This is a genomic window from Actinomyces sp. oral taxon 448 str. F0400, assembly GCF_000220835.1.
In the GTDB taxonomy this organism is placed as follows: Bacteria; Actinomycetota; Actinomycetes; order Actinomycetales; family Actinomycetaceae; genus Actinomyces.
Genome location: NZ_GL985606.1, coordinates 324,106 through 381,776, shown reverse-complemented (window position 1 = coordinate 381,776; position 57,671 = coordinate 324,106). Strand labels below are relative to the sequence as shown.

Below are 57,671 nucleotides of genomic sequence, written 5' to 3'. Positions count from 1 at the left end.
CCTCATCAAGAGTGACCTGCTTGAGGATCCGATGGGTTGGATCCATGGTCGTCTCCCACAACTCGTGATCATTCATCTCCCCCAGACCCTTGTAGCGCTGGATGCCGCCGTCCTTGGGAAGTCGGTGGCCCGCCTCAGCCCCCGCCTTGAGCATCTGGTCGCGCTCGAGGTCGGAGTAGGCGAACTCGTGATCGGCATTGGTCCATTTAAGACGGTACAGCGGCGGCATGGCGATATAGGTGTGCCCTTGCTCGATCAGCGGCCGCATGTAGCGGAACAGCAGAGTCAGCAGGAGGGTGGCGATGTGCTGCCCATCGACGTCGGCGTCGGCCATGATGACGATCTTGCCATAGCGCAGCTTGGTCAGATCGAAGTCCTCGCCGATACCCGTGCCGAAGGCCGTGATGAGGCTGCGGATCGTATCGGAGGACAGGGCCCGATCCAGCCGCGCCTTCTCGACATTGAGGATCTTGCCGCGAATCGGCATGATCGCCTGGTGCTCTGGATCGCGTCCGCCGACGGCGCTTCCGCCGGCGGAGTCGCCCTCAACGATGAAGATCTCGCACCGGTCGGCATCGCGGGATGAGCAGTCGCGCAACTTGCCCGGCATGGAGGCCGACTCCAGGACTCCTTTGCGACGCGTCGCCTCGCGAGCCTTGCGCGCGGCCAGTCGCGCAGCAGCCGCCTGCGCGGCCTTGGTGACGACCGCTTTGGCATCAGCCGGGTGAGAGTCGAACCAGTCGCCGAGCTGGGCGTAAACGGTCTGCTGAACGAAGGTGCGCGCCTCAGTATTGCCGAGCTTGGTCTTGGTCTGACCCTCGAACTGCGGCTCGGAGAGCTTGACGGAGATGACAGCGGTCAGACCCTCGCGGATGTCATCACCAGTGAGATTGTCATCCCTGTCCTTGAGCAAACCCTTCTCACGAGCATACTTATTGACCAGAGTGGTCAACGCCGTGCGAAATCCCTCCTCATGGGTGCCGCCCTCGGTGGTGTTGATCGTATTGGCATAGGTGTGGACCGACTCTGAATAAGCGCTGGTCCACTGCATGGCGATCTCAAGGCTGATCCCGTGGGTGGGGTCAAGTTGCTGCTCGGCTTCGAAATCGATGATCTCGGGATGGACGAGCTCGACCTTCTTGGACTTGTTGAGGAAGGCGACGTAATCGCGCAGCCCGTGCTCGTAGTAATAACTGACGCTGCGGCCGGACGCGCCCTGCGCGATGTCCGTCGTCGGCTGATCGGAGCCGGCGATCTCATCGCCGGCCTCGGGAAGCTCGCGCTCATCAGTCAGCGTGATGCGCAGGCCCTTGTTGAGGAAGGCCATCTGCTGGAAGCGCCGACGCAGCGTCTCGTAGTCGAAGTCGACCGTTTCGAAGACTGCGGGATCGGGGTAGAAGACCTGGGTGGTGCCGGTCTCGGTAGTCTCCTCGCCCTTGATGAGCGACGTCGTGGGACGGCCGCCGTCCGCGAAGGACATGCGCCAGACGTGACCCTGCCGGCGGACCTCGGTATTCACACGGGTCGACAGGGCATTGACCACCGAGACGCCAACGCCGTGCAGACCGCCCGAGACCGCATATCCACCGCCTCCGAATTTGCCACCGGCGTGCAAGATCGTCATGACGACCTCGACGGTGGGCTTGTGCTCGGTCGGGTGCTCGTCGACGGGGATGCCCCGGCCGTTGTCGACGACCCTCAGACCGCCGTCGGCCAGAACGGTGACTTCGATGTGGTCGCAGAAACCCGCAAGGGCCTCATCCACGGCGTTGTCGACAACCTCGTACACCAGGTGGTGGAGGCCCCGCTCACCGGTGGAGCCGATATACATTCCGGGCCGCTTACGGACGGCTTCGAGCCCTTTGAGGACGGTGATGTCGGAAGCGCCGTAGCCGGCGGTTCCCCGGCCGACCTCACGACCGACGTCCTGACCGGCAACTCGACCGGCAACGGACGCGCTGGTAGTCACAGGCTGGTCCTGGTCAGACACGTGTCAGCTGCTCCTCGTTCTATGCGCCGAGCGGCACCGACCCTTCTGGACGCCGACTGGCGGGCTCGGTCCCGCGGCGTGTAGGTGGGTACCTGCAATCAGCCCAGGGCGCGCCATGGGCATTTCAATGATGATCCTACCGTGAATAACCGGAGAAGCCCTCGTCAGACATCGTTTGTCGGACGTGTGCAGCATCACTCGCTATGATCGTGCGTGCCCGTCCCGAGCCGGTCGAGAGTCGTCACCCATAGGTGTCCCGCGGACCACGCCCGCCCCGGGCCCCGCCGAAACGACCGTGTCGCCACAGCGGACCGGCCGGCCCCAGAACCCGGATCTCGACGGCGCCGCCGTTAGAACCCAGAGCCTCGACCACCCGCCGCTCGATCGTGGGCAGAAGCAGACGCAACTGCTGAGCCCAGGCGCTGGAGGAGGCTCGCAACGTCAACCGGCCCGGCTCGAAACTCTCAATGGCCGCATGCCCGGCGATCTGCGGTCCGACGATCCGCTCCCACCGCACCGACACCGAGGCGACGGCCAGGTGGCCCGCCCAGCCGTGCGTCTCGGCGTACCGGCGCAGGTCCCCCTTACCGGTACGCGGGTCGAACCGCGTCGGTCCGGGTCGGTCGCGTCCCGGCGGCAACCCTGGTCCGCGATCGGTCGGATCCTTCTGCGTCCCCGGGCTCCTCCCCCCGTGCGGACGGCGGGCGTCCCAGACGGCCACGCCGTCCCGGTCGACAGCCTGCTGCGACAACTTCTTCCGCATCTCGCCCGCGTCCCACGCATGGCCCCGCTCGCGAGCCAGCACCCGCAGCGCCAGGGCGTCCCCGTCCTCAGCCACGGCTCACCCGGGAGCCGGAGACGCGCAAGCGCGCCCCGGCCAGTTCGTCCGGCACGTCCTCATCCACCGCCGCCGTGAGCAGCGTCTGCTGAGCCTCGGAGACGACGCCGACCAGTGCCGTCCGACGCCGGGCATCCAACGAGGCGAAAACGTCGTCGAGAATGAGCACCGGCTCTCCGTCGCCCCCGTAGGCGTCGACGTCATGCCGCAGCATCTCGTAGGAGGCCAATCGCAGTGCCAGCGCCAACGACCACTGCTCCCCGTGTGAGGCGAATCCCCGAGCAGGCAGGGCATCCAGGAAGAGCGCGAGATCGTCGCGGTGCGCTCCCACCAGGTTGGTTCCACGATCAATCTCGCGCTCGCGCAGCTGCGTCATAGCCGACTCCAGGCGCGCAGCCGTGGCGGCGGCATCGGCAAGACCGGCCTCGGCGGCATCCCGCGCCGCTTCGTCGGCGAGATCGGACTGCGACCCGCCCTCATGATCCAGCAGGCTCGACCGGTAGGCGAGGCGGGCCACCGACCGCCCCTCGCTGACCCTTTCATAAGAAGCCGCCACCCACGGACGCATCCGAATCACGACGTCGATACGTGCGGCGATGAGCCGGGCCGCCGCCGCCGCGAGCTGAGCGTCCCACACCTCCAGGGTGGAGATCATCGAGGCCGGCACGCCTCCCGAGCGGCGCGCGACACGAGCCGATTTCAGCAGACTGGAGCGCTGAGCGAGGATCTTGTCGTGCTCGGCGCGCACTCCAGCGAGCGACGGGCGTAGCGCCACGGCGAGGTCGTCGAGGAACCGACGCCGTATCCCCGGCTCCTCGCGAACCAGGGCCAGGTCCTCGGGCGCGAAGACGACGGTCCGCAGCATGCCCAGCAGCTCGCGCGGACGAACGCCCCCCCGATTGAGCCGGGCGCGATTGGCCTTGCCCGCGACGATCTCGATCTCCAGGACGCTGGGGCGCTCGCCGTGGAGGACCCTAGCCCTCACGACGGCGCCGGCGGGCTGGGGCTCGCCCGGAGCACCGCGCCGCACCAGCGCCGTATCGGCGCCCGTCCGGTGACTCGAAAGGGTCGACAGGTAGGCGACCGCTTCGATGAGATTGGTCTTCCCCTGCCCGTTGGGCCCGATGAGGGCGGTGGGCCCGGGGTCGAGGGCGAGAACGAGCTCGTCGTAGGAGCGGAAGTCGTTGAGTGCCAGGTCCGAAACGTACACGGACGCGCATCCGCCCCCTCAGGCGCCGAAGCGGATCGGCATGATGAGGTAGCGGAAGGAGGCGTCCTCCTCTCCGCCGATGGCACTCATGCCGGTCAGCACCGCAGGCTTGGACGGGTGAGTGAAATCGAACATGACGTAGGGCTGCGTAATCGCGCCGAGGCCGTCGAGCAGATAGCCGGGGTTGAAGGCGGTGGTGATGTCATCGCCCTCCACATAAGTCATGAGCTGCTCGGACGCCTGGGCGTCGTCCCCCTGCCCGGCGTTCAGGGCCAGGTTGCCGTCGGTGAATGCCATGTGGATCGGGGTGGAGCGGTCCGCCACGAGGCTGACGCGACGCACCGCATCCATGAGTTCCTCACGACTGACGGTGGCGTGGATCGTCGTCGTCTCGGGGAATAGACGCAGCACCGGCGGATAATCACCGTCCGTGAGCAGACTCGTCGTGCGTCGTCCCCCGGCCTCGAAGCCGATGAGGCTGGAGGACGACGAACCGGGCTCGGTCAGGGCGAGCGTCACGTCTCCGGCCGAGGTCAGCGACTTGGCGACGTCGGACAGAGTGCGCGCTTTGAGCAGCGCATGGGTGGACAGGCCTGCATTCTGCGGCGTCCACGTCATCTTCCGCACCGCCAGGCGATACCGGTCGGTGGCCATGAGAGTCAGCGACTCGCCGTCAACCTCCATTTGCACGCTGGTGAGCAGCGGGAGAGTGTCATCGCGCGAGGCCGCGATCGAGACTTGACCGACGGCCTGGGCCAGATCGTGGGCGTCGACGGTACCGGCCGCCCCGGGCATCACCGGCAGCGCGGGGTAGTCGTCGGCCGCCATGGCTGCCAGGGAGAAGTGTGCCGCGCCGCACGAGACGGCCACCTTCGTGCCCTCGACCTCCACGTCCACCGGTTTGGGGGGCAGAGCTTTGGCGATATCCGCCAGCAGACGGCCCGAGACGAGGACGACGCCCTCGTCCTCAACGTCTGCGGCGACTTCGCAGCGCGCCGAGACTTCGTAGTCGAAGGAGGCGAGGATGAGCGTGGCTGGGGAGGCCTCCAGGCGCACTCCTGCCAGGACGGGGACGGGGGGGCGCGCGGGCACCGATCGGGCGGTCCAGGTCACGGCCTCGGCCAGGACGTCGCGGTCGACCCGGAGCTTCATGTGGGTGCCTCCTTGATGTGAGTGCGTGGCTGTGGCCCCGGTCAGGGGCGGACCACCCGAGTGGAGTCTAGACGTATGAGTGTAGGACGCGTCCATGTCCGGCCGGATGGGATGCGCGGGGGCGTCGGCGCCCTGCGCGGGCTGTGCGGGATGAGCGTGGAGTGATGAGGGTAGTAGGGGTGTTAGGAGGTGTGGGTTCTGGGGATAAGCCCGATGGGGCCCGGCATCGTGCGAGTCGGAGGTGTGGAACGACAGAAGAGTGGTTCGGTGGAGCCGGCCGGCCGGTGGTGGTTTCCTCCTGCGGGCCTCGGGCGGAGTCCACATGAGCGAGTCCTGCCGTCCACATGGCTGGACGAGTTGTCCACCACAGCTCGCAGGTCCCTCCCCAGGGCGACGCGTCGCGTCAGCGGGGGGCCTGGGAGGCTTGCTTGATACGGGCGGTGATCTCCTGGACCTGGTTGTAGGTGTCGCGCCGTTCGGCCATCTGCGTGCTGATCTTCCGGCTCGCGCTCATGACCGTCGTGTGGTCCTTGCCGCCGAACTCCTTGCCGATCTTGGTGGTCGACATCTCGATGAGCTCGCGACACAGGTACATGGCGATGTGACGGGCGTGCACCATCGTCTGAGCCCTGTCCTTGGAGCGCAGGTCCTCGATGGTCAGGCCGAAGAAGTCGGCGGTCTGCGTCATGACCATGGCGGCTGTGATCTCGCCGCCGCCGGAGTTGGAGATGATGTCCTTGAGCACCATCTCCGCCAAGGTCTGGTCGATGGGCTGGTCGGTCAGGGACGCGAAGGCCGTGACGCGGATGAGAGCTCCTTCCAGCTCGCGGATGTTGGTGGTGACCCGGCCGGCGATGTACTCCAGGACGGGCATGGGCAGGTCCACGCCTTCGGCGCGAGCCTTGTTGCGCAGGATCGCGGTGCGGGTCTCCAGGGTCGGGGGTTGGACGTCGACGGTCAGGCCGGACTCGAAGCGCGAGAGCAGGCGCTTCTCGAAGCCTCTGAGATCCTTGGGCGGCAGGTCGGAGGTCAGCACGACCTGCTTGTTGGCCATGTAGAGGGTGTTGAAGGTGTGGAAGAACTCTTCGAGGGTTTGCTCCTTGCCGCCGAGGAACTGGACGTCGTCGACCAGGAGAATGTCGACATCGCGGTAGCGGCGCTTGAAGTCGTTCATCTTGCCCTCGGCGACCGAGGCGATGAAGTCGGAGACGAACTCCTCGGAGGAGACGTACTTGATGATCATGTCCCGATACAAGGAGCGTGCGTGGTTGCCGATCGCGTGGAGCAGGTGGGTCTTGCCCAGTCCCGAGCCCCCGTAGATGAACAGCGGATTGTAGCCGCCGGTGCTGCGGTCGGGGTCGGCGTCCCCGGGCTGCTCGGCCACCTTGAGTGCAGCGGCGAAGGCGAATCGGTTGGAGTCGCCCATGACGTAGTTGTCGAAGGAGTAGCGGGGGTTCAGGCGTGAGCTCTTGTCGAAGGTCTGAGGGCTCTCCGGGCGCGCGAAGGCGGCGGCCGGGTTGGTCACGTAGGTCGGTGTGGTGGATTGCATGCTCGTGGAACCGTCGGCTGTCGTGCTCATCGATGCTTCGGCGATGTGCGGGCGTGCGCGTACGACAGGCTCGGCGGGCGTGACCGGTTCGGAGCGTGCAATGGGCCCGCTGGTGCTGGCGAAGGATGAGGACTGATCGGGAGCGGGCTGGGCCGGGGGGCGGCTGGAGGAGATCGTCGGTATGGGCGCTCCGGCCTCCAACGAGGTGTCGACGGTCACTTCGAAGGGGATCTCCCGGCCCCAGACCTGCGCCAGAGCCCGACTGATGGCGGTGCGCGCCTCCTCGACTTTGCTCTTGGTGAAGGGTGAGCCGGCGACGAGCACGAGGGTGCCGTCGACGTCGATCACGCGCGTCATTCGGATGATGGAGAGCTTGCCCGTGCTCAGTTCGGCGGACTCGGCGAGGACCTCGAGGACGGATTGCCACCTGGTCGTTGTGTCGTCTGGCACGGTGCGCTCCTGACGGATGGGGAATGCGAGAGGTTCACATCATGGGTTTTTTCCACAGGGTTGTCCACACCTGTGGCTCCCCACAGGTCTGTCCCCGGGCGAGGAGAGGGGCGCCTCGGCGTCGACGAGGAAGGTGGCGCGCGTCATGACGCGTTCCGACTCACGGATCGGGCGGCTCGGTCGAAGGACGTCCACATGTGGTCTCCCGGATGAGTCAACAGGGTGGGGAGCGGCCTCTGTGAGCGGGTGACGACGGCGTGTCAGGGCTCTCACCAAGGGTGGTGCAGGACCGTTTGACCGCGCCGAAAAGCGGGCCGTATGGTGGTGCGGACGTTCGTATGGAGTCACGTCCCGGTCCATGGGGCAGCCAGTGCGAGCGACCGTGCCGCGATCCCCGTGATGCATGGTTCCGATCATCCGACCAGGAGTACACACGTGACTAAGCGGACCTTCCAGCCGAACAACCGTCGTCGTGCCAAGGTGCACGGTTTCCGCAAGCGCATGTCCACCCGCGCCGGCCGTGCGGTTCTCGCCTCGCGCCGCCGCAAGGGCCGTGCGCGTCTTGCCGCCTGAGGTGCTTCCGAAGGCGCACCGGATGCTGCGGAGCGAAGATTTCTTCACCGCGGTTCGGTCCGGTGCGCGCAGCGGCAGTCGCAGGCTGGTCATCCACTACAGCGCTGGCGGGGCTGGAGAGACGGCTCCGGCCCTCGTCGGCGTTGTTGTGCCGAAGAAGCAGATTTCCCGTGCTGCTCATCGTAACCGGGTCAAGCGCCGTGTCCGCGCCCTCATGAGTGAGCGAGTAGCAGATGTCGAGCCCGGGGCGCGCATCGTCGTACGCGGTCTAGCCGCCTCCGACGGCGCTACCAGCGCCGAGCTTGGGGCTGATCTCGATCGTCTGCTCGCCCGCAGTCGGCGGGCGAGCCTTCAGAGCAGACAGCGCTGAGCATTCCGGAGGAAACCGTAGGTGAGTGGACAGCAGACGAATGAGCCGGTGAGTCGCGCTCGGACCGTGCGGGTGGTGCTCGCGCCCGTGCGCTTCTATCGGAGGAGGATCTCACCGATGCTGCCGCGCCGGTGCCGTTATTACCCGACCTGCTCCGCCTACACCGTCGAGGCCGTGCGCGTCCACGGACCGCTCAAGGGAGTTCTGCTGGCGTTCTGGCGGCTCGTGCGGTGCAATCCTCTGACCCTCGGCGGCGTCGACCACGTTCCCGATCCGGGCCGGTGGCGCTACCCCTACCGTCATGATGTTCCCCGTTTCGAGCTTGGTCGGGCCACCGATTGACCCGGACGAGACCGGGCCGGATGTACCGGCCAGCGTGACCCGCGGTGCGGGTGCTCACCACGCCTGAAAGCAAGGAGTGCAATGGACACGATTCTGTGGCCCCTCAAGGTTGCTGTCGCCTGGGTCATGGTCTACATTCACAAGTTCCTCGTGCTCGTCGGGATGCACGATGGCTCCGGGGCCGCGTGGGTTCTGTCGATCGTGGGTCTGACGATCTTCGTGCGCATTCTCATCATGCCGTTGTTCGTGCGTCAGATCCGGGCCAGCCGGGGAATGCAACTCATGCAGCCCGAGCTGCAGGCGCTCCAGGCCAAGTACAAGGGGAAGAAGGATCCGGCTTCCAAGCAGCGTCAGCAGGAGGAGATGATGGCGCTGTACCGCAAGCACGGAACGAATCCTTTCGCCTCGTGCTTCCCCATCCTCATTCAGATGCCAATCTTCTTCGCGCTCTTCCGAGTGCTGGCGAATCTGGAGAAGGTCGCCGAGGGTGTCTATCCCGGTCATATCTCGATCGGACCGTTGACGGCCGAACTGGCCGGGGATGTTCAAGCCTCCACGGTCTTCGGGGCGCATCTGTCCGATTCCTTCATGAACACCGATGATATGACGACCAAGGTCGTCACCGTCATCATGATCATCGCCATGAGCGCGACCCAGTGGTACACCATGGCGCAGCTGAGCATGAAGAACATGCCCGAGTCCTCCAAGAACTCGGATAATCCCATGATACGGTCTCAACGCGTCATGATGACGGTGATGCCGGTCTTCTTCGCCTTCACCGGTGTGCAATTCCAGATCGGTGTTCTGATCTACTGGGTGACGTCGAACCTGTGGACGATGGGTCAGCAGTTCTACACCATCAACCGCATGCCGGCTCCGGGCTCGGAGGCCGAGAAGAAGTTCCGGGCCCGGGAGAACGCCAAGCGGGCGCGCAAGGGCATGCCCTCACTCGAAGAGGAGGAGCGTGCTAAGGCGGAGGCCGAGGGAACCGCGCCGACCGGGGGGCAACGTGCGCAGCCAGTGCGCAAGAACCGTCAGAAGAAGGGTGCCGGACGGCCGTCCGGAGCGGAGGGACGGAGCGGCTCACGGCCCGACGACGGTGATGGCGCCAAGACGGGCGGAGCCGGTGATGCCAATGATTCCGACAATGCGACGACGGGTGGCGGAGGATCTTCCCGCAGACCCGGCGGCTTGACGGACGAGGAGATCGCCCGGCGTCGCTATGAAAGACGCGCGCGAGAGCGCAAGCGCGCTGCCGCGCGCCGTAAAGCTCAGAACAAGAAGCGCCGGGGCTGACCCGCAGTCCCACAGGACCATTGAGGAGAATGGACTATCATGAGCGAGAACACCGCCTCGTCCAACTCGTCGAGTACCATCAGCCGTCTTGAGGAGGAGGGAGAGGTCGGAGCCGATTACCTCGAGGAGCTTCTCGATATTGTTGATCTCGGCGGAGACATCGATATTGACATCGACCATGGTCGTGCCTCCATCGCAATTGTCGCATCGGAGGAGGGCGACGCGCGAGAGCTCGCCGATCTTGTTGGACGCGACGGCGAGGTGCTCGAAGCCGTTCAGGAGCTGACCCGCCTGGCAGTGCAGGCCCGTACGGGCAGTCGCTCGCGTCTCATGCTCGATATCAACGGTTATCGCGCCGCACGGCGAGCCGAACTGAAGAAGGTTGCCGAGGAAGCTGTGAAGAGGGTGAAGGTTTCCGGTCGGACGGTGACACTCGAACCCATGAATCCTTTCGAGCGCAAGGTCTGTCACGACGTCGTGGCTGCTGCGGGGCTGACCTCCGAGTCCGAAGGAGTCGAGCCGCTCCGCCACGTTGTCGTCCTGCCGGATCGTGAGTCCACTGAGGCGGACTCGCTGTCGATCTCAGAGACTGACGTGGAGGGTGCTCGTGAGGATGCGGGTGTCGGCGAGGTTCCGGAGAAGGATTGACATCTGGTGAGTGGTGACGATCTTTCCGTGCCAGTTGAAGTGGAGGAGCCTGCGGACGAGATCCGCGAGATCTTCGGACTCGCCTTCTTGGGCGCGGCGCGTTTCGCGGAGATGCTCACTGCCGAGGGCGAGATGCGTGGAGTGATCGGTCCGCGCGAACTGCCGCGACTGTGGAGCCGGCACATAGTCAACTCGGCTGCTCTTGCGCCTTTTCTGCCGGCGCGCGGTGCGGTGGCTGACGTCGGTTCAGGAGCGGGGTTCCCGGGAATCGTCATTGCGCTCTTGAGACCTGATTTAGAAGTAATGCTTATAGAATCTATGGAGCGTCGGATCGAATGGCTTGACGATGTCGTAGCCGAGCTCGACCTGGACAATGTCATCCTGCGGCATGCTCGCGCGGAAGAGGTCAAGGATCGGTTCGACGCCGTCGCCGCTCGCGCTGTCGCGAACCTGACGAAGCTCGTCCGTCTTACGGCGCCTTTGTTGCGTCCGGGAGGTAGTCTGCTGGCACTCAAGGGGGCTCGGGCCGAGGCTGAGGTTGAGGCGGCACAATATGTCGTGAAGAAGGCCCGACTCGAGCCGGCGGTCGTTCACGAGGTGATGACGCCGGGCGAGGAGCTGACTAGGGTTGTGCAGGTGCGTCGCCCTAAGCGGTGACGTGCGACCGGGGAAGAGCCGGCCTGGATTCGAATCGGGTACGTTGTGTGAGGTACACGACGTGAGTTGCATCGCCGATGCCGATTGGGTGCGGCGAGGTATACCGTCGGTGTCGCTGCGCTCACGTAGACTGAACGTCCCCGACCACCAGGCGCAGCCGGGGACGTCGTCCGAGGAGAACAATTTTGTCGGGATCGTCCATCTTCGAACAGTTGCAGGCCGATCACTCGGCGCTTGAAGAGTTCGCCGGGATGCGCTTTCCGCACCCCGACCAGACTCGTATCATTGCTGTTGCCAACCAAAAGGGCGGGGTCGGTAAGACGTCGACGACGGTGAATGTTGCAGCTGCACTGGCCGAGGCCGGACTTCACGTCCTCGTTATCGATGCCGATTCCCAGGGCAACGCATCGACGGCCCTCGGAGTGGCGCATGATGAGGAGCAGGCCTCCATCTACGACGTTCTGGTGGAGGGGACCAGGATCGATGACGTGGTGGTGACGACGAGTTTCGCCCCGACGCTGCTGTGCGTACCGGCCACGATCGACGTGGCCGCGGTTGAGATTGAACTCATCAACGCTGCCGAGCGTGAGTCGCGCTTGCATCATGCTCTTGATGAGTATCTCGAAAGCCGAGCTACTGAGGGCCTTCCGCGTCTGGACTACGTCTTCATCGATTGCCCACCGAGCTTGGGGCTGATGACGATCAACGCGTTCGTGGCGGCCAACGAGGTCCTCATCCCCATGCAGGCGGAGTACTACGCCCTGGAAGGACTTGCACTGCTCACTCGCTCGGTGGAGCGCGTTGCACAGACTCACAACTCCTCACTCACGGTGTCCATGATCGCTCTGACTATGTTCGATAAGCGCACGACGCTGGCGCGCGACGTCGAGGGTGAGGTGCGGAACTACTTCTCCTCGGCGGCACTCCATACGCGTATTCCACGCTCCGTACGCGTAGCCGAGGCACCTTCTTTCGGAGCGCCCGTAGTTTTCTGGGACCCTCGATGCTCGGGAGCAGTGGCCTATAAACAGCTCGCGCAAGAGATCGCACAACGTGGAGTGGCCGGTTGGGACAGCTCGATGGTCAACAATGACAACGTACAGGAGGCGTGACGATGGCGCAGAAGAAGCGTGGGCTTGGGCGAGGGCTCCAGGCGCTCATCCCGGAGACACAATCCGAAACGCCATCAACCCGTCCTACGGATGTGTTCTTCCCCGAGTCCGACTCCCCTGCGGAGGACAGGAAGAGCGCGGAGACGTCCGAGAACGGTGAGACCGGCGAAGACTCTGCCACGGAGGGCACACGGCGTAAGGCCGATGATATCGCCGCCACGCTTCTGGCTCCATCCAGGCGGACGAAGAAGTCTGCTGCGAGAAGCACGAGTCATCAGCGGCGCACAACAGCATCGACCAGCCGGACTGCAGCGCGCGACACTGCTGCGAAGAACAGCGATGCGAAGACGAAGTCGACTCGTGCCGGGGCTGGGAAGACTGGGGACGAAGCTGAGGTGCGGTCGGCGAAGACGGTGACCGGTTCTTCTAAGCAGGAGAAATCGAATGAGGACTCGTCACTCGTTCCGGTGCCGGGTGCGACCTTTGCAGATCTTCCGGTGGACATTATCTCCGCGAACCCTCATCAGCCACGTCAGGTTTTCGACGAGGATGACATCTCCGAGCTCGCGGCCTCAATCAAGGAGGTCGGTCTTCTTCAGCCCATCGTTGTACGGCGAATCGATGGCGAAGGAGATGAGGAGAACGCCCACTATGAATTGATCATGGGCGAACGGCGTCTGCGCGCGGCGAAGGAGGCCGGACTCAAGACGATTCCGGCGGTCGTTCGCTATGCCGCGGACGAGGAGTTGCTGCGGGATGCTCTCTTGGAGAACCTGCACCGTGTCCAGCTCAATCCTTTGGAGGAGGCTGCCGCTTATCAGCAGCTGTTGGAGGATTTCAATTGCACGCATGCTGAGCTTTCGAAGCGTATCGCTCGGTCACGGTCGCAGATCTCGAACACGCTGCGTCTTATGAAGCTTCCGCCTCTTGTTCAGCGGCGAGTTGCAGCGGGAGTCCTGTCAGCGGGACATGCTCGGGCGCTCTTGGGACTTCCCGATGCGGCGGCCATGGAGCGACTTGCTCAGCGCATTGTGGCAGAGGGTCTGTCCGTTCGTGCGACGGAGGAGCTCGTGGCGGTGCATGATGAACCGGAACCAGCGCGTAAGTCCAAGCCGCTGCGCGCGCGTTCGGCACCGCTTCCCGCACTGTCGACGCGCTTGTCGGATGCTTTCGACACACGGGTCAAGGTCACTCGCGGAGCGAAGAAGGGGAGGATTACGATTGAGTTCGCCGGCGATGACGACCTCGCACGCATCGTCTCCGCACTGGCTCCCGGAACGTCACTAGATGAGGACTGAAGACTAAGCTCCTGAAGATCGGTCGGTCAGCAACAGTTCTTCCGATGCAGGGCCCGAAGCTGGCCCGATGTTTCACGTGAAACATGCGAGACGATTGGGCATGAACGCACTTCCGCTGCCGCGACGCGACTGATGTCAAGGAGTTCCCCGACCACGGTCGGGAAAAGCCATGGCCAGACCCGGATGCGCCTCGCATGGTCTCACACGTGCAGGGAGTGGCCACCGTATGCATGTGCGGCTCGCGATTCTGCCCTCAACTCCGCTTGACGTTCACGTTAGAACCACTTGCCACGATCCCGGCACACACAGCATGATGGTTACTGACCATCCTGCCAGTCGCCTACATCGAGTCGTCATGTTTCACGTGAAACGTGCGGACGATCGTGTTTACAGCGTTCAGCGTCTTGGCACGCTTCTGCAGGGGATGGCGAGACTCGCGCGTTGGTTGCTGTTGAGCGAGTACGAGGGACGACTTCGGATTTCGACCCGGGACGGTCTACGAGGCCATCGTGCTGTCCGAGTGTCGTACACGGCAGGGATCCATTGAGACCTCGTCCTGAGGATGGCCGTGGAGACGGGGAAGTCCGAGCAACGATGTCGGAGGTCAGCCCCGACAGGAATCAGCGACGGATGTTTCACGTGAAACACCTGCTATTCTCGATCCCGAGCAGTGTTTCTCGGTCAATCGTCGCTTCAGGGGCGAACGAGGGGATGGTGGGCGAGAGCATTGTAGAGCTCGGGCAAACTACCATCCACGTTGGCGGCCAGAGGCAAAAGGGACGTTTCCGTCATCCCGGGGACCACGTTAACGTCGATGAACCAAGGTGTCCCCGCCTCGTCGAGGATGAGGTCTGTACGAGAAGTGTTGCCGAGCCCCAAGGTTCGGTGTACGACGACGGCAGTGTTCTGCACCCGTGTCAGGAGCTCTGAATCAAGACGCGCGGGGACGAAGTACTCTGAACGACCGGGGTTGTATCGAGCATCGAAGTCATACTGACCTTCCGAAACCACCTCGACGGGTGGAAGCGCCCGCGGACCGTTGCCGGTGTCCACCACCGATACGGCTACCTCGGTACCGGGTACGTACCGTTCAATGAGCGCGCGCTCGTCATAGGCGAAGCATGCCACCATGGCGTTACGTAGTTCGTCGGCATTATGGGCCAGTGACACTCCGAGGCCGGAGCCTCCTTGATTCGGTTTGACGACGACGGGAAGCCCGAGATGCGATGCGACGACGCCTAGTGTCTCCTGTGCTCCCAGTTGGGAGAAATACGACTTGGGCAACGTGACAGAATCCGGTGTGACGACCCCGCCTGCCCGTACAGTTGCTTTCGCGGTCGACTTGAAAGAGGCACGTTGGCAACCGTCGGAATGGGTTCCGACGTAGGGCATGTCGAGCGCGATGAGAACGTTCTGAAGCCCTCCATCCTCACCGTGTCGCCCGTGAAGGAGCGGCCAGACGGCATCGGGAGCGAACGCTTTCAGTGATCCAATAGTCCGTGCATCGACGTCGAGGATGAGCACCGTGTGGCCAAGATGCTTAAGGACTGAGGCGACACGATGCCCTGAACGAAGTGAGACATCACGTTCATGGCTCAAGCCACCGGCCAGAATGGCGACGCGGAGTGGCTCGTCGTCGACAGGCACGAGCTTTGTGGATTCGGTGGTCTTTGTCATGATGTAACCTCAGATCTGATCTGGTGCGGGGGTGGAGACCCCCTCGGTAGGACGGCTGTATGACGGGCCGAAGAGATCGATGAGCTCAAGATCATGCGTGATCACGTCAGACAGACGGCGTATCCCCTCGTGGATCTCGACTGGCTCGGGATAGCAGAAGGAAAGACGCATGTGATCATGCCCTGCTGATCCTCCAGGGTAGAAGGCGGTACCCGACACATAGGCGACGAGGTTGGTGACAGCACGAGGCAGCATGTCTTTTGCATCGAGGCCATCCGGCAGGCCGACCCACACGTAGAACCCGCCGGAGGGCACGTTCCACGTGCACATGGACATGTACTCGTTGAGCGCGGAGATCATGGCGTCGCAACGGTCGCGATACATGCCGCGGAACTCTTCGATCTGATGCTTCCAATCGAAGCCTTCAAGATACATGGAGATGGAGTATTGACCAACTGAGCTCGGACAGAGGATAGCGGCTTCAGAGGCGAGCTTCATCTTCTCCCTGACCGCGGGCGGAGCGACGGCCCAGCCGACGCGGTAACCTGGAGCGAAAATCTTGGAGAAGGATCCGAGATACACGACATCGTCGGGTGCGAGAGTCTTGAGGGCGGTGTAGGTCTGCCCATCGAAACCGAGGAGGCCGTAGGGATTGTCCTCAACGATGAGGATGTGATGCCGGTGGCAGATGTCGACGACCGTCCGGCGTCGCTCCTCGGAGAGCGTGGCGCCAGCGGGATTGTGAAAATTTGGAAGGCAGTAGAAGAGCTTGATTCGTCGACCCTCCCGTTCCAGTCGAAGGATCGCCTCCTCAAGGGCATCCGGGATGACGCCGTCGGCATCCATCTCAATCTGTTGCACATCTGCTTGGTAGGTGGCGAAGATCGATAGAGACCCGACGTAGGTCGGACCCTCAGCGAGAATGACGTCACCCGGGTCAATGAAAAGTTCGGCGACGATGTCGACGGCCTGCTGGGAACCTGTTGTGATGATGATGTCTTCAGGGTCCGCGTCGATGCCTTCAAGCGCCATGACATCGGGAATCTGCTCACGCAGTCGAGGAAGCCCCTGTCCGTTTCCGTACTGAAGAGCCCTTCCCCCGTCCTTACGGATCATCCGGGCTGTGGATTCGGCGAGCCGATCGAGCGGCAGGTCTTTGAGATTGGGCATGCCGCCAGCCAAGGAGACGACCTCGGGTCGAGAGGCGACGGCGAAGAGGGAACGGGTTTCGGAGGCGCGCAAGCCGTGAGCTCGCGTAGCATAGTTGTCCAGCCATGGATCGAGCCGATTGCCTTTCACGGAGTGTTCATCAGTCACGTCGTCGTCCTTCCTGGGTCGGCACCCGCCGTTGGAGGTCAGTCTGCCACGGCAGCGCGGTAGCATGCCGGTCTGTTCCCACGACGGACCTGATCCATGTCGCTGGAGGCTAAGACGTGGTTTCACGTGAAACACTCATCGTAGGTGAGCAGAGTGTTTCACGTGAAACCACGTCTTCCTTCCGTCGCCACGTTTGATCAGCCCGGACCAGTCAGGTACGCAGTGCTGCTGCCTCGATGATCGCGCGAAGCGGTTCCTCGGCGTTGGCTATCGTGACGACGTGCTGTGCACGACCGAGAAGATCGGTGATCTCAGGAGTCTGCATCTGTTCGGCACCGAGCGCCTCCTTGACAGTCTCGCCGAACTTCGCGGCCTTCGCGGTCTCGAGAATCAGGGTCGGGAAGCCGACTTCCATTGTCCGGAGTGCCACGGTGACGCCGTCAGCCGTGTGCGGGTCGATGAAAGTACCCGTCGCCGTGTGCACGCGGCGGATAGCCTCGAGCCTGTCGCGATGGGATGACGATCCGGAGATGAACCCGAACTCGGCGCTGAGACGCGTCAGTTGGTCGGACAAATCGAGAACGCCTGTGGTCTCCAGGTCGAGCCACCGGTGCCTGAACTCCTTTGGACCGAGTAGTTGCCAGATGAATCGTTCAAGGTTCGATGCTTTGGAGATGTCCATGGACGGGCTGGAGGTTGCCAACGTCTCCGCGCTTCCCCTTGGACGATACACGCCAGTGGAGAAGAATTCGTCCAGGACATTGTTCTCATTGGTGGCCAGGACGAGACGTCGGATCGGCACGCCCATCGACCTGGCGAGGTGGCCGGCGTAGATGTTGCCGAAATTGCCCGATGGGACGACCACATCCATTGCATGGCCAGCACGGTCCGAACTGTCGAGTCCGTCCGAGATACGCAGCCAGGCCCAGACGTAGTAGACGATCTGTGCAGCGATGCGCCCGAAGTTAATAGAATTAACGGCGCCGATCGAGTAGGTCGATTTGAAGGCGGCGTCACTGTTGATGGCCTTGACGAGAGCCTGGCAGTCATCGAAGACGCCATTCACTGCGATGTTGTGAATATTGGTGTCATTGAGCGAGTACATCTGGGCGCGCTGCACATCGCTCATTCGATCCTTCGGTGAGAGCATGAAGATGGCGACGCCGTCCTGCCCCCGGAAGGCGTGCTCAGCAGCGGACCCGGTATCACCGCTGGTAGCACCCAGAACATTGAGCACCCTTCCCCCGTGCCGCAGGATGTACGGGATGACTTGTCCCAGGAACTGCATAGCGAGGTCTTTGAAGGCCATGGTCGGGCCCTCGGACAGCCCTACGAGTGCAAGCCCCTCAGCTACGTTGTTGAGCGTCCGAACAGGAACGACGGGCGGCGGGAAGTGATCGGGTCCGAATGCCGCACCAGTCAGCGCGGCGAGGTCGTGCGTGGGGATGTCGGTGGCGTACAGGCTGATAATCTTGGCGGCGAGCTCGGGGTAGCTCAAAGAACGAAGCCTCTCGAGCTGAGTACGGGTAACCTCGGGGATACTCTCCGGTACGATCAGGCCGCCGTCGGGCGCGAGACCGGACAGAAGCACGTCGGTGAAATTCGTGGGAACCATGCCGCCGCGCGTGGAGATGAAACGCATGGAGCTACACTTTCATCGTCGGGCTACGAACGACACAAGTCTATACTGATCAACATATGAACATATATGTTCATATGTTGAGACGGCGCATAGCTCTCCATCTCGCACTCATCGTCCTGCTCTATGGCGATTCTCGATGCCGCTCTTGAGAATGATCGACGGCGCCGCCCCGGCAGTGAGCGGCGCCGTCGATCATGAGACGCACCGTCAGGCAGCCGTCAGACCCTCACCAGTGCTACGCGATCGGTCCGGGATGTCGGTGTTTCAGCCGAGGGCCTTTTCAATCTGCTTGGTGAAGGATCCCTTGGGGCGGGAGCCGGAGAACTGATGGACGACTTTCCCATCGCGTACGACGGCGAAGGTCGGGATCGAGCTGACACCGAAGGAACGAGCGGTGTCCGGACTGGCATCGACATCGATCTTGATGAACTTCGCACGATCACCGAGCTCGGAGGCGACCTCATCGACGACCGGTGCCATCTGCCGGCACGGACCGCACCACTCGGCCCAGAAGTCGATGACGACGGGCAGTTCGGACTTCAGCACCTCCGACTCGAAAGTGTCGTCGGTGACAGCGAGAGTGTGGGACATGGAATTCTCCTTCAGAGAACCGGTGATGGTCAGGTGGTGAGGTTGGCGAGATAGTGCTCGGCATCCAGCGCCGCACGGCAGCCTGATCCGGCGGCAGTGATCGCCTGCTGGTAGTGAGGGTCAGCGACGTCACCGCAGGCGAAGACACCAGGAAGAGCAGTGCGTTGGGAAGGTGCCTGCACGGCGATGTAGCCGGCGTCGTCGAGCTCGAGGACATCGGCGACCAGTTCGGAACGCGGGATCTGTCCGATGGCTACGAACAAACCGGCGGCGGGGATGTCGCGTCGCTCCCCCGTGACGGTGTTCTCCAGAGTGACTGATTCGAGGGCTTCCTGCCCGTTGAGGGCAGCCACCGTCGAGTTCCAGGCGAAGTCGATCTTGGGATCGTCCTGGGCGCGCTTGGCCATGACGGCACTGGCACGCAGTTCGTCACGACGATGCACGACCGTTACGGATGAGCCGAAGCGGGACAGGAAGAGCGCCTCCTCCATGGCGGAATCCCCGCCGCCGACGACGACGATCGGCTTATCCTTGAAGAAGAATCCGTCGCAGGTCGCGCAGTAGGACACGCCGTGCCCTGAGAGCCGGGCCTCGTCCTCCAGACCCAACTTGCGGTACTCCGAGCCGGTCGACATGATGACGGCGCGCGCCTCGTAGACGGCGTCATCGGTGGTGACACGCTTGATCTCACCGGTGAGCTCGAGGTCGATGACGTCCTCGTAGCGGATGTCGGCGCCGAAGCGCTCGGCCTGCTCCTGCATCTGCGTCATGAGCTCGGGGCCCATGACGCCCTCGATGAAGCCCGGGTAATTCTCGACCTCGGTCGTGTTCATGAGCGCGCCTCCGGCGGTGACCGAGCCGGCGAGGACGACAGGGTTCAGTTGGGCACGCGCCGCATAGATCGCGGAGGTGTAACCGGCCGGGCCGGAGCCGACGATGACGACGTCGTGGACCATAGCTCTCCTGAGTGGAACTGTGCGAGTTGCGTCTGGGTGCACCACGCACGGGCACGAGGACCGCCTCCGACGGTGAGCACCCATGGCGTGCAGGCAGTGCAACCGGTGATGGGACGGGATTGTTCCCGAGGCTCTCCTACTTGAGAGTGATCTCCGAGATGGTGACCTTCGGATCACCGTCGGACGCCGTGGGCTGATCGGTCACCCACACGACGATCGAGTCGGTGTCCGTCGGTGTGAATGAGAAGCTCGTCGTGCCCGAGGTGAAGGCGCCCTCGGTCAGCAGCGTGCCGCCGCTCGGATCGTCGGCGCTCGTGGCCCGGATCTGAACGTTGCCTCCCGACCCCGTCCCCTGGAGGTCGATAGCCGAGACCTTGGCGGACTGCTCCAGGCTCACAGCGATACCGAGTCCGCTCTTCAAGTTCCCGAAATTCTTCGAGAAGTACTGCCGCGACTTCCACGAGGTGCTCGGATCGCCGTCGACCGTCTGACCCGCCTGATCGGAGTAGTCCGCCTCCCCACCCGAGGAGGCGACGACCTGCGCCCCGGTGATCTTGATAGGAGCCGTCGTCGGTGAGGGCGTGCTGCTCGCCTGCGTCGGCTCGTTCTGCGCCGGCGCAGGCGCGATCGCCGAGGGCACAGTCTCCGCAGCCGGCACGTCGTCCTCGGTGAAACGCAGGTTGAACAGGCCGAGGATGCTGTGCACCGCGAAGAAGACCCCCACTAGCATGACGATGAGGATGCCGCCGAACAAGGTGACGGTGGTGTGAGACACCGACTGCGCGTCCTCGTCATTCTCAGCGTTGTCGGCATCGCTGGCAGCGGCATCACCGTCGCTGGCGGCGGTGGCCGACAGGATCGTCGACGAGGAGGTGGCGGAGGCTCCCGTGAGAGACGAGGCGTCGTTCTCGACGACCGGTGGTGCGCCGGTCCTCACCTCATTCGGGGTGATGGCGACCGGCGCAGCAGCGGTCTGGGGCGTACTGGCCGCCATCGACTCCGTGTCGGATCTGCCGGAGGGTGCGGGTTCGGCTACCGCGGCCGGAGACGTCGGGCGAGTCGCAGCCGCCCGACGCAGGCGCGAGAGGACTCCCCGCGGGGAGGACTCCCCGTCGACGGCGGCCGCGGCGTCATCCCTGGTGCTCTGCGGCAGGAGGGACACGTCCCACGGCGCCAGTGCGTCTGCCACCCCGGAAGCGGACACCGGCGCCGTACCCGACCATGTGCGCGCCACCAGCTCGTCGAGATCGGCGTCATCCCTGCCCATGGTCCTGGCCAGGGTGGAGGGCGGCACCGGTACCCCGTCGGCTGTCGTCGGAGCGGCCGGCAGCCCTGCACGTTTGCCGGGCCAACGTCCTGTCACACCGTAGTAGAGGAGCTCGACCAGGGCGCGGGCGTCGGTGCGATCCGCGGCGAGAGGATCGGAGTCGTTCTTGGAGTCCAGACCGAGGATCGCAGCCTCGATGCCGATACCGGTGACCTGGACATTGCCGTTGGGACGAAGCCGAACCGACTCGGGAGAGAGGTTCAAATGATGCAGACCACGGCGGGAGCACGCGTCCAGGGCCTGTGCGACCTCGCCGACGATGGCGCGCACCTGGGCGGCCTCCAGCCTCTGGCTGACCAGAGCCGATAGAGGACGACCGTCGGCCGGCTCGGTGACGATGAACGCGGGATGGTCCGTCTCGACGTCGAAGACCCGCTGAATGCGTGAGTCCTCCACGAGGACGGCGCGGCTGGCCGCTTCCAGGACCTCGGCCCGGTGAGGGGTTGCGGCAGTGAGCATGAGGACCGTGACGGTGCGGTCCAGGATCGTGTCCCGGCCGACATGACGGACCACTCGGGGCAGTGTTGCGGGAAGGGTGGCGGCCAAGGCATAGCGCCCCGTGCCGATCGGCGTCGCATCCATGATGAAGTTCCCTCCTCCCGCGCCGAGCAGCCCCAGTGCCTGCGGCACGAGTGTACCGGGCATGAGTGCCCGTACGGAGGCGGCCTGGACGGCCAGATCCGCAGTCGTGGGGGGCGGGGCGGGAATCGCAGGCGGCGGAGCAGGTGCGGGACGCGGTGCGTTCACGGCCCGCAGCAGAGGTCGGTAGGACGGTGGGTAGGAAGGCGGAAGTTCGGTGCCCGCACGGTCGGCAGACGTCGGAGCCAGAACATGAGCCAGGTGCAGAACCACCCGGCCGGCACGGCCCGGTAGGAGTCGCCCGACCTTGGCCACCATACGTGACAGCGGTACGAAGAGCACGCCGAGCTCCTCGACGTGCAGCATACGTGCGGCGACGAGGTAAGTGACCGTCATGAGGAAGGCGGCCACCAGGACGATCAGTAGGGCATCCGTCGGGCGGGACCCGGTCGACGAGCCGTCGGCCGGGCCCAGAACCGCCCGTACTCCCAGACCCACGAGTATCGCGGGCAGCGCCGCGAGTACCAAACGGATGTAGGTCGCTATCACGCGATGCCCATCGAGACTGGGGAGATGGCGCCGGACGAGCGGGATCACGGCCAGGGAACCGCCCAGCTGGCTGAGCATGGAGCCCACCGCCGCCCAGGTCATCCAGTGGGGCGGGGGCGCCAGCAGATAGGCACCCGTGCACACGACGACGGGGACGATGCCCACGACGGCGTCGGCCATCAGCAACCGCTTCGTGTCGGCGTAGGCCAGCATGACGCGCTGGGTTGTGAACCAGATGCCTTGGAAGATGATGCCGATGGCCAGGAAGCCGAGGATAGGGCCTCCGGCGGTGGCCTCCCGCAGAGACAGAGAGGGGGTGAAGAGCTGGAGCGCGGGCGCGGCCAGGGTGCTGATACCCGCGGCGAACAGGACGGTGAACACCGCGACACTGCGCAGCCCCAGGGACAGATCGTCGCGCACGCCCATGCGGTCGCCGGCGGCCGCTTTCTCACTCATGCGTGTGAACAGGGCGGTGATGATCGAGGTCGTCACCAGCGACTGCGGCAGCATGTAGATCAGCTGGGTGTTGTCGTACAGCATCTTGGACGGGACGACCTGGTCCGCGTACTGCGCGGTCTGGGCCATCGTGACGGCCTGAGAGCCCAGGTTCGACGTCGCGATGTCGCCGAGGAAGACGACCCCCGTGCCCGCCAGGGCCCACAGGGCCACCTTCGACATGTGCCCCAGACCCATGCCCCGCACCCCCCATACGAGGCGCGGACGGAATCCCGAGCGCACCAGGGGGATATAGAGGATGAGGGCCTGGGCCGCGATGCCCGCCGTCGTCGTGCCCGCGATGAGGGTGATGCGACTCGCGTTCCAGACCGCCGGATCCTGACCAGTGGTGTAGCGGCCGTAGATGTGCAGGTAGGCGATGATCGAGGCGATCGAGATGATGTTGTTGAGCACCGGTGACCACATGTAGGGCCCGAAGCTCGAGCGAGCGTTGAGTACCTGCCCCCACAGGGCGCCCAAACCGTAGAAGAAGATCTGGGGCATGCACCAGTAGGCGAAGGCGAAGGCGAGTGGCTGCCATTTTCCCAAGCCCGAGGCGTACAAGGTGATGACCAGTGGCGCCGCCACCGTGACGACGGCCGTCACTGTCACCATGGCGGTGATGGCGGCCGTCAGCAGACGGTTGACGAGCTCCTCGCCGTTGCGCTGCCGCAGCGCCTGCACGATCTGCGGAACAAGGATGGCGTTGAGCACGCCGCCGATCATGAGGCCGTACAACTGGGTGGGCAGATTGTTGGCGTCGTTGAAGGCCTCGCCCGCGCCCGAGGCCGTCGCTCCCACGGCGGCGATGAGCAGGCTGTTGCGCACCAGGCCCAGAATGCGGCTGGCCAGTGTTCCGGCTGCCATGATGGCGCTCGAGCGGGCGATCGACGAACCCTTGTTCGCGGCGCTCATGTCTTCTCCTCGATGCTGGGGGTGGGCGTCGCGGTGCGTCGCCCGCGGCGCACGGTTCGCACGATGCCCCCGATGAGCAGGATGACGAGTCCGGCGCCCATGACTCGGGTGCCCCTGGTCTCCCAGTCGGCGTGCACGCGCATATGAACGTTCTGCGGTGCGCCGACGGCGGTGCCGTCGGCCGCCAGCAGCATGATGGTCAGGTCGACGTCTCCGCTGCCCACCGCTTTGACCGGTACGGTGGCGGTCGCCTGACCGTCCGCCGGAACGGTCAGTGTGACGTCTTCGACCGTCTGCAGTCGAGCGGAGCTCGACCGCAGACGGACCATGACGGTGGCGTCCTGGTCCAGGGACGAGGTGATGCGCACCGGCAGGTTGGCCTCGGCGGCGATCAGATTGATCGTCCGTGACGGCACCGCCGTGAGCCTCGTGGTCACGGCGGTGCCCCGCTCCCGGGCGGAGCCGGCCATGGTCGTGCGACCGGCCGGATCCGAGCGCCACACGGCCGAGGCGGTGCGCTCCACCACCTCGGAGGCGGAGCCGATCACCGTCTGAGGGTCGGTGAGGATCGAGGTCACCGAATCGAGGTACTCCTTGCTCGTGCGCGCGGCGGCGAGATCGGAGGCCGGCACCTCGTCGTCGCCGTCGATTTGATCGGGCACGTCCTCGCGCGACGCCCGCGTTCCGCCGTCCTGCTGGGCGCGGGCCTCGGCGGTCAGCGCCTTCAGACCCTGGGGCGAGGTCCAGGAGGAGTCCTGCAGCGCTTTCAGGCGCCTGGCGAGCCTATCGGCATCGATGCTTGCAGCCGCGGTGCGGTCCAGGGTCACCACGACGGAGCGACTTATCGCGGGGGCCTGACGCGTGAGGATCGCCGTCTCGCCGCGCAGCAGCTGGGTGGCGTCCAGGTCGGAAAGGGCGGTCGAGGATTCGCCGGTCCTCAGTGTGCCGCCGAGCGCGTCCGACAGGTCCTCATCGGGTGTCAAGACAGTACGCGAGCCGATACTCGTCACCTCCGAAGGCGTGTACGTCAGATCCGCCGTCACCGGCAGGTCGCCCGGGGAGGTGACGATGGTCGTCGTCGAGTCCGGCAGGGTGGACAGCGTCGTGGCGTCCAGGTCGCCGGCGAGCCAGGTCAGCGATGTCGGGGCGCCCGCCTCCACGACCTCCGAGGTTCCCGTGCGGGTCGCGGCATCGGAGAGCAGATCGGTTTCATCCAGGTGGGCTAGAGCGCTGACGTCGACATCCGCCCACGGCAGGGCGACGACGTCACCGGCCGCGAGGGCCCGCGTGAGAGCGTTGGCGATGGTCTGCCCGGGACTGCGCTGGGCGCTCGGAGTGGATCCTGAAGGGGAGGCAGCGGCCGTCGGATCCGCTGACGATGATGACGATGGCGAGGGTGGTGCCTGAGCCGATTGGGACGGCTGGGCCGATGGAGCTGAGGCGGAGCTTGTCCCTCCGTCCCCGGCACCGCCGGAGGCGGAGGGGCTGGCGCTCGCTGAGGATGTCGTAGCGGTCAGCGTTTCCTCGGTCACTCCGAGGGCGTGGAGCAGGGCCGGGTCCACGGCGAGAACGACGCCGTCGCCGGCGAGTGCGAGCAGAGAGGCGATTCGAGTGCGCAGGTCGGCCAGCGCGTCCCGGGAGGGCGGATCCGCACCGGTGGTCAGGAGGGACATATCCGCGGGGGAGGCGGTCACCGGAATGATGGTCGTCGTATGCGACCGGCTGGCCTGAGCGCCCGCGTCCCACACCAGGATCGTGCGGTCCTGGGCAATGAGGTCCCCTCCTTGGGACAGCGTCAGCTGAAGGCCGCGAGGGCCCCACTGATCCGCTTCTCCGAAGGGCAGGTCGTCCGCGGCGAGGTCGATGGAGAAGGTCTGCACCTCGCCAGGGGCCACTCGGACGCCGAGGTCGCCGGTGTGGACCTTGCTCATGGCCGTATCGGTCTCATCGGCCAGCCATGATTTCAGGCCGGTCACGGTGATCTCGGTGCCGTTCTGCGCCTGTACGGTCGCGGACATGCGCTCCAGAGTCCGGTCGGTGCCGTTGGCGATGGTTCCTGAGACCGTCACGTCCTGCCCGGAACCGACGACCTCGGGGGACAGCGAGTCGATCGAGAGCGTCACCCGGCCGTCGATCATCTGGGCTGCGGCCGGCTCGGCCGAGTCCTGCGCGGTCGAAGGAGCGGGAACGGCCCATGCCGCGGTGGTGGTGCCGAGCCCGGTGATGCAGGCGAGCAGGGCGACCGCTGCGACCACGGTGGCCAGCAGGCGCACCGGGGAGCGACGAGGACGAGAGCGGAACCTGAGCGGGTTCACCCGTCCCCCACGAGAATCTCACGGGCGGCGGCCACGATGCGCCGCTCATTGGGGTAGGCCAGACGGCGGGAGACGTCGTCGAGGTCCACCCATTCGACCTCCTCGGCCTCATGGTCGGGGTCGTTGTCCGTGGTGAGCCAACCTCCGAGCGCTTCGAGCAGGAAGTGGTGGACGATCTTGTGAACGCGGTGGTCGTCCCCCGCGAACCAGTAGTCGATGGTGGCCAGGTGACGCAGAACCCGACCGGAGATGCCCGTCTCCTCGGCGATCTCGCGCACGGCCGCCTCCTCAGCGGTTTCCGATCCCTCGAGGTGGCCCTTGGGCAGGCACCACTCGAGACGGCCGCCGCGATTGCGGCGCGCGATGACCGCGGTGACCGCGCGGCCCCCCCGAACGGCGATCACCAGTCCGCCCGCACTGGTCTCGTCGATGACCGGTAGCGGACGCGCACTCGCGCGCCGCGCCGGCGCGCCGGCGCGGGGCTTGCGAGTGCGGTGAGACGGCATAGGGACACTCTAGGCGGTTCGGCTGAGTGGGTCGGCCGTCGAAGGTTCCGCGTGGCAGGCTTGGACCGATGACTGACCCCGCCGCCTCCTCCGCCCCTGCCTCCTCTTCCGGTTCGTCCGCCGCGCCGGACCGGGCTCCCGCCCCCGATGTCGTGGAGCGCGCGCTCCTCGACGATCCTCCCGACGCCGGCGGTCTGACGCCGGCCGCCCGTCATGCGCTGCGTGAGCTGCCGCCGTCGTTAGCGACCCTGGGGAATCTGTTCATTCGCGCCGGGCACGAGCTCTCCCTCGTGGGCGGACCCGTACGTGACGCGTTCTTGGGTGTCATGCCCCACGATCTGGACTGCACGACCTCGGCCCGACCGGAGCAGACCGAGGAGATCCTGAGCGCGTGGGGCGACGCCTGCTGGGACGTCGGCAGGAACTTCGGCACGATCGGGGCACGCAGAGGCGGTGTCGTCGTCGAGGTCACGACTTACCGCACTGAGGAGTACGAGGTCGACTCGCGCAAGCCGGCTGTGGCCTACGGGGACACTCTGTCCGGTGATCTCACCCGCCGCGACTTCACCGTCAACGCGATGGCGCTGCGGCTGCCCGACCTCGTGCTCGTCGACCCCCACGGGGGCCTGGCCGATCTGCGCGCCGGGGTGCTGCGCACGCCCGTGAGCGCCGTGCAGTCCTTCGACGACGATCCGCTGCGCATGATGCGGGCCGCGCGCTTCTCCGCTCAGCTGGGTTTCGACGTCGAGATGGACGTTATGAATGCCATGACTCGGATGGCTCCGCGCCTGGAGATCGTTTCGGTCGAGCGCGTGCGCGCCGAGCTGGAGCGCCTGCTGGTCTCGCCGTGGCCGCGGCGCGGGCTCGAGCTCCTGGTGCACACCGGGCTGGCCGACGTCGTTCTGCCCGAGCTGGCCGCCCTGCGGGAGACGGTCGATGAGCACCATCGCCATAAGGACGTCTATGAGCACACCCTGACCGTCCTCGACCAGGCCATGGGCCTGGAGACGAGGGCCGACGGCCCGGTGCCCGCCCCCGACCTCGTGCTGCGTCTGGCCGCGATCATGCACGACGTTGGCAAGCCGGTCACGCGGCGATTCCTGCCCAACGGCACCGTGACCTTCCACGGTCACGACCATGTGGGGGCGCGCATGACGAAGAAGCGGTTGCGCGCGCTGCGCTTCGACAAGCAGACCATCAAAGACGTCTCTCGACTGGTCGAGCTGCATCTGCGCTTCCACGGGTACGCCGATGCGGGCTGGTCGGACTCAGCGGTACGGCGCTACGTGACCGACGCCGGAGAGCTGCTTGAGCGGCTCCATCGGCTCACCCGCGCGGATGTGACCACGCGCAACAAGCGCAAAGCCCGCATGCTCGACGCCGCCTACGACGATCTCGAAGCGCGGATCGCGGCGCTGCGTCAAGCCGAGGAACTGGCGGCCATCCGCCCGGATCTGGACGGCCGGCAAATCATGGATGAGCTCGGCATCGAGCCGGGGCCGGTGGTGGGCGAGGCCTACCGCTTCCTCATGGATCTGCGCATGGAGAAGGGGCCGATGGGCGAGGAGCTGGCGCGTCAGGCGCTGCGCTCGTGGTGGGCGGCGCGCGACGACGAGGGGTGAGGGTGCGAGCGGCCGTGCGCCCGGAAGGCCAAGATGCGAGCGGCTTGCAGCTGCGCTTTTCGACCTTGAGGTCAGTATCCTGCTTCTTTCGCGATGCAGGACGAGCCGAAGCGATCACGTGCGGACGAGGCGTTGACGCACGTCGGTTTTTCACATACACTGCACCCGTTGATCGCGTCGACGCTTCTTAGACCCTGACCCCTAGTGCGTAAGGAAGAACAATGGTCGATCATGAGTCCCAGGGCGATGTTCAGTTCGATGAGAAGGCCCTGGCTCGCGTCATGGGCCGGGCTTATGCGGACGATGCGTACCGCGAGGTTCTGACCTCCTCTCCCTCGGAGACACTCGAGCAGGCGGGTGCACTCGCGAGTGGCTCTATTGCGACGGCGGCCCTGGATGCCGAACTCGAGGATTGGGACTACGCCGTGCATCACGATGAGAACGGTGCGCATCTGCGCATCGGTCTGCCCGATCTGGAGGAGGAGCTCGACACCTCCGTTCCGGAGGATGGTTTGACCGTCGCCTGCTGTTGCTGCTGCCCCTGCTGACACGATTGTGCCGTTTCAGCCCGCAATTTCTCGATAGGACAGCCCTGTGACCGATCAGGAACTGGAAGAGGACCGGCGTTACGAACGTAAGCGACGACTGAAGCTGATCAGACGGATCGTCCTGATCGGAGGCGGAATCATCGTGTTCATCGCCTTCAACTGGACGTGGTTGGTGAGCCAATTTTGACGAACGCATCCGTGGTTGCACATAACTGGGATATTAAGAGTCCCGAATGGTACGCGGACGCACCGAGGATGTGGGACGATCTCGCAGGTGTCGGCAGTGCTGTCATCACTGTGGAGGGCACTCAATGGACGCTGGTGGGCGCTTATGAGCAAGCACGTTCCATACTTCAGGACGGCGTGAGTTTCACCTCCAGTGGTGAACGCATCCTTCTCGAAACTGTGCGCGGTCGGGGCGGCGCCAGCACCAAGGGAGGCGGCAGCGCCCTTCCGCCGTCCCTTCTCTCATTCCGAGAGGACAAGGAGTCCCGCGGCATCCGTAAGTCCCTTCGTCAGGGTCTGGACGAGCTCCCTGCGGCCTTCGAGGAGGACGCCTCCCTCTTCCAAGAGCTCGAGACCCGGCTCGCTGTGACGGAGTGCGTCGATCTGTCCGAGACGGCCCTGTCGTTGTCGACGACGTCGATGTCGTTGCTCCTCGGCGTTCCCGCGGGTGTGACCGCCGTGTACGAGGCGTGGATTCGTGACGGCGGTCGTCGTATCACCGACACCGTGCTCCATCAGCGTGTGACTGCCGCTCTGACCGATGCGCAGTCCGGATTGATGGCGGGTCTCCTCTCCCGCGGATGGTCGGCCCCCGACGCGGCGTGGGCTCTCGTGTGGCTCTCTCGCGCCTCCGTGCGAACATTGGCGCGAGCCCTGTGCAATACCTTCCAGACGTTCTCCTCCGAGCCCGGCCTGCCGCAGTTCCTGGATGCGGGCGGCGACGTGAACGCCGCTGTGAATGAGATTCTGCGCCTGAATCCGCCGACGTCGGCTCTCGGTCGTCTTGCCGTCGGTGAGCAGGAGGTCGGCGGTCGCATCGTCCCCGACGGGAGTCTCGTCGTACCAGTCCTCGCGGCGGCTCAGCGAGATCGCTCGGTCTTCCCCGCGGGAGCCGTGTTCCGACCCGAGAACGACGGCCGGCCGCTGCTCGCCTTCGGCTGGGGTCGGCACAGCTGCCTTGGTGAGACTGTTGCGCGCAGTCTTCTGGCAGTCGTCGTGGCCTTCATACGCGATCGTCGTCTCGCATTCGAGTCAGCGGGTCCGGCGGTGCGCCACCCCTCGTTCTGCTTCTCGTCGTGGGATCGGCTTCCGACGAGAATCACCCGCCTTTCTCGGAGTGCAGGTTGACCACCACCGTTTATCCGCATCGGGAAACGCGTACGATCATTTTCTCGGACAACCTGCCGGCAGGGCGAACCGCGACCATCTTCGATGTCACCGGCCCCGTCACGACCAGCAGTATCAATCTGTCGGTGGCGCCGTACGGACCCGTATCGGTGCGCGCGCAAAGGCTCCTCGTGTACTCCGACGATCTTACTGAGCCGGCGATGGACGTACCCATTGCCGATCTCGCCGGTCTCACCCATGGCCGAGTGTCCCCGATGCGGTCCCGATATGCGGAGAGCTCGGGGTCAACCGTGACGCTCATGTGGCCGATCTCCGCTCGGGAGCACCTGCGGATGAATGTCGTCAACGAGTTCTCGGCTCCCGTTCCCTTCGGAGCCTCCATCGACTACCGTCGCGTGTGCGAGACTCCCTATCTCGCAGCGGCGTTCACCGTCTCCAAGCCCCCCTTCGGCCAACCCGTTGAGATCTCCCTGCCCAAGGGGGCCCGAGAACTCGTGGGACTCGTCGTCGGCGTACAGCCCTCCGACAATACGAGCTGGTGCGGGGAGGGCCGCATCATGCTGGATGATCAGGTGCTCGCCGATGGCCTCGATATGCTGGCCGGAACGTCGTTGGACGTGACGCAGTGGTTCGGATCGGACAGGGGGGCGTCGGTCGCCGTCCGGATGGAGGGGTCCGGGAGCGGGCACGACCTCCTCGGGATTTACCGCTGGTTCCCCCACGGTGTCGTGGTGGAGGAGCCGGGGCGACTGATGATCGAACAGCTCGGCCGCATCGTCCGGGTGCACGACGGGACCTATACGTCAGCGAGGGCTCCGCGCTCAGACCGTTGGGAGATCGTCACGATCACGACTCACGACGCCCCTGCGAACGTCGAACGCTTCGAATACTCCGCCGCCGAGGCCGAGAAACTGGTGGCGCGGAGGGACTACGAGGAGCTGACCGCCCGCGAGCACCTGTGGGGCCGTATGCAACAACACCGAGCTCAGGAGCCTCAATGAGTGAATTGGCACTGGACGTCCACGACCTGGCCGTGCATTACGGCAAGTTCGAGGCGCTTAAAAGCGTCGATCTCAGTGTCGCCTATGGACAGATCGTCGGTATTCTCGGGCCGAACGGTGCGGGTAAATCGACGCTGGTCGACGCGCTTGTGGGTGCGCACCGCAAGTCCGCGGGAACGATTCGGACGCTGGGCTGCGACCCCGTGAAGGAGGCGGCGGCGCTGCGCCCTCGTCTGGGCGTGGTGCTGCAGAGCGCGGGATTCCCGCCGGGCCTCAGGGTCAAGGACATCGTGCGTTCATGGAGGCGCTATACGCCGACCGTGACGGTCGACGAGGTGAATAACCTCGTGCGGGATGTGGAGATCACTCGGCTGATGAATCGACCGCTGTCCTCGCTGTCCGGCGGTGAGCTGCGCCGTGTGGACATCACCCTGGCGCTGGTCGGGAGTCCTGAGCTCTTGATCCTCGACGAGCCGACCACGGGATTGGACCCGACGTCACGTCAGCGCGTGTGGGACGTGATCGTGCGTCAGCGGGACCGCGGCGCGACTGTCCTCCTGACCAGTCACTATCTGGAAGAGATCGAGGCGCTGTGCGATCGGGTCTTCGTTCTTCGCGGAGGGGTGATCAGCACCTCGGGAACTCCCGGAGAGTTGGCTCGATCGATCCCGTCGCCTCGTCGCTGCTCCTTCCGGCCGGCTTCCGGACGGAATGTCTCGCAACTCGGACTTTCCTTCGGGGAGGGCCTCGAGTCGCAGAGCGACGGCTACTGGGCCTGGAGCACCCCGACGCCGGCGGCGGACGTGCGTGAGCTCATGGAGCGTGCGCAACGGACCGGATTCGAGATCGAGGACCTCACAGTGGCGCCGGCGACCCTCCAGGCCGTGTACAGCGCACTCGTGGGTACGGACGCGGACTCCCACCAGGCCGCCCCCGCGCGGCACCATGCGGAACACTCTCGGCAGACCGAGGAGAAGCTCTCATGACGACAACGACGCAGCATCGCCGTCCGGCTCCAGCGCATTCGTCGCCGCGATCATTCATGATCACCATATCAGCCCAATTCAGACTTCAATGCCTGGGATTCTTCAGGAACTCCCGTTCGCTGTTCTTCACAGTGGCTTTCCCCATCGCGCTGGCTCTACTCTTCGGTATTGCCAATGAGCACGAGTCCATGCCGTTCCAGGGGACGAGCACGACGGTCGAGTACGCCAGTTGGACCGCCCTGGGGCTCAGTGCCTACGTCCTGCTCATGGGCGGTTTCGTCAAGGTCGCCGGCGATATCGCCTCGCAGCGCGAGTCCGGACTGCTCAAGCGCATCCGTCTGCGCGGCTCCTCGGATGCTGCTGTGCTGGCGGGCTACGTACTCGCGGGTCTGCTGGTCTCGATCGTGTGTCTCGTCCTCCTCCTGGCGGCCTCGGTCCTCTTCCTGAAACTTCCCGCACCCGTGCATCCCGGCGGCGTGATCCTGGTCGGAGTGGGAGGTGCGATCCTATGCACCACCATCGGGCTCGCCTACTCCGCGTTCATCCCTTCGGCAGAGGCGTCCCAGATGCTTCTCCTCGTACCCACGCTGATCCTCATGTTCCTATCCGGCGTCTTCGAGCCCGACTGGCTGGTACCCGATACGCTGCGGGACATCGGCAGCTTCTTCCCGGTGCAGTACCTGGCCGACGCCGCCCGTTCGCAGTGGCTGGGGGTCGATCTCATTCATTCCACCATCAATGGGGACTCGGTGACCGTCGGCAGCGCTCAGGGGCTATCGATCCTCGTCGGACACGGCTTGTGGGTCTGCCTCGCCTGGTTCGTCGTCTCGCTTGTTGCAGCGGCTCGTTTCTTCCGCTGGGACGCCCGTGTGAGCCGTTGATGCCATGACGAACGCCGTAGCGAGCACCGAGGCGTTCTCCGAGAGCGACGACTTCGCGGTGATGCCGAATCCGCGTTACAGATACGTCGAACGGAACTCGGAGCGCAGTATCGCCGTCCTGGCCGATCATGATCTTCGTGAGATCAAGGGAGACGCCGCCCGGATTCTGCGGGCCTGTCTCACCGGCGAAATGCACGACCTGATCAGTGGTGACACAATGCCCCTGGCCGCCGCCTACGGTGCGGTGGAACTCCTCAGGCGCCTCGGTATTCTCGTCGACGAATACCCGGTCGCCCGGTTGGGCGACCGCTTCCCGGACGCATCGTCGTTCCCCCGACGAACTCACGTCATCGACCTGCTCGGATCGCAGGACCTTGTCGCAGCGCTCTCCCGCGCGCTCGTCGGTCTCCAACCGGGAATCAATGTCGACATCGTCCTGGTCGACGACTACAAGGCACGGGCCTGCCGGCGCGCCCTCGATGAGGCGGGAGCACGCGGCGATGCCGTCGCATTCGGCGCACTCGTCGACAACCGACTCTTCGTCGGACCGTTCGCGCCCGCGGGGTCGGGCGTCCTCGACGACCTGATCTTCGCGTTGCGTTTCAACGACAGGGCGGCGCAGATCGGCGGAAGCGTCCTGCGCTCTCCCCTGCCGCTGGATCGCATCCGAAAGACCGCCACCCCCTTCGCTCTCACCATGCGCGAGCAGCTGGACGAGTGGTTCACGAGAGGACACTGCCGAGCCGAAGAAGCCATTATTGAGTTGGTCGAGATCGGATCGGGTCGCAGGGTCCACCCTATTCGTCGTCAGCCGCACTCCCAGGATGTCGCGCCCGCGACAGAGGCGATTCCACTCGACCTGCGCACGAGAGGAACCGATGCCATCGGACGCTCCGTGTCCACCGCGGACTTCCTCGAGCGCAATGCGCACCTCCTGTCCGACGTCACCGGTGTAGTCCGCGAACTGGAGCGCCTCGATGATCCGAACGATCCGGACAGTCCAGCTCACGTCTACGTAGCGGGGCATAACTGGGCACTGCGCACAGATGATCCGGCCGTCCTGCGAAGGAGCCTGCGAGGCCAGTCGGGGGGCAAGGGCAGAACTGATGCGCAGGCCCGGGCCGGTGGACTGGCGGAAGCCGTCGAGCGGCACAGCGCCATCGCAGTGGGCCGAGAGCGCCGAAGGCGCGCCCGCTTCACCGATCTGCCTTCCGCTGTGCACCCGAACGCCGTCCAGCTGTTCTCCGATCGACAGTTCGCGAGTCGGGAGGAGCGGAACAGGGCCAACGACCTCTACAACTACATCCCCGAGCCCTTCGAGGAGAATGCACTGGTCGACTTCACGCCCGTGTGGAACCCGGTGGACGGATCCACGGCCTGGATGCTGACCGCACTGTGCTATTTCATGTTCCCGAACGCCGCGGCCTCCCCGGGCTCCGTGGATGGCGTAGGCCGGCGATTCGCCAGGGCCGACTCGAACGGGTACGCGGCCGGGGCCACCAGGGCGGACGCCGCCTTCCAGGGCCTCGCCGAGCTGATCGAGCGGGACGCCGTCGCGCTGTGGTGGTACAACCGCGTTCGCAGGCCCGCCGTCGACCTCGAATCCCTGGACGACGACTACCTCCGTTCCACTAAGCGATGGCTCGATACTCTGGAGCGGGACCTGTGGCTTCTGGATCTGACGACGGATATCGGGGTCCCCGTGGTGGGAGCGGTCAGCCCCGCCCGGGACGGGGGAGCCTGCGACCAGATCCTCCTCGGATTCGGAGCGCATACCGACGTCCGCCAGGCCGCGGTCAGGGCCGTCGCCGAGGTGCTGCAGTTCCGCGCGTCAATACCGCCGGAGGTCTGGCATCGGCCCGACGCCGGCCGGCCGTCGGGAGGCGAGGCCATCGAGTGGCTCACCCGTGCGAGACTCGCGCAGAACCCGCACCTGGTGCCCGACTCCTCCGCTGCGCGCACCCCCGCGTGCAGTGGTTCATCGCCCACTGTCGAGTACCTGATAGAGCGGGTCACCAGCACCGGTACCCCCGTCTACCTCCTCGACGCGACGCGGGACGACGTCGGAGTACCCGTCGTCCGCGCGATCGCGCCAGGACTGCGTCCCTGGTGGTCCAGGCTCGCCGATGGCCGCCTCTACGAGGTGCCGGTCGCACTCGGCTGGCGGGAGACGAGGATGGAGGAGCAGGAGGCGAATCCGATTGCAATGTTCTTCTGACCCGGATGTCGCCCTTGAGGTGGAGAATCCCGATGGGGGAGAATGGCTGGACCTCAGAACTCTGGGTGAAGGCCTGACTCCCGCCGAGTACTCCATGCGCTACGGTCGGTTGACGCGCCTGGCCGGGACGGGGCGGGTCCGCTCCCGTATATCGGTTGGAGACGATGTCATTGCCACGGTCACGGGTCCGCACGCCCTGCTCGACAGCGCGCCGGACATCGACGCCTCCGGACTGGAAGCCAGCCCGGACGTCTACATGCGCCCCCGCCATGGCGCGTTCATCGTGGCATGCCTGTCGACGCGCGCCGTCGTTCATATGAGTTCTCCCGGGGCGTCGTATCTCATGGCCCCGGACTCCGCTCCCGAGGGTGTGCTGTCCGCCTTCACAGCGCTGAGACTGCTGGCACATGCGGGCGCGTCCACCGCCCTCACCGACCCCGCGGACGACTGGTGGTCTTTCGACGAGGCCCTGCCGCTGATCCGTTCTCGGGCCGGCACCCACGTGGGCGCGTACGGAGGAACCTACCGCCGGTCTAAAACGCACGGGGGCATGCCGACCGTTCGCAGGCCCGTCGTGCGCGCGGGCACCCGGGAGGAGACGGTGAACGTCGAGTACCCCGACGACGGGTTGAGCCTGTCAGCGGCACTCGGCGAACGCCGGAGCAGACGGGAGCACGCGGGTGACCCCGCTGAACTGTCCGACGTCGTACAGGTTCTGGCCCGCTCGGCCATCGGAGCAAGAATCGGCACGGGACCCCAGGGCGAACACCTGTTCCGCTTCCCGTACCCCTGCGGCGGGTCGCTCGGTGAGCTGGACTTCGTCATCATCGCCAATCGCGGCTCGCACCATGGCGAGCCCCTGTCCGGCCGCGCCTTCGAATACTCCCCGCTCCGCTCGACCCTCAGCGAGCTGACCACGGATCCGGTCGGCGTGCGGGAGACGGTGCGCACATACTCGCAAATCGCCGGAGTGGCGGCCGATGAGCTGCAGTACGTGGTCGTGGTCCTCGCCGACGCCGCCCGAGTGCTGGCGAAGTACGAGTCGGTCGGTCCAGCGCTGATCCTCAAGCACGTCGGTGCCTGGATGCAGACCATGTACTTGTGCGCGGAGGACTCCGATCTCGGCGTGTGCGCCTTGGGAGGAGGTCCCGGAGACGTTCTGCCGCGCCTGTGCGGTGCCGACATCGACGACCCGACGCGCGCGGTGGCGGTCGGCGAGATGATCGTGGCCGGCCGCGCGGAATGAGCGGAGCATGACCGCCGCGCGAGTGCATCGTGACATGAACAGGATCCGCTCCTTTCCGCTGCGCAGCGCGCAGCAGGGCGGTTGAGGACGGTGCCGCGGCCGTGAGAGAGGATCGGGGTACAGGGAGGCGAAGGCGGACAGGAACATGGCGTGCTTGAGGCGCCGGAGTCCACCGAGGATGAGGTGCGCATCGTGAGTGGGTTCGGATGAGGGACTCTTCCCGCCCAGGTGGTGCGAGCGAGCCGACGACGTCGGGATCTGCGGCTGCAGGGGCGGTCCGGAGCCGGGTAGCCGCATCCACACTCGCTTCATGCCTTCTTACCTCGTTCCCTGGAGGCGTCCAGCGGGAGGCGAAGGTGCGGAGCAGACGCGGGTGGCCCGTGGCACTCACCCGTGGATGAGATCCCGATCGTCCCGGTATCGTGTCGCCATGCGCGTGTACAACTTCTCCGCCGGACCCGCTCAGCTCCCCCTGCCCGTCCTGGAGCAGGCTGCCTCCGAGCTCACGGACTGGCGAGGATCCGGGATGAGTGTGCTCGAGGTCTCCCACCGCGGGAAGGACTTCGTCGAGTGCGCCGCCGACGCCGAGGCCGCCCTGCGCTCGGTTGCGAGCATTCCCGACAACTACAAGATCCTCTTCCTGGCCGGTGGCGCCACCGGCCAGTTCACCGCCGTCCCCGCCAACCTCGCCGCCCGCGGTGAGAGGGTCGCCTTCCTCAATACCGGCCAGTGGTCGGCCAAAGCCATCAAGGAGGCTCGGCGTCAGGGCGTCGCCGTCGACGTGATCGCCGACGAAGCGGCCTCCTCCTACACCACCACTCCCGGTCCGGGCTCCTTCGTCGTCCCCGCCGACGCCGTCTACCTCCACTACACCCCCAACGAGACCATCGGCGGCGTCGAGTACCCCGACATTCCCGACGCCGGCGACGTCCCGCTCGTCGCCGACATGTCCTCCGCCTACTTCTCGCGCCCCATCGACATCTCCAGGTTCGGCGTCGTCTACGGCGGCGCTCAGAAGAACCTGGGCCCGGCGGGGCTGGCCGTCGTCCTCGTCCGCGAGGACCTCCTCGACCGGGCCCGCCCGGACGTCCCCGCCATCTGGGACTGGAAGGTCATGGCGAACAAGGACTCCATGCTCAACACGCCCCCCACCTTCTCCGTCTACTTGCTCGACCTGATCGCCCACTGGATCGAGTCCACCGGCGGCCTGGCCGCCATGGGCGAGCGCAACCGGGCGAAGGCCGCGCGTCTGTATCGGGCCATCGATGCCTCGGACTTCTACACCAATCCGGTCGAGGAGCGCTCCCGTTCCCGGATGAACATTCCCTTCACCCTGGCCGACTCGTCACTCGATGCCGACTTCCTCGCCGGCGCCGAGTCCGCGGGCCTGACCAACCTCCAGGGGCACCGCAGCGTCGGCGGCATGCGCGCCTCCATCTACAACGCCATGCCCATCGAGGGCGTCCAGGCCCTTATCGACTACATGGTCGAGTTCGAGCGCACCCGCGCTTGAGGATGCCCGACGTCCGGCGCCGGCCGGTGCGCGGCGGCCTCCGCTTGACCGCCGATGCCGTTACGCCGTCGCCCCGTCGACAGCCGCCGACCGATCCCATCGCCCCTACGAGCACGAGCCAACCACCGCGCACCTCAGCGAAGGACCCTCATGACGACCCGTAAGCAGTTCCGCGTCCAGACCTTCAACGCCATCTCAGGCGCCGGCCTGTCCCGCTTCCCCGACGATCTCTACGACGTCGGCGCCTCCTTGGCCGACCCCGACGCCCTCCTCGTGCGCTCGGCCAAGCTCCACGACACCCCGATCCCCGACTCCGTCCTGGCCGTCGCCCGCGCCGGCGCCGGCACCAACAACATCCCGGTGGCTGACATGACCGAGCGCGGCGTGCCCGTGTTCAACACGCCCGGCGCTAACGCCAACGCCGTCAAAGAGCTTGTGCTGGCGGGCCTGTTCATCGCCTCGCGCAACCTCATCCCCGCCGCGCGTTTCGCCCATACCCTCGAGGGCGACGACGCCGCCATCGCCAGGGCCGTCGAGGCCGGTAAGAAGCAGTTCATCGGTTTCGAGCTGCCCGGCCGCACCCTGGGCGTCATCGGCCTGGGGGCCATCGGCGTCCAGGTCGCCAACGCCGCCCTCGGCCTGGGGCTGAGCGTCGTCGGTTTCGACCCGGGCATCAGCGTCGAGCACGCCTGGCATCTGAGCGCCGAGGTCGAGCGCGCCGAGTCCATCGAGGATGTCTTCAGGCGGGCTGACATCCTCACCGTTCACGTCCCCCTCATCGAGGCGACTCGCGGCCTGGTATCCACCCAGCGCATCGCGCTCATGAAGGACTCAGCCGTCATCCTCAATTTCGCGCGCGCCGAGATCGTCGACGAGGGCGCCGTCATCTCCGCCCTCGACGCCGATGCCCTGCGCGGCTACGTCTGCGACTTCCCCTCCACGAACGTGCACAAGCACCCAAAGTGCATCTCCCTACCGCACTTGGGCGCCTCCACCAGGGAGGCCGAGAGCAATTGCGCGATCATGGCCGTCGACGAGCTGCGCGGCTTCCTCGAGGACGGACAGGTCCACAACTCCGTCAACTTCCCCGAGGCTGTCATGCCCCGGGAGGAGGGCACGCACCGCGTGCTCATCGTCAACCGCAACGTGCCCAACATGGTCGGCCAGGTCTCCACGATCGTCGCCCAGCACGGTGAGAACATCGCCAACCTGCTCAACCGCTCTCGCGGCGAACTCGCCGTCACCCTGGTCGACGTCGAGGGTGAGGTCGAGCTCCCGACCCTGGAGGAGCTGCGCGGTATCGACGGCGTTCTGTCGGCGCGTCTCATATCCGCCGCCTGAGCCGGACTCGCCGGTCGAGGCCGGCCCGCCCGCTCCGAGTCCGGGCTGACACCGCATCGCCGGGCTGGAAGGATGCCGGTATGATTCATCACCTCGAGTTCGCAGGGTGGCGTCTGGCCATCGCCTGCGATGGTCCGGTCGTGAGCACGACCGGCGCGGAAGCGATCGTGTCCGCCGGCCGCCTGACCGTCCTGCACGACATGCCCGATGCGCTGGTCTACCGCACCGGCCAGAACTCCTGGTCCCCCGCGGGATGGCGCCGCCTCGGCGAGAGCCCCATGAGGATCTCCGATCCGGCGCGCCGGCGCACCGCCGACGACGATATCTGGGACGACCCTGTCCGCCATCACAGCGCCTGGCTGACCGTTCTCGCCGAGGACGACAGGAGCGGCGAGGAGGACGGACGGGCCCTTCTGGTCGGCTGCCTCGAGGGAGACACACCGCGCGTACGCGCCGACACCGCCGCCCTCGAGGCCCTGACCGAGACGGGAAGCCGGGCCGAGTGGATGATCCGGGTCGGGACCGTCACCGAGGTCCTGGTCGCCTACGCCCGCGCCGCGGGCCGGCACCTGGGACGCCGCCCGATTAGGCCGCGCAGCGTGTGGTGCTCCTGGTACTCCTACTACGAGGACGTCTCGCAGGCGGCCCTGGAGGACGAGCTGGACGCCATCGCCTCCCTGGGGGTCGACACCCTGCAGATCGACGACGGCTGGGAGGCCGCCGTCGGGGACTGGGCGCCCGGCGAGCGCTTCCCCGACGGCATGGCCCATATCGCCACCCGCATCCGCCGGGCGGGCATGGAGCCCGGGTTGTGGCTGGCGCCCTTCATCGCCCTGTCGGGTTCTCGCCTTGCGGCCACCCGGCCCGAGCTCTTCGTGACCGGTCCCGACGGCGCCCCGGCTGTGGCCGGCTCCAACTGGGGCACCACCTACCATGCCCTGGACCTGACCCGGCCCGAGGCGTGCGACGTCGTGCATGAGACGGTCGCGCGGGCCGTTCACGAGTGGGGCTTCGGCTACCTCAAGTTGGACTTCATCAACGCCGCGGCGATTCCCGGTCGCCGCCACGAGGAGATCGACCGGGAGCACGCCTACCGGCGCGGTATCGGGGTCGTCCGCCGAGCCGCGGGCGAGGAGGCCTTCCTCCTCGGTTCCGGCGCCCCTGTGATGCCCTCGATCGGGCTCCTCGACGCCGTCCGGATCGGCCCCGACGCCGCCCCCATGTGGGACAACTACGCCACCGACGACCCGTCCGATGCCATGGCCCTCAACGCCCTGCGCACCAGCATCAACCGATTGTGGCTGGGCGAGGTCATCGGCATCGACCCCGACGTCGTCTTCTTCCGGCACCGGCGCAACCTGCTCAGCGACGAGCAGATGCGCTGGCTCCAGGAACTCGCCGCGGCATGCCGCTTCCGCTGCCTGTCCGACCGCCCCGCGTGGCTGGATGCGCGGGAGAAGGACGCTGTGCGCGCCTTCGTCGCCGGTCACGAGGACGTCGACCTGACCGGTCGCTACCGGTTCCGACTCGACGGGCGCAAGGTCGACCTGACCGACGCGGTGCTCGGCGGCGGCTCCCGCTACCCGCTGTGAGCGGGTCGGGGCGACCGGCCGAGCCGCCCCGTCATCGGGCCCGACCGGGGCGCGGTCGTGCTCGAGGGCGAGCGGGGCCGACCTCACGGCGGGGCACCGAGCGGCCGCGGACACCGCCGTCGCCCGATGTCACACGGCGCCGCTTAGGCCGCCTTCGAACAGGTGCGTCAGTCTTGCACCATGCGCCTGACCGCTGACCTCAAGGATCTCGCCACTGTCCCGGCCTTCCGCGCCCTGCTCGGCGTCCGCCTCGTCTCCCAGACCGGCGACGGCATGGTCCAGGCGGGGCTGGCGACGCTCTTCTTCTTCCGGCCGCAGAACATGACCGACGCGGCCGGGGTCGCTGCCGCGCTGGTCGTCATGCTGCTTCCCTTCTCCGTCGTCGGCCCCTTCACCGGCCCTTTCATCGACCGCTGGCGGCGGCGCCAGACCCTCCTGGTCGGCAACCTCGTACGGGCCGGCCTCATCGGAGCCACCGCGCTGTGCCTGAGTACCGTGGGAATCGGACCGCCCGTCTACGCCCTCGTTCTCATCGCCCTGGGCGTCAACCGTTTCCTGCTGTCCGTCCTATCGGCCGGGCTGCCGCAGATCATCGACCACGAGCGCCTGCTGGTGGCCAATTCCATCGTGCCGACTCTGGGCGGCGCGGCCAGCGCAATGGGTGCCGTGCTCGGCATTCTCATGCGCCTGACACTGCCCGAGGGAGCCCAGGACACGGCGAGCCTCGTCGCCGCCGTCGCGCTGTACACGCTCGCGGCCGGGGTCGTCACGCGCCTGGGCCGGGACGAGCTGGGGCCCGAGCGGGTTGACCGCAGCACGGGCCTGGCCCCCGCGCTGGCCGCGACCGCCGACGACCTTGCCGCCGCCGTCCGCTATCTCATACGCCGCGGCACACCCGGCCTGGCCCTGATCACCATGGCCCTGCACCGCTTCGTCTACGGCATGGAGCTCATCACGCTCATTCTGGCGGCGAGGAATCTGCTCGCGGCACCCGAGAACGCCGACGTCGGTCTGGCCCTCTTCGGCACCCTCATGGGGGCGATGGTGGCCGGCCACGGGCTGGCGGTCGTGCTCACCCCGCTGGCTCATGAGCGGGTGACGCCCCCGACCTGGGTCGTCATGTGCCTGATCGGCGGAACCGTGGGTCAGATCGTCCTGGTGGTGACGCACTCGGTCACCGCGATGACGGCGGGACTCTTCGTGTTCGGCGTCGGTGTGCAGGGCGCCAAGATCGCCGTTGACACGATTGTGCAGGCCGACACCGCCGACGCCTTCCGCGGCCGCGCCTTCTCCATCTACGACGTCCTGTTCAACTCGGCCGAATGCCTGGCCGCGGGCGTATCCGTGCTCGTGCTCCCCGACGTCGGCTGGTCGCGGACGGTTCAGGCGGTGCTGGTGGTCGTCGTATGGATGGTGGCGGCCGGCTACCGGTGCGCCGTGCGCCGGCTCGGCGGGGGGCCGCGCGACGTTCCTGCGGTGTGACGATGGCCGAGACCGTGCAGCGAGGGCCCGGGCACGACTGCGGCCCGCGGCACCGGGTTGTCTCTCCCGGCCCGCGGGCCTTCGTCGTCGAGGGACTCGCCGCCGGGTTCCCAGTCCCGGGGGAGTGCTCCTCCTTCGCCGGAGCGACCGAACCGGGCTCCCTAAGACCCGGTCCGTCTCGGACACCAGCCGGTCGTCGGGTTCCCCAACCCTCGCGGCCGGCTCCGTCCGGCGGCAGGAATCATGTAACCCGGTTCGGCTGGGAGCTCGCCCCTGTACGACCTGGCAAGTTCCTGTGAACGTCGGACCGGTCGGTCGGGGCCGGGGCGCACTCGCGTGGAGCGGCGCGGGCTCGTGCGTGGCGGCGCCGCGATCGTTTGACCCTCACGCGGCGTGAGGGACAAATCTGATCGTCGTGAGCGATGCTGGGACGGTGAGGAGCACGACGACGCGGGGCGAGCCCGCGGACGATGCCGATGGGCTGACGGTCGGCCGGACCGCGAGACTGGTCGGCGTCAGCGTGCGCACCCTGCATCACTGGGACGAGATCGGCCTGGTGAGACCGTCGACCCGGTCCTGGGCCGGTTATCGGCTCTACGACACCGACGACGTCGCCCGGATCCATCAAGTGCTCGTCTACCGGGAGACCGGGATGAGCCTGGCCGAGATCGCCCGGATCCTCGATAGCCCCGACGTCGACCCTCGTGCCCACCTGGCACGCCAGCGCGAGCTTCTGACGGATTGCATCGCCCACCTGACCCGGATGCTCCGGGCTGTGGACACGATGATGGAGGAAACCATGAATGAGACCGACCTGACTGCCGCGCGGCGGGCGTCGATCTTCGGTACCGACTGGGGCGAGCAGTGGCGCGAGGAGGCGGAGGAGCGCTGGGGCGGCACCGATGAGTGGGCCCAGTCCGAGGCTCGCAAGGCGGCCATGACGCAGGAGGACTGGGCACGCGTCGCACAGGAGAGCCTCCAGCTCATCACCGCTCTGGTCGATGCCAAGCGCGAGGGCGTGAAGCCCGGCTCAAGGCGCGCCAACGAGCTCGCCGAGCAGCACCGGGCCAGCATCGATCAGTGGTTCGACACGACCCACTCCAAGCAGGTGCTCATCGCCCGCGGCTACGTGGCGGACCCGCGCTTCACCGAGTTCTACGACGGTCACGAGGCAGGCCTGACCGCCTGGCTCAAGGAGGTCATCGACGCCAACGCCGCGGCTCATGGGGTGGACCCGGCGAATGCGTGTTGGGAGTGACCGGCGCGGAGCCTCGAATCGAAATCGACATTTCGGATCGAAGTCGGCTTTTCGGGCTGAGGGTGACGACGCCGTCGTCACCCTCAGCCCGAAAAGCCGATCTCGGCGGGGAGACCGGCCGGGCGGCGTCAGGCGACGTCGATCGGCGCGCCCTCGGCCAGGGCGGGCTGGAGGCCGAGCGTGCCGACCAGATGCGCGCGGTAGGCCGGTGAGGCGACCCTATCGAGCCAAGCGCGCGCCGCGCTCAGACGTCCCTCGATGTCCAGGCGGGTGGTGACCTCGTCATTGCCCTGGGTGGTGGTGAAGCGAGTGAGCGCCCGGATCGAGGCCTCGGCCTGCTTGCGGTCCCGCTCCACCTTGGCATCCACGCGCGCCGCGTACCAGTCGGAGGCCAGAATGTTCTCCCGTTCGAACAGGGCGCGGAACTCCGGACTCGCCAGCGTCCAGCCCTCCGCCGAGCGCCCCGAGTACATGATCTCCAGCAGCGCCCGCAGCGGCGGGACGGCCCACTGGATGGAACCGTCGTCGACGTAGTGCTTCGCCACGGTCTGGTGGGTGGCCACGATGACCTCCACGGAGTCGGCGAAGATCCCCGGATCCTGCAGCTCGGGTCTCAGCATCTCCTCGGTGAACACGACGTCGGGGTGCAGGAAGATGCGCCCGAAGTACGTCGCTGCGAAGGCCTCGTTCATGCGGTAGCCCAGCCGCGAGGCCTCGATGCGGCGGCCCTCGTAATCGAAGTCCTCCAGGCGCTGGAGGAAACCGGCCTCGATAAGGGTGCGCGCGTCGCGCTCCCGAGGTGTCATACGCGAGAAGATCTCCGGCACGAGCAGCGAGATGTCATGGGCGACCTTGACCTTCGGGCCGATGTAACCGGCCGAGGACAGCCAGCCGTCGTAGCCCCCCAGCGCGTAGGACAGCAGCGAGGCGTTGAGATCGTAGACGGGCGGCAGCGCGTTGAACGGCGACTTGGTCAGCGCCCCCTCGCTGCCGGCGCCCGTCGTCGAGGGCGATTTGCCGGTCATGGAGGAGATGAACTCCATGAACAGCTCGGGCGGCTCCATGTAGTGCAGGGGGTTGTAGGCGCACAGTGCGGGCACGCCCGGTTCGGGCGGATTGTTGCGGCGCCCCGCGGCGACGACGTCGACGCTGTGGCGCGCCGGCTCGGTCAGCGGCGTGTTGCGGTACAGGTGGGAGGACAGGTCGGCCAGCGCGACGTCCTCGGGGTGAGCGATATCCGGGCGGATCTGCAGGTAGCGCGGGTTCTTAGTCGGCGCGCCGCCGACCAGGCGCGGGTTGGCCGTCGAGGTCCAGTAGATCTCCTGGCGCGGGTCGTCGGCCTCGGGGAGGGCGGCCGCGCGGCGCACGAGGTTCTGCATGGGCTCGGTGAAGCGGGACAGACCGGGGGCGTCGGCGACCATGGCGCGGGCGTCGTCGGGAGTCAACGGCTGAAAGTTGGAGATGAACAGGTCCGTGTCCGACTCACCGGACATGTCCTTCTCGGTCTGCTTGTCGTAGCCGCGCACGATGGCGTCGTCGGGACGCTGGAAGAGCAGGGACTCGCAGTTGGTGACGAACTTGCGCGATGCACTCGCCCCGGCCGTCGCGGCCGAACCGCCGGGCGCCACGATCGAGGCGGTGATGTCGTCCTCGGTCTGGACCTTGGCGGCCGGTGAGAAATCCGGGCGCAGGGACAGCAGACGCCAGGCGCCGTCATCCTCGAATCCCACCCGCAGCATGTTGACCTTCACGGTCTCCCCGTCCAGCCGGAGCTGGTTGGACTTGCGGCCATTGACCACGCCCACCGAGAAATGGCTGCGCCAGTCGGAGCCCCAGCTCGGCTGGTAGTAGCGCTTGATAATGAAGATGAGCTCCTTGACATGGGCCGGGATGGAGGCGAGGAAGTCGTTGTACTCGGCCGTGTACATGCTCGAGGGCGTCAACAGCTTGATGACGCTCCCCAGTGAGCGCCGCTCGGAGAGGATGGAGCGGTGGTGCGCGCTCTCATTGGCCTTGTCGACGAAGCGGTGAGTGTAGTCGCCGTCGAGGATCTTCTGAACGGCGTCGAAATCGGCGTCCACGTCGCCGACGTAGGCCTCGCCGAAGACGAAGGCGTCCAGGAGCGACTTGGAGATCTCCGACTTGCCCCCGCCCGAGACGGTGGCCGGCTTGTGCGCCTGGGTGGCCCACGGAGCGGTGCCCACCAGATGCCACTGGGTGGCGTCGCCCTCACGGTGCTTGGCGTGGATCCGGTACCCGCTCGGGGTGACGTAGACCTCGCCGACCAGCAGCGGGATGGAGGCCTCGCCGCCGTCGGCGCGGGCCCAGGTGATCGTCTGGGTGCGCATCGAGAAATGGGCGCCGCCGGGCACCAGGACGATCGTGTCGTCGTCGGTCTTGACCGCCGAACCGTCCGCGCGCGCCTGGAAGCGTCCCTGGTTGCGCTCCAGCACCCGCTCGACCGTGGCGTTCGCGGGGGTGTGCGCGTCTGTGTACTCCTGGCCGAGGTTGTAGCGCGGGTAGGCCAGGGCGCCGCCGGAGTGCTCCTCCTCCACGCAGCCGAAGAGGTTGGCCGAGTAGCCGATCTGGGTCTTGACCTCCTTCTTGCAGTAGCCGTAGTAGTTGTCCGCGATGATGGTGACGATGACGCCCCGCTCGTCGCGAGCCACGAGTTTGAAGGCCTTGCCGTCGTTGTAGAGCTCGGCCTCATCCTTGAAGCACATGCCGTCGCGGCGCTGGCGCTCGGTGGCGTCCTCGAAGCGCGGCAGCCCCAGCTCCTTCTTGGTCAGGGTGGTCAGGTGCGGGGCGAGGATGACGCAGCCGGTGTGGCCGGTCCATGATTCCGGCGCCAGGGAGGCGTCGTTCTCCGGCAGGTAGGGGTCTCCGCCGTTGCCGAAGATGCCTTCGACGAAGTCGAGATTGGACACCAGGCCGCCGGGCGCGATGAATCGGATCTCCATGCGGCGCTCGGCGGAGAAGCCGGGCACCTCGGGGACGACGACGGGGCGCAGCAGCAGAGAGACGAAGCAGCGAGCCGGCTCGGGCTGGTTCGAGGCCCACGGCAGCGTCATGAGGTTGTCGGGGGCGTCGACGGCGGCCGCGAGCACGCGGGCGAAGACGTCTCGGGGCACGGCCTTCTTGTCGTCGGGGATGGGCAGTCCGCCCTCGGCGACGTGGAAGACGCCCGCCGTGGTGCGCCGATCGTTGCGCGGGTTGTGGAGCACGCCGGAGAGCACTTTGTAGCTCTCGACGTAATCGGAGGTGAAGCTCGTGGCATCCACCGGCAGGGACAGCGCGCGGGCCAGACCCGGCTGGTCCAGGACGAAGGTCGAAGCGGGCAGCCTGGGCTGGGCGGCGGCGCCGTCGAGGTAGGAGTCCAGGAAGGCCTGGATGCGGCGGTCCGCGGCGCACGGGCGGTTGGCCAGACGTCGGGTCAGCTCTCGCTGACGGGCCAGGATCGGTGCCACGAGGCGGTCGGTCTCCCGATCGAAGTCGGAGCGGGCGGCATGATCCGGGACGGGGGCGCCGAGCAGTTCGAGGCGCAGCGCGATGGCTGAATTGGCTGAGGTGGTCGTTGCGGGGGTGGTAGGGGATGAGTTCATGACCCGAGCCTATCGGCGAGATGCGTCACGCACGTGCTCCGCTCCACCGATCGGGTCCGTCTCCATCGGCTGAGCCCCGCCCTCCGGCCGACGTGCCGGACACCACGGCTGTGAGGTGAGTGGGCGTGTCCGGTCGCCGTCATTCGCGGGACGGGCCGGGGCCCTCGATGCGCCCTCGTCGCCCCCGTCGGCCCGAGCCCGACCGGAATCACGCCATTCCAGAGCCTCGATCGCGGCCGGCGGGGTCCGGCTCGACGCCGAGTCCGGGTGCGTGTCTGAGCGCCGTCGAACCGGCGTCCGGGAGTGCCATGATCGGCGTTCGGACACCTCGCAGGCCCTTCTCGCTGTTCACGGCCTGCCGAAGCCGCCATACTTGACGACAGTCCGTGACGGCACCTCGCCGTCGTCCGCACAGAAATGAGGACCGCGTGGCAGACTCCGCTAACAAAGGTAAGCGCCCGAGTGGCAGGAAGCTGGCTCAGGCCGCTGGTCGCTACTCCGGGGGAAGGGCCGGCTCAGCGGGGGGCGACCCGTTGCCCGCCGTCGCCCGGCCCGCGGGCGGTTCGGGCTCCTCCGGCGGGCGGGGCGGGACGACGTCGAAGACTCCGAAGGCCCCGAAGAAGCGTTCGGGCGGTGGGAGGAATGCGACCGAGCGCCGTCGTCTGATCAACTACCCGCGCGCGGGCAAGGGGCCGATCATGCGCTGGATCCCCGGCTGGCGCTTCTACCTGGGGGCCTTCCTCCTCTTCATCATCGCCGTCGTGGGGACCTTCGTCGTCGCCTACGCGATGATCAAGGTCCCCGAGCCCAGCGAGTTCGCGCAGGCCCAGACGACCACCGTCTACTACGCCGACGGCACGACCAAGATGGGCGAGTTCTCGGAGGTCGACCGCACCATCGTCGACACGAGCACCCTGCCCGACTACGTCGGCAACGCCGTCGTCGCCAGCGAGGACCGGAGCTTCTACTCCAACAACGGCGTCGATCCCAGGGGCATCGCTCGCGCCTTCGTCAACAATATGCGCGGCGGCGGGCTCCAGGGGGCCTCGACTCTCACGCAGCAGTACGTCAAGAACTACTACGTGGATACGACTTCCTCCTACGGCGGCAAGTTCAAGCAGGCCATCATGGCCATCAAGATCGATCGGGAGATGAGCAAGAAGGAGATCCTCGGCTCCTACCTCAACACCGTTTACTACGGGCGCGGCGCCTACGGGGTCGAGGCGGCCTCCCAGGCGTTCTTCGGCCACTCGGCCTCCGATATGACTGTCTCCGAGGCCGCGCTGGTGGCGGGCATCCTGCCCGCTCCCAGCTCCTGGGACCCCGCCATCAACCCGGACCAGGCGAAGGAGCGGTGGCAGCGCGTGCTCGACTACATGCTCGAGGACGGCTACATCACTCAGGACCAGTACGACTCCGCGTCCTACCCGGAGACCGTCTCCTCGCAGAACACCGAGACCTACTCGGGTCCCACCGGCTACCTCCTCCAGATCGTGCGCTCCGAGCTCCAGGACGACGCCGGTCTGACCGACGAGCAGATCGACACCGGTGGTCTGAACATCGTCACCACCGTCAGCAAGGACGACCAGGACGCCGCCGTCACCGCCGTCGACAACCTCCCCGAGGGGCATTCCGACAACCTGCGCACGGGACTGGTATCCATCGATGCGAAGACCGGCGGCATCGTCGCCCTGTACGGAGGGCCGGATTATCTGACTAACCAGATCAACTCCTCGACCGAGGCGGTCGCTCAGGCGGGATCGACCTATAAACCCTTCGCGCTCATCGCCGGTCTGGAGGGCGGGTTGACTCTGGCGAACGGGTATCAGGGAGTTTCGCCGATGGACGTGGAAGGGACCACTTTCCGCAACTTCCAGAACGCCCAGTTCTCCTGGGCCGATCTGATCACGGCGACGACGTACTCGGTCAACACGCCCTACGTCCAGCTCAACCGCGACGTGGGACCGGATACGACCAACGAGGTGGCGCAGCGGGCCGGCTACCCCGAGGACACGATCGGCATGGAGTCCAACATCCAGAACGTGCTCGGATCCGCCTCACCGCACACCCTCGACATCGCCACGGCCTACGCGACCTTCGCGTCCCAGGGGACGCGGCGCGACACCCACATCGTCTCCTCGGTGGCCAACAATTCGGGGTCGGTGTCCTACACGCCCTCCACCGACGGCGATAAGGTCTTCGACGACGGCGTCATGGCGGACTCCACCTACGCCATGCAGCAGGTCGTCAATTCCGGCTCGGGGGACACCGCCAGGTCGCTGGGGCGGCCGATCGCCGCCAAGACGGGATCCTCCAGCGATAACAAGTCCGCCCAGTTCGTCGGCTACACCCCACAGATCGCCACCGCCGTCACCCTCTACCAGACCGGTGAGGACGGTTCGGAGGAATCGATTACGCCCTGGGGCGAGTACGACGAGATCACGGGCTCGACCTATCCGGCCGACATTTTCACCGAGTACATGCAGACGGCGCTCAAGGACCTGCCGGTGGAGGACTTCCCCGATCGCACCGCCGAGTCCTACCAGCGGGGCTCCCTCAACGGCACGTCGATGCCGGTGGAGGACGACTACGCTCCCGCTCCGCAGCCGCAGCCGACTCAACGGCAGGCTCCGGTGCCGACGACCGCTCCGCAGCCGAGGACGGAGGAGCCCGACGACGAGCAGCCGCCCGTGGACAACGAGCCGACCGCGGAGCCGACACCGGACCGGGGCGACGGCAACGAGCCGCCGGGTCAGACGGCGCAGCCTCCCCAGAACGGCGGAGGACAGGATTCCCCGACCAAACCCGGCGGTAATGGGAGCGGGGGGGAGGTGGTTCCCAATAATCCAGGAGGGGGTGCCGATAAACCCGGCGAACTGGAACGCCGTGCGGAGCAGCAGCAAGGTGGCCCGCAGAAGAACAATCGCAACTAGATTTCCGATTCTCCGGGGAGTGCCGACTCCGTTCCGCAGTGCTCCACGCCGGGGGGCGCGTGCAGGACAGCAGTGCACGGGCACTGCACGTGGCGCACCGCACGTCGCCCGGTCAGGGGTCCGGCTTCCGGGCGAAGCGGCGTCTACGGTAGTGTGCTTAGTCAGTCGGCCGCCGGGCCGCGAACCCGTCGGCTCGACGCGCATCACCCTCCTGTCACGGACGGACCGTGACCGCTTGAGACCAGAGGAGGTGGGTACCCAAGCATGCGTCACTACGAGATCATGATCATTCTCAACCCCGAGACGGACGAGCGCACCATCGCTCCCACGCTCGAGAAGCTGCTGCAGATCGTCCCCAGCAGCGGAGGCACGGTCGACAAGATCGACACCTGGGGCAAGCGCCGTCTCGCGTACGACATCAAGAAGAAGTCCGAGGGCTTCTACATCGTCGTCGACATGACCACCACGCCGGAGATCGCCCAGGAGCTCGACCGCCAGCTCGGCCTCAACGAGTCGGTCTTGCGCACCAAGCTCCTGCGCCCCGAGGCCTGATCAGGCCGGGAACGGAGAGGAAGTATGGCTGGCGAGACCACCGTCACCGTCATTGGAAATCTCACTGCGGACCCGGAGCTGCGGTACACCAGCAGCGGCATTCCCGTCTGCTCGTTCAGGGTGGCCTCGACCCCGCGCATCCGCAACCGTCAGACGGGCGAGTGGGAGGACGGTAACCCGCTCTTCCTGGGTTGCGAGGTGTGGCGCGAGGCCGCTGAGAATGCGGGCGAGTCCCTCAAGAAGGGCATGCGCGTCATCGTTCAGGGCAATTTGAACCAGCGCTCGTACCAGACGCAGTCCGGCGAGCAGCGCACCGTCTTCGAGCTCAAGAACTGCGAGGTCGGCCCCTCCCTGTTCCGTGCCCGGGCTCAGGTCACGCGTAACGAGCGCGGCGGCTCGAGCTACGCCGGGGGGTACTCTGGCGGCGGCAACCAGCAGCAGGGCGGGTACCAGAGCGGTGGCGGCTACTCCGGCGGCGGCAACCAGCCCAGTTACAACGCCCCCGCCGGTGGGGCCCCGGACGACCCGTGGGCCACCGGCGGGACGACCAGCTTCGGCGACGAGCCCCCGTTCTGACGCCGCCAGCCCCCGGCTCCCGTCGATGGTCCGGGGCCGGAATCGACGAGACTTGTTCCCGTGTCTCGCACGCGCAGCGCGCCGGTGCCCGGCGCCGCGCACCAACAATCTCGTATGAGCGCCACGAGCGCTCGAAGCAAGGAGTACCACTATGGCGAAGCCTCAGCTTCGTAAGCCGAAGAAGAAGGTCGGCCCGGTCAAGACCGTCAAAGTCGGCGTCATCGACTACAAGGACACGGCCACGCTGCGGAAGTTCATCTCGGACCGCGGCAAGATCCGTGCCCGTCGCGTCACCGGCGTTTCCGTTCAGGAGCAGCGCAAGATCGCCAAGGCCGTGAAGAACGCGCGCGAGATGGCCCTGCTCCCCTACTCGAGCTCCGCTCGCTGACGGGGGAGGAGGACGCCATGACCACCAAGCTCATTCTCACGCACGACGTGACGCACCTCGGCACCGCTGGTGAGGTCGTCACGGTCAAGGACGGTTACGCCCGCAACTACCTTCTCCCCCGCAGGCTCGCGACCCCGTGGACGAAGGGCGCCCAGCGTCAGATCGATCAGATGACCGAGGCCCGTCGCAGGCGCGCCATCGTTTCTCTCGAGCAGGCCCAGGAGGCTCGTGACTGGCTGAACGAGAACGTCGTCACGGTCATCGCCTCGGCCGGCGCCAATGGTCGTCTCTTCGGCGGCGTCACCACTGCCGATCTCGCTGCGGCCGTCAAGGAAGCCGGCGGCCCCGCCCTGGACCGCCGCAAGATCGAGGTCGTTCCCCCGATCAAGTCGACCGGCCGTCACAGCGCCTCAGTTCGGCTTCACCCCGACGTCGTCGCCCCTCTTGAGGTCGACGTCGTCGCCGCCGCTCGCTGAGTCCTTCTTCTCGGTCCGCGTGGTCGGGGCGATCCTTCGACCGCGCGGGCGGCGGTGCGTCACCGCGCACCAGCCGCATCAGCTCCGCCACGCCCCGCCGCGGGTTCGCAGGCCGGTCGTCAGCGCCCGTGCCCCCATGAACACCCACGCGAAGGCGGCCCACAGGCACACGAGCCCGGCCGTACCATCGGCGAGCCGCCCCTCGGCTACGATCACCACCAGGGGCAGGTACGGCACGAGAGTGAGGAGCCCGGCGCGCGCCAGATAGCCGCCATCGCCCGCACCCATGAGAACGCCGTCGAACAGGTAGACGGCACCGGCCAACGGCATCGCCGATGCGGCCACAACCAGGGCCGGTGTCGCGGCGGAGACCACCGCCGCATCCGAGCTGAAGATACGAGGCAGCCACAGGCTCACCGCCGCCAGAACGACGCCGATGACCGCGCCGACCGCCACCCCCCATGTCAGGCACCGGCGCAGCACCGCGTCCAGGGCGCGCCGCGGATCACCCTCGGCAGCAACCGGGCCGCCCCCGGCGGCCCCCGGCGGCCCCGCGTCTCTCGTGGCCTCCTCCGCGCCCGCCTCGCGTCCGGCGTCCGCCCGGCCGAGCGCATTACCGACTAGTGCCTGCGCGGCGATCGCCAGAGCGTCCAGCGCGAAAGACGCGAAGTTCCACACCGAGTTCACCACCTGGTGCGCGGCCAAGGGCACGTCGCCGAGCGCCGTTGCCGACCACACGGTCGCCAGGATCGCGATTCGCAGCGACAGCGTGCGCACGAGCAGCGGAGTCCCCGCACCCAAGGATGTTCGCAACCCGCGCCGCCGGGGGAGCAGGCCGATCTCGGCGACGCGGGCGGCCCGGATCACCGGAATCATGAGTGTCGCGGCCATGATGCTCTGAGCGATCGCAGTCCCGAGCCCCGACCCGGCGACTCCCATCCGCGCGCCGTACAGAAGCACTGCGTTCAAGCCCGCGTTGAGCACGGCGCCGCTCGTGGCGACAACGAAGGGAGTCCGGGTGTCTAGCAGTCCCCGCAGCGTTCCCGTGGCTGCATAGACCACGAGCATCCCGGGGATTCCAGGAGCTGAGGCCTGCAGGTAGGCGGTCGCGGCCCGGGCGACGTCACCCTCCGCCCCCATCGCGGAGGCCACTCGCGGCGCGGTTGCCGCCAGCACCACCGCGGCCCCGAGTCCGAGGAACCCCGCCAGCCAGGCGCCGTCGACGCCGGCGCGCAGGCCCCCGGCCCGGTCGCCCGCGCCGAAGAGCCGAGCGGTGGTCGCCGTTGTGGCGTAGGCCAAGAAAACGAACAGACCCACGACGGTGGTCAGCACTGACGAGGCCAGGGACAGGCCCGCCAGACTCGTGGCGCCCAGGTGACCCACCATCGCCGAATCGATGAGTACGAACAACGGTTCAGCGACCAGGGCGCCGAGGGCGGGTACGGCCAGGGACAGGATCCGGCGGTCCAGGCCCGAGGGCGGGGACGGGGGGCGATGTGACGAAGCGGGTGAAGCGGCGGAGTGGGACACGGTTTCCTGGAATCCGGGGCGGTGCCCGGGGGTCGAGAAGGTGGACGGCACGCGCAGTCTCCCATGCGGGCGGTCCCGCGACCCCCCGACCTCAGGGTGAGGTCGAGGTTCTTCCACAGGTTTACCCACGTGTCCACAGATTCTTCCGGGACGTCCAGTCTTTGTGCTGTGAATCGTGATCGTGCATGAAGGTCCCCGCTATTGCAACGATTCATGCGCACTGCTCATGTTGATCCACCTGACGGCGGGTCCGGAGGCCCACAGGGTCGGCGGCGCGTCGTCCACAAGGACGCCCCCTTTTTCCACAAGGACACGCGACTTGTCCACATGATGCGAGTGGAAAGCCGTTTGCGGGTGAGGCGCGGGCCCGGCTAGGGTCACGCGCGCACCCGGCCGCGGGTGCGCGGCTAGGGAGGCGCTCATGACGGATATCGAACTCGGTTCGGGCTTCGGGGCCGGGCGGAGCGAGCGTTCCGACGACGCCGTCAGCGCCGGTCCGGTGCGCTACGACGGCGCCTTCGACCGCGTCCCGCCCCAGGATCTCGACGCTGAGATGGCCACGCTCGGCGGCATGCTGCTGAGCAAGGAGGCGATCACCGACGTCATCGAGGTGCTGCGCGGATCCGAGTTCTACAAGCCGGCCCACGAATCGATCTTCGACGCCCTCGTCGAGGTCTACAACCGCTCCGAGCCGGCCGACCCGCTCATTGTCGCCGACGAACTGGCCAAGCGGGGCGAGCTCGAGCGCGTGGGCGGCGCTCCCTACCTCGCCTCGCTCATGGCCACCGTGCCGACGGCCGCCAACGCCGCCTACTACGCCCGCATCGTGCGGGAGAAGGCCCTGATGCGCGGGCTCGTCCAGGCGGGCACGCGCATCACCCAGCTCGGCTACTCCGCGGACGCCGGCGACATCGCCGAGCTCGTCACGCTCGCTGAGGCCGAGGTCTACTCCGTGGTCCACTCGGAGGGGGAGAAGGAGGACTACGCCCCGGTCGGTGAGCTGCTCAACGAGGCGAATCTGGAGATCGAGGCCGGACAGGCCCGGGAGAACGGCCAGATGACGGGCGTGCCCACGGGCTTCGTCGAGCTCGACGAATTGACCGGCGGGCTGCACCCCGGGCAGATGATCATCGTCGCGGCCCGCCCCGCCATGGGCAAGTCGACTCTTGCCGTCGACTTCTGCCGCTCGGCCTCCCTGCACTCCCGGCGTGCGGACGGCGGATTCATTCCCAGCTGCTACTTCTCCTTGGAGATGGGGCGCATGGAGCTCATGATGCGCATTCTGGCCGCGGAGTCCGGGGTGGATATGAACAAGCTGCGCGGCGGGCGGCAGATGAGCGAACGCGACTGGGAGAACGTGGCGCGCGCCTACAACCCCGTCAGCGAGGCGCCGCTGTTCATCGACGACTCCCCGAACCTGACCATGCCGGAAATCCGTTCCAAGGCCCTGCGACTCAGGCAGCACAACGATCTGGGTCTCATGGTCGTCGATTACCTGCAGTTGATGACCTCGGGCAGACGGGTCGAGTCGCGTCAGCAGGAGGTATCCGAGTTCTCCCGCTCACTCAAGCTGCTGGCCAAGGAGCTCGAAGTTCCGGTGGTCGCCGTCGCCCAGCTCAATCGCGGCCCCGAGCAGCGCACCGGCAACAGACCGCAGATGTCCGACCTGCGCGAATCCGGATCCCTTGAACAGGACGCCGATATCATTATGCTGCTGCACCGGCCCGAGTACTACCAGCCGGAGGAGCGCGCGGGCGAGGCGGATATCATCGTGGCCAAGCATCGCAACGGGCAGACCCGCACCATCCCGGTGGCTTTCCAGGGACACCTGTCGCGCTTCGCCAATATGGCGCGCGACGTCAGCGGTGATCCCGCCTACGAGTAACGGTAAGCCGCCGGGCGGCCGTCGGGCCGTTCTCATCGTCGGCCCGACGGCCCCGGTCAGCGCGGTTCGGGCAGGTGGATCACCCGCAGTCGTCGAGCGCCCAGCACCCAGGTCAGCGCCGTCAGTCCGACGGCGAAGCCGGCTCCGTGAGCCAGCCCGCGCCACAGGTAGCCGTCCGCTTGCGTCCCCAGCTCCTCGACGACGTAGCTGGACAGCTCGCGTGTCGACCACAGCGGCAGCACCCGCGTCCAGCCGGCGGCCGGGTCCACGAGGAGCTGGAGGGCCATGGCCGCTAGGAGTAGGAGCGCACCTTCCAGATCCCTGGGGACGAGGACGGCGGCCAGCGACCCGAAAGGCGCCGACACGGTCACAGTCAGCAGCAGCATGAGCGGGACGGCACCCGGGTGAGCCAGGTCGTCCCCGATCGTGAGCTCGACGAGTACGGTGTAGAGCGCGCTGATGGTCCAGCCGAGAACCAGGACCGCGGTGTGCCTGCCCAGAACCAGTGCCGTCGGACTGGCTCCGCTCGCGGCGAGCCGCCGGTCCACCGAGCGCGAGGAGACCGTCGTGAACAGGGCGAGAGTCGCGGCCGCCCAGCCCAGGCCGATCGACAGCAGGCGCAGTGCCGTCCAGTGCGCATCGATCCGTGCCAGGTAGAAGGTGAGTGGCAGCAGGAGGGCGAGAGCGATCGCTCCGCGCCGTCGGAAGAGTTCTCGCGCGGTGATGAGGGCGACCAATCCCGCGGTGCGCACGAGACGCGGGCGGTGCTCGGCACCCGGAGTCGGACCGGTGGGGCGTGCGATGGTTGTCGCGGTCATGCGGCATGCTCCGTCGCGATGCGGTCCTCGGTCGAGGACTCGGGGGCGGGCAGTTCGACAACACGGTCGACGAAGTCGATGTCCCGCAGTAAGTGAGTGACGAGGAGCACTCCCGCCCCGGAGCTCCGCCAGGCCTCGATGAGCATCCACAGATCCTCATAGGCAAGAGCGTCCAAACCCTGATAGGGCTCATCGAGGAGAAGCAGTTCGGGGGAGGCGAGCTGGGCCAGGGCGAGGTTGAGCTTCTGCTGAGTTCCTCCCGACAGGGTGCCCACGGCCTGTCCGCCGTCGGGTCTCCAGCCCAGACGCTGCAGGATCCGGTGGCCGGTGGAGATCGAATGGGCCCGACCCGCGCCGTCGGCCGCCCCGAACAGGCGCAGGTGTTCGTCGACGGTGAGCAGCGGAGCCAGAGCGTCGAGCTGGGGTGCGTAACCGAATCGGTCGGTGCGCTCGACGCTGCCGGAAGCCGCATGCAGCAGTCCGGCGCAGACCTGGAGGAGAGTGGACTTTCCCGCCCCGTTGGCCCCGACGACGGCGACGACCTCACCGCGTCGGACCGTCAGGTCGAGATCCGATAGGACGGTGCGGCGACCGCGACGGGCGGTCACGCCGCGCACCCGCAGGATAACCGGGCCGAGCATCGGCTCCGGGGCCCGTCGGTGAGGATCGGCGCCGTCCTCCTTCAGAGCGGAGGCGAGCTCGCGGGCGTACAGGACGGCGGGGCCGAGGAGGGCCGCTGGGGTGGTGCCGGCGGCGGTCGTCTCCGCGCGGGCGTCGGTGACGGCGCGCTCGACCTCCTGAGGATGCAGGCCGCGAGCGCGCAGCTCGCAGGTGAGGCTGCGGTACCAGGCGGCATCGGTCAGGCCGGCTTCGGGGCGGCGCGGGGACTGCCCCCTGAGGGCGGCGCTCATGCGTGTGCCCCGTCTGCCGCCCGGGTCTGGTCCCCGGTGTGCGTTCGGGGCGGGGCGCCTTCGAGGACGGCTGAGAAGGCGGTGCGGAGGGCGCGCCACTCCTCGCGACGTGCCGCGAGCTCGGCGCGGCCGGCGTCGGTGAGCTCGTAGTACTTGCGGGCCGGGCCGGAGACGGAGGGGCGGGTGGAGGTGGCCACCAGGCCACGGCGTTCCAGGCGGGTGAGTGCCGGGTAGAGGCTGCCGCCGGGAACCTTCTCCAGGCCGGCGTCGGTCAGACGACGGGTGAGAGACAGACCGTAGTCGGCACCGTTTTCGAGGAGAGCGAGCAGGCAGGGTTCGAGGAGGCCGCGCAGAAGGCGGGAAGTCGAAGAGTCCATGTAGGTAGATTACCTAGATAGTAGATAATCTGTCTACTGGATGTGGGGCTCGCGCCGCCTGGATCGTGCATCCGGGTGGCCGGGTCGCAGACGCAGCCCCGGTCGTGCACGACCTGTGGCCCGGAACCATGCGGAATGTTGATTTAGAGGAGTGTTAATCCAACACGGTTGTGGCATTCGGGCGGAACCATGATGAGAACGGCCCGGCGGAAGCGGGGGCGGTGCGCT

Annotated in this window: 46 protein-coding genes (1 of these 46 running past the window's edge); 28 read left to right on the top strand and 18 right to left on the bottom strand. The window is 66.6% G+C overall.

Features of this window, described 5'->3' with window-relative positions; all coding sequences use genetic code 11:
• The 5 genes from gyrB to dnaA all read right to left on the bottom strand — a co-directional run.
• Positions 1-1,990, bottom strand: partial view of a DNA topoisomerase (ATP-hydrolyzing) subunit B gene (gyrB, locus tag HMPREF9062_RS01675; RefSeq protein ID WP_034253513.1) — the 5' portion only. The gene continues 107 nt to the left of window position 1, outside the view; 1,990 of the gene's 2,097 nt are visible here — the first part of the coding sequence; its start codon is at positions 1,988-1,990; the stop codon falls past the left edge of the window.
• A gap of 241 nt (positions 1,991-2,231) precedes the next feature.
• Positions 2,232-2,828 (bottom strand): DUF721 domain-containing protein, encoded by a 597-nt coding sequence (locus HMPREF9062_RS01670; protein ID WP_009748268.1) that lies wholly within the window; start codon positions 2,826-2,828, stop codon positions 2,232-2,234.
• A complete protein-coding gene (recF, locus tag HMPREF9062_RS01665) occupies positions 2,821-4,038 on the bottom strand; it encodes a DNA replication/repair protein RecF (protein ID WP_009748267.1) in 1,218 nt (405 codons plus the stop codon). The genes HMPREF9062_RS01670 and recF overlap by 8 nt, the downstream gene beginning before the upstream one ends.
• Before the next feature lie 18 nt (positions 4,039-4,056).
• Positions 4,057-5,190, bottom strand: coding sequence for a DNA polymerase III subunit beta (dnaN, locus tag HMPREF9062_RS01660; RefSeq protein ID WP_009748266.1), 1,134 nt, complete (start codon positions 5,188-5,190; stop codon positions 4,057-4,059).
• Between the two features lie 403 nt (positions 5,191-5,593).
• Entirely contained in the window at positions 5,594-7,189 is a 1,596-nt protein-coding gene (gene dnaA, locus HMPREF9062_RS01655; RefSeq protein ID WP_009748264.1) for a chromosomal replication initiator protein DnaA, read from the bottom strand.
• Positions 7,190-7,624: 435 nt separating this feature from the next.
• On the opposite strand from dnaA, the gene rpmH reads away from it, so the two are divergent.
• The 8 genes from rpmH to HMPREF9062_RS01620 all read left to right on the top strand — a co-directional run bounded on the left by rpmH (position 7,625) and on the right by HMPREF9062_RS01620 (position 13,485).
• Complete coding sequence (gene rpmH / locus HMPREF9062_RS01650; protein ID WP_009748263.1) at positions 7,625-7,762, top strand: 50S ribosomal protein L34; 138 nt, start codon at positions 7,625-7,627, stop codon at positions 7,760-7,762.
• A gap of 1 nt (position 7,763) precedes the next feature.
• On the top strand, positions 7,764-8,132 hold the full coding sequence (gene rnpA / locus HMPREF9062_RS12340) for a ribonuclease P protein component (protein WP_083820075.1): 369 nt from the start codon (positions 7,764-7,766) through the stop codon (positions 8,130-8,132).
• 21 nt (positions 8,133-8,153) lie between these two features.
• A complete protein-coding gene (gene yidD, locus HMPREF9062_RS01645; protein ID WP_009748261.1) occupies positions 8,154-8,474 on the top strand; it encodes a membrane protein insertion efficiency factor YidD in 321 nt (106 codons plus the stop codon).
• Between the two features lie 81 nt (positions 8,475-8,555).
• Positions 8,556-9,770 carry a membrane protein insertase YidC gene (gene yidC / locus HMPREF9062_RS01640; RefSeq protein ID WP_009748260.1) on the top strand — a complete coding sequence of 405 codons (1,215 nt, stop codon included), beginning with the start codon at positions 8,556-8,558 and terminating at the stop codon, positions 9,768-9,770.
• Between the two features lie 39 nt (positions 9,771-9,809).
• Positions 9,810-10,418 (top strand): Jag family protein, encoded by a 609-nt coding sequence (locus tag HMPREF9062_RS01635; RefSeq protein ID WP_009748259.1) that lies wholly within the window; start codon positions 9,810-9,812, stop codon positions 10,416-10,418.
• Between the two features lie 6 nt (positions 10,419-10,424).
• Positions 10,425-11,075 carry a 16S rRNA (guanine(527)-N(7))-methyltransferase RsmG gene (rsmG, locus tag HMPREF9062_RS01630; protein ID WP_009748258.1) on the top strand — a complete coding sequence of 217 codons (651 nt, stop codon included), beginning with the start codon at positions 10,425-10,427 and terminating at the stop codon, positions 11,073-11,075.
• Between the two features lie 185 nt (positions 11,076-11,260).
• Entirely contained in the window at positions 11,261-12,187 is a 927-nt protein-coding gene (locus HMPREF9062_RS01625; RefSeq protein WP_009748257.1) for a ParA family protein, read from the top strand.
• Between the two features lie 2 nt (positions 12,188-12,189).
• Positions 12,190-13,485 (top strand): ParB/RepB/Spo0J family partition protein, encoded by a 1,296-nt coding sequence (locus tag HMPREF9062_RS01620; RefSeq protein WP_009748256.1) that lies wholly within the window; start codon positions 12,190-12,192, stop codon positions 13,483-13,485.
• A gap of 693 nt (positions 13,486-14,178) precedes the next feature.
• Here the strand turns inward: HMPREF9062_RS01620 and HMPREF9062_RS01615 are convergent.
• The 8 genes from HMPREF9062_RS01615 to HMPREF9062_RS01580 form a co-directional block, all read right to left on the bottom strand.
• The gene (locus HMPREF9062_RS01615; RefSeq protein WP_009748255.1) at positions 14,179-15,162 is read right to left on the bottom strand and encodes a D-alanine--D-alanine ligase family protein; all 984 of its coding nucleotides are present in this window, start codon (positions 15,160-15,162) and stop codon (positions 14,179-14,181) included.
• A 9-nt stretch (positions 15,163-15,171) separates the two neighbouring features.
• Complete coding sequence (locus HMPREF9062_RS01610; RefSeq protein ID WP_034253508.1) at positions 15,172-16,479, bottom strand: aminotransferase-like domain-containing protein; 1,308 nt, start codon at positions 16,477-16,479, stop codon at positions 15,172-15,174.
• Between the two features lie 211 nt (positions 16,480-16,690).
• A complete protein-coding gene (gene thrC, locus HMPREF9062_RS01605; protein ID WP_009748253.1) occupies positions 16,691-18,121 on the bottom strand; it encodes a threonine synthase in 1,431 nt (476 codons plus the stop codon).
• Positions 18,122-18,385: 264 nt separating this feature from the next.
• Complete coding sequence (trxA, locus tag HMPREF9062_RS01600) at positions 18,386-18,712, bottom strand: thioredoxin (protein ID WP_009748252.1); 327 nt, start codon at positions 18,710-18,712, stop codon at positions 18,386-18,388.
• Between the two features lie 29 nt (positions 18,713-18,741).
• Positions 18,742-19,668, bottom strand: coding sequence for a thioredoxin-disulfide reductase (gene trxB, locus HMPREF9062_RS01595; RefSeq protein ID WP_009748251.1), 927 nt, complete (start codon positions 19,666-19,668; stop codon positions 18,742-18,744).
• 136 nt (positions 19,669-19,804) lie between these two features.
• Positions 19,805-23,533: a lipid II flippase MurJ gene (locus tag HMPREF9062_RS01590; protein WP_009748250.1), complete on the bottom strand. Its 3,729-nt coding sequence runs from the start codon at positions 23,531-23,533 to the stop codon at positions 19,805-19,807.
• Complete coding sequence (locus HMPREF9062_RS01585) at positions 23,530-25,848, bottom strand: DUF6049 family protein (protein WP_253270629.1); 2,319 nt, start codon at positions 25,846-25,848, stop codon at positions 23,530-23,532. Before HMPREF9062_RS01585 ends, HMPREF9062_RS01590 begins: the two co-directional genes overlap by 4 nt.
• Positions 25,845-26,354 carry an NUDIX hydrolase gene (locus tag HMPREF9062_RS01580; RefSeq protein ID WP_034253505.1) on the bottom strand — a complete coding sequence of 170 codons (510 nt, stop codon included), beginning with the start codon at positions 26,352-26,354 and terminating at the stop codon, positions 25,845-25,847. The genes HMPREF9062_RS01585 and HMPREF9062_RS01580 overlap by 4 nt, the downstream gene beginning before the upstream one ends.
• Positions 26,355-26,422: 68 nt before the next feature.
• Between HMPREF9062_RS01580 and HMPREF9062_RS01575 the strand changes: the two genes are divergently transcribed.
• The 14 genes from HMPREF9062_RS01575 to HMPREF9062_RS01515 all read left to right on the top strand — a co-directional run bounded on the left by HMPREF9062_RS01575 (position 26,423) and on the right by HMPREF9062_RS01515 (position 43,395).
• The gene (locus tag HMPREF9062_RS01575) at positions 26,423-27,976 is read left to right on the top strand and encodes a CCA tRNA nucleotidyltransferase (protein ID WP_009748247.1); all 1,554 of its coding nucleotides are present in this window, start codon (positions 26,423-26,425) and stop codon (positions 27,974-27,976) included.
• Positions 27,977-28,197: 221 nt separating this feature from the next.
• A complete protein-coding gene (locus HMPREF9062_RS01570; RefSeq protein ID WP_009409873.1) occupies positions 28,198-28,524 on the top strand; it encodes a DNA-formamidopyrimidine glycosylase in 327 nt (108 codons plus the stop codon).
• Positions 28,525-28,570: 46 nt separating this feature from the next.
• Positions 28,571-28,711, top strand: coding sequence for a hypothetical protein (locus HMPREF9062_RS12755; RefSeq protein WP_009409872.1), 141 nt, complete (start codon positions 28,571-28,573; stop codon positions 28,709-28,711).
• An 11-nt stretch (positions 28,712-28,722) separates the two neighbouring features.
• On the top strand, positions 28,723-29,877 hold the full coding sequence (locus HMPREF9062_RS01565; RefSeq protein WP_172634820.1) for a cytochrome P450: 1,155 nt from the start codon (positions 28,723-28,725) through the stop codon (positions 29,875-29,877).
• Positions 29,874-30,878, top strand: coding sequence for a DUF2961 domain-containing protein (locus HMPREF9062_RS01560; RefSeq protein ID WP_009409870.1), 1,005 nt, complete (start codon positions 29,874-29,876; stop codon positions 30,876-30,878). The genes HMPREF9062_RS01565 and HMPREF9062_RS01560 overlap by 4 nt, the downstream gene beginning before the upstream one ends.
• The gene (locus HMPREF9062_RS01555) at positions 30,875-31,864 is read left to right on the top strand and encodes an ABC transporter ATP-binding protein (RefSeq protein WP_009409869.1); all 990 of its coding nucleotides are present in this window, start codon (positions 30,875-30,877) and stop codon (positions 31,862-31,864) included. The genes HMPREF9062_RS01560 and HMPREF9062_RS01555 overlap by 4 nt, the downstream gene beginning before the upstream one ends.
• A 56-nt stretch (positions 31,865-31,920) precedes the next feature.
• Positions 31,921-32,745 carry an ABC transporter permease gene (locus HMPREF9062_RS01550; RefSeq protein ID WP_009409868.1) on the top strand — a complete coding sequence of 275 codons (825 nt, stop codon included), beginning with the start codon at positions 31,921-31,923 and terminating at the stop codon, positions 32,743-32,745.
• A gap of 4 nt (positions 32,746-32,749) precedes the next feature.
• On the top strand, positions 32,750-34,963 hold the full coding sequence (locus HMPREF9062_RS12025) for a YcaO-like family protein (RefSeq protein ID WP_009409867.1): 2,214 nt from the start codon (positions 32,750-32,752) through the stop codon (positions 34,961-34,963).
• Entirely contained in the window at positions 34,947-36,209 is a 1,263-nt protein-coding gene (locus tag HMPREF9062_RS01540; RefSeq protein WP_172634819.1) for a nitroreductase family protein, read from the top strand. The genes HMPREF9062_RS12025 and HMPREF9062_RS01540 overlap by 17 nt, the downstream gene beginning before the upstream one ends.
• A 430-nt stretch (positions 36,210-36,639) precedes the next feature.
• A complete protein-coding gene (gene serC / locus HMPREF9062_RS01535) occupies positions 36,640-37,722 on the top strand; it encodes a 3-phosphoserine/phosphohydroxythreonine transaminase (RefSeq protein ID WP_009409865.1) in 1,083 nt (360 codons plus the stop codon).
• Between the two features lie 150 nt (positions 37,723-37,872).
• Positions 37,873-39,063 carry a phosphoglycerate dehydrogenase gene (locus HMPREF9062_RS01530; protein WP_009409864.1) on the top strand — a complete coding sequence of 397 codons (1,191 nt, stop codon included), beginning with the start codon at positions 37,873-37,875 and terminating at the stop codon, positions 39,061-39,063.
• 80 nt (positions 39,064-39,143) lie between these two features.
• Positions 39,144-40,655 (top strand): glycoside hydrolase family 36 protein, encoded by a 1,512-nt coding sequence (locus HMPREF9062_RS01525; protein WP_009409863.1) that lies wholly within the window; start codon positions 39,144-39,146, stop codon positions 40,653-40,655.
• Between the two features lie 180 nt (positions 40,656-40,835).
• Positions 40,836-42,137 carry an MFS transporter gene (locus HMPREF9062_RS01520; protein ID WP_009409862.1) on the top strand — a complete coding sequence of 434 codons (1,302 nt, stop codon included), beginning with the start codon at positions 40,836-40,838 and terminating at the stop codon, positions 42,135-42,137.
• 433 nt (positions 42,138-42,570) lie between these two features.
• Positions 42,571-43,395 (top strand): MerR family transcriptional regulator, encoded by an 825-nt coding sequence (locus HMPREF9062_RS01515; RefSeq protein ID WP_034253499.1) that lies wholly within the window; start codon positions 42,571-42,573, stop codon positions 43,393-43,395.
• Between the two features lie 128 nt (positions 43,396-43,523).
• On the opposite strand, the gene HMPREF9062_RS01510 is transcribed toward HMPREF9062_RS01515, so the two are convergent.
• Positions 43,524-46,997, bottom strand: coding sequence for a hypothetical protein (locus HMPREF9062_RS01510; RefSeq protein WP_009409860.1), 3,474 nt, complete (start codon positions 46,995-46,997; stop codon positions 43,524-43,526).
• A 428-nt stretch (positions 46,998-47,425) separates the two neighbouring features.
• On the opposite strand from HMPREF9062_RS01510, the gene HMPREF9062_RS01505 reads away from it, so the two are divergent.
• The 5 genes from HMPREF9062_RS01505 (at position 47,426) to rplI (ending at position 51,922) form a co-directional block, all read left to right on the top strand.
• Positions 47,426-49,930: a transglycosylase domain-containing protein gene (locus HMPREF9062_RS01505; protein WP_009409859.1), complete on the top strand. Its 2,505-nt coding sequence runs from the start codon at positions 47,426-47,428 to the stop codon at positions 49,928-49,930.
• Between the two features lie 264 nt (positions 49,931-50,194).
• Positions 50,195-50,482 (top strand): 30S ribosomal protein S6, encoded by a 288-nt coding sequence (gene rpsF / locus HMPREF9062_RS01500; protein ID WP_009409858.1) that lies wholly within the window; start codon positions 50,195-50,197, stop codon positions 50,480-50,482.
• Positions 50,483-50,506: 24 nt separating this feature from the next.
• On the top strand, positions 50,507-51,058 hold the full coding sequence (locus HMPREF9062_RS01495) for a single-stranded DNA-binding protein (protein WP_009409857.1): 552 nt from the start codon (positions 50,507-50,509) through the stop codon (positions 51,056-51,058).
• 151 nt (positions 51,059-51,209) lie between these two features.
• The gene (rpsR, locus tag HMPREF9062_RS01490) at positions 51,210-51,446 is read left to right on the top strand and encodes a 30S ribosomal protein S18 (RefSeq protein WP_009409856.1); all 237 of its coding nucleotides are present in this window, start codon (positions 51,210-51,212) and stop codon (positions 51,444-51,446) included.
• A 17-nt stretch (positions 51,447-51,463) separates the two neighbouring features.
• A complete protein-coding gene (rplI, locus tag HMPREF9062_RS01485; RefSeq protein ID WP_009409855.1) occupies positions 51,464-51,922 on the top strand; it encodes a 50S ribosomal protein L9 in 459 nt (152 codons plus the stop codon).
• A 78-nt stretch (positions 51,923-52,000) separates the two neighbouring features.
• Here the strand turns inward: rplI and HMPREF9062_RS01480 are convergent, their stop codons facing one another.
• Positions 52,001-53,452 carry an MATE family efflux transporter gene (locus HMPREF9062_RS01480; protein WP_050795297.1) on the bottom strand — a complete coding sequence of 484 codons (1,452 nt, stop codon included), beginning with the start codon at positions 53,450-53,452 and terminating at the stop codon, positions 52,001-52,003.
• Between the two features lie 421 nt (positions 53,453-53,873).
• Between HMPREF9062_RS01480 and dnaB the strand changes: the two genes are divergently transcribed.
• On the top strand, positions 53,874-55,337 hold the full coding sequence (gene dnaB / locus HMPREF9062_RS01475) for a replicative DNA helicase (protein WP_009409853.1): 1,464 nt from the start codon (positions 53,874-53,876) through the stop codon (positions 55,335-55,337).
• A 56-nt stretch (positions 55,338-55,393) separates the two neighbouring features.
• Here dnaB and HMPREF9062_RS01470 read toward each other — a convergent pair whose 3' ends face one another.
• From HMPREF9062_RS01470 to HMPREF9062_RS01460, 3 genes are read right to left on the bottom strand one after another with little or no spacing between them, the layout of a single operon-like run.
• On the bottom strand, positions 55,394-56,155 hold the full coding sequence (locus tag HMPREF9062_RS01470) for a hypothetical protein (protein ID WP_034253495.1): 762 nt from the start codon (positions 56,153-56,155) through the stop codon (positions 55,394-55,396).
• Positions 56,152-57,066 carry an ATP-binding cassette domain-containing protein gene (locus HMPREF9062_RS01465; RefSeq protein ID WP_009409851.1) on the bottom strand — a complete coding sequence of 305 codons (915 nt, stop codon included), beginning with the start codon at positions 57,064-57,066 and terminating at the stop codon, positions 56,152-56,154. The genes HMPREF9062_RS01470 and HMPREF9062_RS01465 overlap by 4 nt, the downstream gene beginning before the upstream one ends.
• Positions 57,063-57,443, bottom strand: a complete 381-nt coding sequence (locus HMPREF9062_RS01460; protein WP_009409850.1) for a PadR family transcriptional regulator — start codon at positions 57,441-57,443, stop codon at positions 57,063-57,065. The genes HMPREF9062_RS01465 and HMPREF9062_RS01460 overlap by 4 nt, the downstream gene beginning before the upstream one ends.
• Positions 57,444-57,671: the final 228 nt, after the last annotated feature.

What these genes read in the sequence shown, in the direction of transcription:
- HMPREF9062_RS01495 (WP_009409857.1), top strand. Translation starts at nt 50,507, where the DNA reads ATGGCTGGCGAGACCACCGTCACCGTCATTGGAAATCTCACTGCGGAC.
- HMPREF9062_RS01465 (WP_009409851.1), bottom strand. Translation starts at nt 57,066, where the DNA reads ATGAGCGCCGCCCTCAGGGGGCAGTCCCCGCGCCGCCCCGAAGCCGGC.
- rplI (WP_009409855.1), top strand. Translation starts at nt 51,464, where the DNA reads ATGACCACCAAGCTCATTCTCACGCACGACGTGACGCACCTCGGCACC.
- HMPREF9062_RS01550 (WP_009409868.1), top strand. Translation starts at nt 31,921, where the DNA reads ATGATCACCATATCAGCCCAATTCAGACTTCAATGCCTGGGATTCTTC.
- HMPREF9062_RS01590 (WP_009748250.1), bottom strand. Translation starts at nt 23,533, where the DNA reads ATGAGCGCCGCGAACAAGGGTTCGTCGATCGCCCGCTCGAGCGCCATC.
- thrC (WP_009748253.1), bottom strand. Translation starts at nt 18,121, where the DNA reads ATGCGTTTCATCTCCACGCGCGGCGGCATGGTTCCCACGAATTTCACC.
- serC (WP_009409865.1), top strand. Translation starts at nt 36,640, where the DNA reads ATGCGCGTGTACAACTTCTCCGCCGGACCCGCTCAGCTCCCCCTGCCC.
- HMPREF9062_RS01470 (WP_034253495.1), bottom strand. Translation starts at nt 56,155, where the DNA reads ATGACCGCGACAACCATCGCACGCCCCACCGGTCCGACTCCGGGTGCC.
- HMPREF9062_RS01635 (WP_009748259.1), top strand. Translation starts at nt 9,810, where the DNA reads ATGAGCGAGAACACCGCCTCGTCCAACTCGTCGAGTACCATCAGCCGT.
- HMPREF9062_RS01620 (WP_009748256.1), top strand. Translation starts at nt 12,190, where the DNA reads ATGGCGCAGAAGAAGCGTGGGCTTGGGCGAGGGCTCCAGGCGCTCATC.
- dnaB (WP_009409853.1), top strand. Translation starts at nt 53,874, where the DNA reads ATGACGGATATCGAACTCGGTTCGGGCTTCGGGGCCGGGCGGAGCGAG.
- HMPREF9062_RS01520 (WP_009409862.1), top strand. Translation starts at nt 40,836, where the DNA reads ATGCGCCTGACCGCTGACCTCAAGGATCTCGCCACTGTCCCGGCCTTC.
- HMPREF9062_RS01555 (WP_009409869.1), top strand. Translation starts at nt 30,875, where the DNA reads ATGAGTGAATTGGCACTGGACGTCCACGACCTGGCCGTGCATTACGGC.
- HMPREF9062_RS01510 (WP_009409860.1), bottom strand. Translation starts at nt 46,997, where the DNA reads ATGAACTCATCCCCTACCACCCCCGCAACGACCACCTCAGCCAATTCA.
- trxB (WP_009748251.1), bottom strand. Translation starts at nt 19,668, where the DNA reads ATGGTCCACGACGTCGTCATCGTCGGCTCCGGCCCGGCCGGTTACACC.
- rpsF (WP_009409858.1), top strand. Translation starts at nt 50,195, where the DNA reads ATGCGTCACTACGAGATCATGATCATTCTCAACCCCGAGACGGACGAG.
- HMPREF9062_RS12025 (WP_009409867.1), top strand. Translation starts at nt 32,750, where the DNA reads ATGACGAACGCCGTAGCGAGCACCGAGGCGTTCTCCGAGAGCGACGAC.
- dnaN (WP_009748266.1), bottom strand. Translation starts at nt 5,190, where the DNA reads ATGAAGCTCCGGGTCGACCGCGACGTCCTGGCCGAGGCCGTGACCTGG.
- HMPREF9062_RS01530 (WP_009409864.1), top strand. Translation starts at nt 37,873, where the DNA reads ATGACGACCCGTAAGCAGTTCCGCGTCCAGACCTTCAACGCCATCTCA.
- HMPREF9062_RS01580 (WP_034253505.1), bottom strand. Translation starts at nt 26,354, where the DNA reads ATGCCGTCTCACCGCACTCGCAAGCCCCGCGCCGGCGCGCCGGCGCGG.
- yidC (WP_009748260.1), top strand. Translation starts at nt 8,556, where the DNA reads ATGGACACGATTCTGTGGCCCCTCAAGGTTGCTGTCGCCTGGGTCATG.
- HMPREF9062_RS01615 (WP_009748255.1), bottom strand. Translation starts at nt 15,162, where the DNA reads ATGACAAAGACCACCGAATCCACAAAGCTCGTGCCTGTCGACGACGAG.
- trxA (WP_009748252.1), bottom strand. Translation starts at nt 18,712, where the DNA reads ATGTCCCACACTCTCGCTGTCACCGACGACACTTTCGAGTCGGAGGTG.
- rpsR (WP_009409856.1), top strand. Translation starts at nt 51,210, where the DNA reads ATGGCGAAGCCTCAGCTTCGTAAGCCGAAGAAGAAGGTCGGCCCGGTC.
- HMPREF9062_RS01460 (WP_009409850.1), bottom strand. Translation starts at nt 57,443, where the DNA reads ATGGACTCTTCGACTTCCCGCCTTCTGCGCGGCCTCCTCGAACCCTGC.
- HMPREF9062_RS01575 (WP_009748247.1), top strand. Translation starts at nt 26,423, where the DNA reads ATGACTGACCCCGCCGCCTCCTCCGCCCCTGCCTCCTCTTCCGGTTCG.
- HMPREF9062_RS01570 (WP_009409873.1), top strand. Translation starts at nt 28,198, where the DNA reads ATGGTCGATCATGAGTCCCAGGGCGATGTTCAGTTCGATGAGAAGGCC.
- HMPREF9062_RS01525 (WP_009409863.1), top strand. Translation starts at nt 39,144, where the DNA reads ATGATTCATCACCTCGAGTTCGCAGGGTGGCGTCTGGCCATCGCCTGC.